Source organism: Mycobacterium sp. 852014-52450_SCH5900713, assembly GCF_001667075.1.
Classification (GTDB): domain Bacteria; phylum Actinomycetota; class Actinomycetes; order Mycobacteriales; family Mycobacteriaceae; genus Mycobacterium.
In genome coordinates, this window is the sequence record NZ_LZIL01000057.1 from 1 (window position 1) to 57,037 (window position 57,037).

Sequence of the window (57,037 nt, forward strand, 5' to 3'; positions counted from 1 at the left end):
GCCGCCCGCCCCCAAACCGGAACCCAAGCCCGAGCCGGCACCCGAACCACCCAAGGCCGAGGCGAAGCCCGAACCGCAGCCGGTTTCGCAGCCCGAGCCGGCGCCGAAAGCCCAACCGGCGCAGGCGCAACCGGCGGTCCAGCCCAGTGGCTCGAGTCCGAACGGCGCGCCGTACGTGACCCCGCTGGTGCGCAAACTGGCCACCGAGCACAACATCGACCTCGGCGAGATCACCGGCACCGGCGTCGGCGGCCGCATCCGCAAGCAAGACGTGCTCGCCGCGGCGGAAAAGAAACAACAGGCCCAGAAGGCGCCCGCGCCGGCGCAGGCACCCGCCACCGCGCCGGCCGCGGACGGCAAGGCGGCTCCGGCGGCTGCCCCCTCCCCTGCGCCGGCGCTGGCGCACCTGCGTGGCACCACGCAGAAGGCCAGCCGGATCCGACAGCTCACGGCGAACAAAACTCGGGAATCGCTGCAGGCCACGGCGCAGCTCACCCAGACCCACGAGGTCGACATGACCAGGATCGTTGGGTTGCGGGCCAGGGCGAAATCCGCGTTCGCCGAACGCGAAGGGGTGAACCTGACGTTCCTGCCGTTCATCGCCAGGGCGGTGATCGACGCGTTGAAGGTCCACCCGAACATCAACGCGAGCTACAACGAGCAGACCAAGGAGATCACCTACTACGACGCCGAGCATCTCGGCTTCGCCGTCGACACCGAACAGGGCCTGCTCTCCCCCGTCATCCACAACGCCGGCGACCTCTCGCTGGCCGGACTGGCCCGGGCCATCGCCGACATCGCGGCGCGCGCCCGCTCGGGTGACCTCAAACCCGACGAACTGTCCGGCGGGACCTTCACCATCACCAACATCGGCAGTCAGGGCGCGTTGTTCGACACCCCCATCCTGGTTCCGCCGCAGGCCGCCATGCTGGGCACCGGGGCCATCGTGAAGCGGCCCCGGGTGATCGTCGACGAATTCGGCAACGAGTCCATCGGCGTCCGCTCCATCTGCTATCTCCCGCTCACCTATGACCATCGGCTCATCGACGGCGCCGATGCCGGACGCTTCCTCACCACGATCAAGAACCGGCTCGAAGAGGGAGCGTTCGAGGCCGACTTGGGTCTTTAGGGGGCGGGCGAAGGGTGGTCAAGCTCGTCATCGCGATAGCGGGTTCGTCCGGACTGATCGGATCCGCTCTCACCGCGGCGCTGCGTGCGGCCGACCACCGGGTGTTGCGCATCGTGAGGCGGGCGCCGTCGAATTCCGATGAATTGCACTGGAATCCCGAGAGCGGCGAGATCGACGTCGACGCGATCAGCGACGTCGATGCCGTCGTCAACCTATGCGGTGTCAACGTCGGCCAGCGTCGCTGGTCGGGCGCCTTCAAGCAGGGCCTGCGGGACAGCCGCATCGCTCCCACCGAAGTCTTGGCGCATGCCGTCGCCGAGGCCGGGGTGGGAACGCTGGTCAACGCCAGCGCCGTGGGCTACTACGGGAACACCAAGGACCGCGTGGTCGACGAAAACGACCGGGCGGGAAAGGGTTTCCTGGCCCAGCTATGCGAAGACTGGGAGGCCGCCACGCTGCCGGCGCAATACGGTGGCGCAAGGGTGGTGCTCGCCCGCACCGGGCTGGTGTTCTCGCCCGCGGGCGGCGCGTTGGGGCGGTTGCGGCCGTTGTTCCGGACCGGCCTCGGGGCCCGGTTGGGCAGCGGCCGTCAATACATGTCCTGGATCACCCTGGAGGACGAGGTGCGGGCGCTGCTGTTCGCGATCTCCAACACCGCGCTGTCCGGCCCGGTCAACATGACCGGGCCCGCGCCGGTGACCAATGCCGAGTTCACCACCGCGTTCGGTCGGGCGGTCAACCGGCCGACGCCGCTGATGATGCCCGGTTTCGCGGTGCGCGCCGCGCTCGGTGAGTTCGCCGACGAGGGCGTGCTGATCGGCCAGCGTGCCATTCCGTCCGCGCTGGAGCGGGCCGGTTTCCAGTTCCACCACAACACGATTGGCGAGGCCCTCGGCTACGCCACCGCGCGGCGCGACCAGGACTAGCCACTACGCCGGCGAGTCTCACGCAGGCGTGGCCGACGCCGCCCAACGTCACGCCAGCGTGACACCGCGTCGCGGGGTGGTTGTCCGGCGAGTACCGTCGCGAACGTGATCGATTCCATCCGGTCCAGCCCGGCCGCGATCGACGTTCGCCAGCTCGGAACTGTCGACTACCGCACCGCCTGGCAGCTGCAGCGCGAGCTGGCCGACGCCAGGGTCGCCGGCGGCAGCGACACCCTATTGCTGCTGGAGCACCCACCCGTCTACACCGCGGGGCGGCGCACCGAGCCGCACGAACGGCCGGTCAACGGCACCCCCGTCGTCGACACCGACCGCGGCGGCAAGATCACCTGGCACGGCCCGGGGCAACTGGTCGGGTATCCGATCATCGGCCTAGCTGAACCGCTCGACGTGGTGAATTACGTGCGGCGCCTCGAGGAGGCGTTGATCAAGGTGTGCGGCGATCTGGGCTTGGAGACCGGTCGGGTGCATGGCCGCTCCGGGGTCTGGGTGCCCGGCGGCGCCGGCCGGCCCGACCGCAAGGTGGCAGCCATCGGCGTCCGGGTGTCGCGCGCGACCACCCTGCACGGGTTCGCGCTCAACTGCGACTGCGACCTCGGCGCGTTCGGCACGATCGTGCCCTGTGGCATCAGCGACGCCGGCGTGACGTCGTTGGCCGAAGAGCTGGGACGTCCGGTGGTCGTCGACGACGTCCGCGCGGCCGTCGCCGCCGCCGTCTGCGCCGCCCTCGACGGCGCCCTACCGGTCCAAGAACACCCGGGTACGCGCGTAGCATCAGGCATGTGACTGTCGCACCCGAAGGCCGCAAATTGTTGCGCCTCGAGGTCCGCAACGCGCAAACCCCGATCGAACGCAAGCCGCCGTGGATCAAGGTTCGGGCACGGATGGGGCCCGAATACACTCAGTTGAAGGGCCTGGTCCGCCGCGAGGGGCTGCACACGGTCTGCGAAGAGGCCGGCTGCCCCAACATCTTCGAGTGCTGGGAGGACCGGGAAGCCACCTTCCTGATCGGTGGTGACCAGTGCACCCGGCGCTGCGACTTCTGCCAGATCGATACCGGAAAGCCCGCCGCCCTGGACCGCGACGAGCCGAGGCGCGTCGCCGACAGCGTGCGCAGCATGGGACTGCGTTACGCCACCATCACCGGGGTGGCCCGCGACGACCTGCCCGACGGCGGGGCCTGGCTCTACGCCGAGACGGTGCGCGCCATCAAGGAACTCAACCCGTCGACCGGCGTCGAACTGTTGATCCCCGACTTCAACGGTGAGCCCGCCCGGCTGGCCGAGGTGTTCGAATCACGCCCAGAAGTGTTGGCGCACAACGTCGAAACCGTGCCCCGCATCTTCAAGCGGATCCGGCCCGCCTTCACCTACCAGCGCAGCCTCGACGTCATCACCGCGGCGCGCGGCGCCGGGCTGGTCACCAAGAGCAATCTCATCCTCGGGCTGGGCGAAACCGCCGACGAGGTGCGCACCGCCCTGGCCGACCTGCGGGGCGCCGGCTGCGACATCGTCACCATCACCCAGTACCTGCGGCCGTCGACGCGGCACCATCCGGTCGAACGCTGGGTGCATCCCGACGAGTTCGTCGAGTTCGCCCAGCACGCCGAGGGGCTGGGCTTCGCCGGGGTGCTGGCCGGCCCGCTGGTGCGGTCGTCCTACCGGGCGGGCCGGCTCTACGAGCAAGCCGCGCGCACCCGCAGCTGAACATGTAGCGCCGCGCCAGTCAGCGGCGGCGGTACGTATTCTTTGACTATGGCTAAACCCCGCACCGCCGCTGAGAACAAGGCCGCCCGCGCGCAGGCGCAAGCCGCGCGTAAGGCCGCCGCGAAGGAGCGGCGCGCCCAGCTGTGGCAGGCGTTCAACCTGCAGCGTCAGGAGGACAAGCGGCTGCTGCCCTACATGATCGGCGCCTTCGTGCTGATCGTGGCAATCTCCGTGGCGGTCGGCGTGTGGGCCGGCGGGCTGACGATGTTCACGCTGATCCCGTTCGGCGTGCTGCTGGGCGGGCTGGTCACCTTCATCATCTTCGGCCGCCGCGCCCAGAAGAGCGTCTACAGCAAGGCCGAGGGCCAAACCGGTGCGGCCGCATGGGCTTTGGACAATTTGCGCGGCAAGTGGCGGGTGACGCCGGGGGTGGCCGCGACCGGCCACCTCGACGCGGTGCACCGGGTCATCGGCCGGCCCGGCGTCATCTTGGTCGGGGAAGGGTCGTCGGCCCGGGTCCGGCCGCTGCTGGCCCAGGAGAAGAAGCGCACCGCGCGGCTCATCGGCGACGTGCCGATCTACGACATCATCGTCGGCAACGGGGACGACGAGGTTCCGCTGTCCAAGCTGGAGCGCCACCTCAACCGCCTGCCGGCCAACATCACCGCCAAGCAGATGGACACACTGGAGTCGCGGTTGGCCGCGCTGGGGACGCGGGCCGGCGCCGCCGTCCTGCCGAAGGGGCCGCTCCCCAACGCCGGCAAGATGCGCGGCGTGCAGCGCACCGTGCGCCGCAAGTAGCCCTTAAGTCAGCGGCGATCGCAAGCGCGGCGGGTCGCCGCTAATGGTCAGCGCCGCACGACCGCCGTTGCGGTCAGCCGATCCTGCAGCCCCCGGCCGTCCCAGTCGGTGAACAACGCCGGGACGACAGTTCCCACCAGCACGCCCCGTATCACCGCGCGGCCGATGCCGACCGCCGCCTGCCGGTCGACCGTCACCACCCGCAGGCCCAGCACCAACTGCCCGGGCGTGAAGCCGAACAGCCGCACCGAGACCACGCCGAGCACGAACCAGATGGCCAGCACCGCCGTCGCCAACGTGTGTTCGGAGAAAACACCGAAGCGCAGGGCCAGCGCGGCCAGGCCGTAGGAGATCAGCCAGTCGACCATCAACGCGCCCAGCCGACGGCCCATCGGGGCCAGGGACCCCGGTCCGGTTTCCGGCAGGCCCAGCTTCTCGCCGGGGTATGCGGATCGCGATTCCGACGTCATCGGCCGAAACCCGGGTTCGGCTGCCTGACCTGCACGGCCCGGGCCCGTAAGCGAACGCTGCGCTCGGGGGCCGGAGCAGATACGATCTTGCGATCCATGGCCCCACAATAGAACCCGCCGCCGATGCCGCTCTTTTGTGGATGACATGGGTCGCGTAACGTGCGCGCAACACGGGGTTGACTGGCGGGCAACATCTGCTCCATAGCGTCAGGCCGCGGATCTCACCAAGTAAAGGAGCATTTCTGTGACGGAAACGACGCCCGACGACGTCTTCAAACTCGTCAAGGACGAGAACGTCGAGTATGTCGACGTCCGGTTCTGTGACTTGCCAGGCATCATGCAGCACTTCACGATTCCGGTTTCGTTTTTCGATGAGAGCGTCTTCGAGGACGGCCTGGCCTTCGACGGTTCGTCGATTCGCGGATTCCAGTCCATCCATGAATCCGACATGCTGCTCCTGCCCGACCCCGCGACGGCGCAGATCGACCTGTTCACCGCGCACAAGACGCTGAACCTGAACTTCTTCGTGCACGACCCGTTCACCCTCGAGCCCTACTCGCGCGACCCGCGCAACATCGCCCGCAAGGCGGAGAACTACCTGATCAGCACCGGCGTCGCGGACACCGCGTACTTCGGCGCCGAGGCCGAGTTCTACATCTTCGACTCGGTGAGCTTCGACTCGCGCACCAACGGGTCCTTCTACGAGGTCGACGCGATCTCGGGGTGGTGGAACACCGGCGAGCCGACCGAGAACGACGGCACTCCCAACCGCGGTTACAAGGTCCGCCCCAAGGGTGGGTACTTCCCGGTCGCACCCGTCGACCACTACGTCGACCTGCGCGCCGACATGCTGTCGAATCTGATCAAGGCCGGCTTCAGCCTGGAGAAGGGCCACCACGAGGTGGGCACCGGTGGGCAGGCCGAGATCAACTACAAGTTCAACACGCTGCTGCACGCCGCCGACGACATGCAGTTGTACAAGTACATCGTCAAGAACACGGCATGGCAGAACGGCAAGACCGTCACGTTCATGCCCAAGCCGCTGTTCGGCGACAACGGCTCCGGCATGCACACCCACCAGTCGCTGTGGAAGGACGGCAGCCCGCTGATGTACGACGAGACCGGTTACGCCGGCCTGTCGGACACCGCGCGGCACTACATCGGCGGCCTGTTGCACCACGCCCCGTCGCTGCTGGCCTTCACCAACCCGACCGTCAACTCCTACAAGCGACTGGTCCCGGGTTACGAGGCGCCGATCAACCTGGTCTACAGCCAGCGCAACCGCTCGGCCTGTGTCCGCATCCCGATCACCGGCAGCAACCCGAAGGCCAAGCGGCTCGAGTTCCGTTGCCCCGACTCGTCGGGCAACCCGTACCTAGCGTTCTCGGCGATGCTGATGGCCGGGCTCGACGGCATCAAGAACAAGATCGAACCGCAGGCCCCGGTGGACAAGGACCTGTACGAATTGCCGCCGGAGGAGGCCGCCAACATCCCGCAGGCGCCCACCCAACTGTCCGCGGTGATCGACCGGCTGGAAGAGGACCACGAATACCTCACTGAGGGCGGCGTTTTCACGCCCGACCTGATCGAGACGTGGATCAGCTTCAAGCGCGAGAACGAGATCCTGCCGGTGCAGATCCGGCCGCACCCGTACGAGTTCGCGCTGTACTACGACGTCTAAGTCGACGTCCGTCCGCAGTAGCTCCCAGAAGGGTCCACCCGCTCCGCGATCAGTTCAGCGAGCGGGTGGACCCTTCGCTTTTGTGGCCCATACCGAGCATGTGGCGGAAAGTTCAGATTCGAAGTCTTGCGGCGGCAACGGATTCGGCGTTAGCTTCTGGACCATGACTATCAGCACCGCACAGGTAATGGTTGGGCACGGCCGAGGCCGCATCGGCGGAGGCGCCGGCGGCGGACGGTTCGGTGGCGGAGCCGGCGGCGGCTTCGTCGGTGGCGGTGCCGGCGGCGGCTTCGTCGGTGGCGGTGCCGGCGGCGGCCGCTAACCAATCACACGATCGGGCTGGGCGGCTCGTCGGCGTCGGCCGTGCCGCCCAGGTCGAGTTGCATCCACGCGACGTCGTGCCAGCGGCCGTGTTTCCATTCCACGCGCCGATATAGGCCGGCGTCCTGGAACCCGAACGATCGGTGAAATCCGTTGCTGGCCTCGTTCGGTTGGGTGATGCCGGCGAAGGCTCTCCGATAGCCGCGCTCCGTGAGCCGGCGGAGCAACCGCGTGTACAGCTGTCGGCCGCCGCCGGTGCGGTGATGGTCGAGGTCGACGTAGATGCCGGTCTCGACCGACCATTGGAAGCTGGGCAGGCGCAGTAGCGCGTGGCCGTAGGCGAATCCGATGGCCCGAGCGTCGCGTTCCAGGATGAGCCACTCGTAGGCGTCTCGAATGCGGGCCGCCATCTCGCCGGCGCTCGGGACTTCGATCTCCCAGCTGACCGTCGTTTCCTCGACATACGGGCGATAGATCGCAAGGCATGCCGCGGCATCCTCTGCGGACGCCGGACGCAGCCGGCCCACTTTTCCTGGCATGCCCGGCATCCTTCCAGGCTTGCAAGGGCTTTCGCCGGCAAGCTCGCGAAACATAAACTATGGCGAAGGTCTGCGGCGTGTCTTCGCCGTAGGGTATCTGTCGCGGCCGCGAACCCGAGAACTAGCCGTCGAGCGCCAGGTCCTTGCGAAAGCGCTGCATGCCGTCGATCTTGTCGGCCAACGACGCGTCCGGTCCCGCGTAGAACATCCACGGCATGGTGATGATGCCCGTGATGCCGGCGGCGGCGGCGCGTTGGTAGTCGGCGGTGGTGAAGGCGTCGGTCAGCGGTGTCAGGATGGTGAAATCGTCCATCGACAAACCGTTTTCGGCACGCAACTCCCGCAGCCGGCCCACCGCCTCGATGGCGCGTTCGGTCTTGATCAGATCGCCGATCCAGCCATCGTTGCGCGCGGCACGGCGCAGCGCGATGTCGCTGAGCCCGCCGACGTACACCGGTATCGGCGGCGGCGTCGGCTCCATTTCCAGCCGCGGGTTGCGATAGAACGCGCCCTCGAACTCCGTCCAGCCCGGCCGCCACAGCGCGCGCATCAGGTCGATGATCTCGTCGGTCCGTTTCCCGCGGGCTTCGAACCGCTCGCCCATCAATGCGAATTCCTCGCGGCACCAGCCGACGCCGATGCCGAGCTCGACCCGGCCCGACGCCAAAAGCGCCGCGGTGCCAATCGCTTTGGCGGCCGAATAGGGGTTGCGCATCGCGGGGATGTAGACGGTGTTGACGAACCGCAGGCGCGTGGTGACCTGGGCCAGCGCGCCGATGAGGACCCACGGGTCGGGCCAGTCGGTGAACGGCTGCCAACGCCGTTGCCCGTCCTTGGTGTACGGGTACGGGGTGTCCAGCGTTTCCAGGTTGACGACGTGATCGGGAATCCCGATGCCGTCGTAGCCGAGTTCGTCGGCCGCCTTGGCGAGTTCGATGATCTCCCGGGTGTTCAGGAAGGCACTGCTGACGTAGAACTTCATTCGGCTTCCCGGGCCCACGCCGGCTCGATGAAGACGCCCTCGGCCTCGACGGTGACCCCCGCGGCGTCCGAAATCGTGCCGCGGGCAAAGACTTTGCGGCCCTCCTTGCCGTCGACCCACGCCTCGCAGCGCAGCGGCCCGAGCGGGGTGCCGCGCAGGTACTTCACGGTGATCGTTCCGGTGAAGCGCGCCTTGGACAGCCCCTCGCTGGCCGCCTCGCCGAGCATGTGGTCGAGCACCAGGGCGCTGACGCCACCGTGCACCAGTTTCGGTGGCCCCTCGTAGGCCGAACCGAGGACGAACTCGCTCCAGCAGCGCCCGCCGCCGTCGTGGTGGACGACGATCGGCGGCGCGATCGGGTTGCACACGCCGATCGCGGCGTTGCCCAGCGGCAGCGGGCGGCCGTCGACGCGGTAAGTCACCCCGACCGGCCGGGTCCGTTGCCGCAACGACGCTGTGACGGCCTCGATCGCCGACCGCGCCTGGGCGACGACGTCGTCGTCCACCTCGGTCCGGATGGTGGCGTCGACTAGGTCGCGCACGGCGTCGGCCAACGGGGCGTAGAGCGCTGTCACTCGCTGCGCCTCCGCCGCGTCGAGCACCTCGAATATGGCGTCCAACGCGCCGGCCTCCTGACTCAACTGCCAAACACCTTCCGTACCACCGCTTTCGCCCGCCGCGTCACCCGCAGATAGTTGTCCAGGAACTCCCCGCCCTCGTCGGTCGGCCAGCCCGCGGCCACCGCGACAGCGTTGAGCTGGCGTCCCGGTCCCGGCAGCTGATCGGTCGGCTTGCCGCGCACCAGCACCAGCGCGTTGCGGGCCCGGGTGGCGGTCAGCCACGCCTGCCGCAGCAGATCGACCTCCTCGGCGGGCACCAGGTCGGCCGCGGCGATCGCGTCCAGGCACGCCAGCGTCGAGGTGTTGTGCAGGGCGGGAATCTGGTGCGCGTGCCGCAGCTGCATCAGCTGCACGGTCCATTCGATGTCGGCCAGTCCCCCGCGGCCCAGCTTGGTGTGCGTGTTGGGGTCGGCGCCGCGCGGCAACCGTTCGGACTCGACGCGGGCCTTGATGCGGCGGATCTCCCGCACCGCCTCGGCGGACACCCCGGCGGGCGGGTAGCGCGTCTCGTCGGCCATCAACAAGAACCGCTCACCCAGGTCCGCGTCGCCGGCGACCGCGTGCGCCCGCAGCAGGGCCTGAACCTCCCACGGCTGCGCCCACTGCTGGTAGTAGGCGGCGTAGGAACCCAGCGTGCGCACCAAGGGACCCTGGCGGCCCTCGGGCCGCAGGTTGATGTCGACCTCCAGCGGCGGATCGACGCTGGGCGTGCCCAGCAGCGTGCGAACCTGCTCGGCGACCGTCGTCGACCACCGGATCGCCACCGAGTCCTCGACGCCGGCCGCCGCCTCGCACACGAACATCACGTCGGCATCGGACCCGTAGCCCAGCTCCATGCCGCCCAGCCTGCCCATACCGATCACCGCGATAACCGCCGGCGCCTTGCCGTCCTTGGGGAGGTTGGCACGCATGATCGCGTCCAGCGCGGCCTGCAGCACGGCCACCCACACCGAGGTAAGCCCCCGGCACACCTCGGTGACCTCGAGGAAGCCGAGCAGATCGGCCGAGCCGATGCGGGCCAGTTCGCGGCGGCGCAGCGTGCGGGCGGCCGCGATCGCGCGCACCGCGTCGGGGTGTCGGCTGGCCGAGGCGACCAGCGCCCTGGCCACCGCGGCGGGATCCGTTTCGAGCAGCTTGGGGCCGGCCACGCCGTCGCTGTAGTCCTCGATCACCCGGGGCGCGCGCATCAACAGGTCCGGCACGTAGGCGGAGGTGCCGAGCACGTGCATGAGCCGCCTGGCGACCGCGGGCTTGTCACGCAGGGTGGCCAGGTACCAGTTCTCGGCGGCGAGCGCCTCGGACAGGCGGCGGTAGGCCAGCAGCCCGCCGTCGGGGTCGGGGGCGTACGACATCCAGTTCAGCAGTCGGGGCAGCAACACCGACTGGACGCGACCGCGCCGGCCGCTCTGGTTTACCAGCGCCGACATGTGCTTCAACGCCGTCTGCGGTCCCTCGTAGCCGAGCGCGGCGAGCTGCCGTTCGGCGGCCTCCGACGTCATGCCGTGCCCGATCTCCAGGCCGGTCGGGCCGATCGATTCCAGCAGCGGCTGGTAGAAGAGCTTGGCGTGCAGCTGCGAAACCCGCAGGTTCTGGTGCCGCAGCTCCTCGCGCAGCACGCCCGCGGCGTCGTGCCGTCCGTCGGGCCGGATATGCGCGGCGCGGGCCAGCCAGCGCACCGCCTCCTCGTCCTCGGCCTCGGGCAGCAGGTGGGTGCGTTTGAGCCGCTGCAGCTGCAGGCGGTGCTCGAGGAGCCGGAGGAATTCGTAGGAGGCGGTCAGGTTCGCTGCGTCCTCGCGGCCGATGTAGCCGCCCTGACCCAACGCGTCGAGCGCGGCCACCGTGGACGCGACGTGCAGCGACTCGTCGCTGCGGCCGTGCACCAGCTGCAGCAGCTGCACCGCGAACTCAACGTCCCGCAGGCCGCCGCTGCCGAGTTTGATCTCACGCCCACGCACGTCGGCGGGCACCAGCTGCTCGACCCGACGGCGCATGGCCTGCACCTCACCGACGAAGTCCTCGCGCTCGCAGGCGACCCACACCATCGGCATCAACGCGGTCAGGTAGCGCTCGGCGAGCTCCTGATCGCCCACGGCCGCGCGGGCTTTCAACAGCGCCTGGAATTCCCAGGTCTTCGCCCAGCGCTGGTAATAGGCGATGTGCGATTCGACGGTGCGGACCAGCTCGCCGCTGCGGCCCGCCGGCCGCAGCCCGGCATCGACCTGGAAGAAGGCCTCCGATGCGATCCGCATCATCTCGCCGGCCAGCCGGGTGGTGAGCGCGTCGGCGCGCTCACCGACGAAAATGACGTCGACGTCGCTGACGTAGTTCAGTTCGCGGGCACCGCATTTGCCCATCGCGATGACGGCCAGCCGTGGGGCCTGGCGGTCGCCGCACACGCCGGCCTCGGCGGCCCGAAGCGCGGCGGCCAGCGCGGCGTCCGCCAAGTCCGACAGCTGGGCACCCACCACGGTGAACGGCAGCACCGGCTCGTCTTCCACCGTCGCGGCCAGGTCGAGCGCGGCCAGCACCAGCAGCTGGTCGCGGTAAAGCGTCTGCAGGCGCGTCACAACCGAACCCGGCGCATCCGACGCCCGGTCGACACAGTCGGTGAACGCCGCCCGCAGCTCGTCGCGCGTGGACAGTTTGGCCTTGCCCCGCAACAGTTTCCATGACTCGGGATGCACGACCAGGTGGTCCCCGAGGGCCAGCGACGCGCCGAGCACCGCGAACAGCCGCCCGCGCAAGGGCCGTTCGGCGAGCAGCGCGGCGTTGAGCTCGTCCCAGTCGGTGTCGGGATTCTCCGCCAGCCGGATCAGGGCGCGCAGCGCGGCGTCGGGGTCGGGCGCGCGCGACAGTGCCCACAGCAGGTCGACGTGGGCCTGGTCGTCGTGGTCGTACCAACCCAGCTGCGCCAGGCGATCGCCCGCGGAAGGATCGACCAGGCCAAGCCGGCCCACGCTGGGCAGCCGGGGGCGCTGCGTCGCGGGTTTGGTCACGCCCACGACGGTATCGCAACCGCCCTGCGTTGCAGGGTTAAGGCGGACGCCCTGTTAACGGTGACGCGGGCTACAGCGACAGATAGGTGCTCAGCTCGTACTGCGTGACATGGCTGCGGTAGTTCGCCCACTCCGTGCGCTTGTTGCGCAGGAAGAAGTCAAAAACGTGCTCTCCCAAAGTTTCCGCGACCAGCTCGGAGGACTCCATGGCGCGCAGCGCGCTGTCCAGGCTGGTCGGCAGCTCGCGGTAGCCCATCGCGATCCGCTCCTCGGGCGTCAGGTCCCACACGTTGTCCTCGGCCTGCGGCCCCAGCACGTAGCCCTTCTCCACCCCGCGCAGTCCGGCGGCCAGCAGCACGGCGAACGTCAGGTACGGGTTGCAGGCCGAGTCGGGACTGCGCACCTCGATGCGGCGCGACGACGTCTTGTGCGGGGTGTACATCGGCACCCGCACCAGCGCCGACCGGTTGGCCGCCCCCCACGACGCCGCAGTGGGCGCCTCACCACCCTGCACCAGCCGCTTGTAGGAGTTGACCCATTGGTTGGTGACCGCGCTGATCTCGGAGGCGTGCTCGAGGATGCCGGCGATGAAGGACTTGCCCACGTCGGAGAGCTGCAGCGGGTCGTCGGGGCTGTGGAAGGCGTTGACGTCACCCTCGAACAGGCTCATGTGGGTGTGCATCGCCGAGCCGGGGTGCTGCCCGAACGGCTTGGGCATGAAGGACGCCCGGGCGCCGTTCTCGATCGCGACCTCCTTGATGACGTAGCGGAACGTCATCACGTTGTCGGCCATCGACAGCGCGTCGGCGAATCGCAGGTCGATCTCCTGCTGGCCGGGCGCGCCTTCGTGGTGGCTGAACTCCACCGAGATGCCCATGAATTCCAGCGACTCGATCGCGTGGCGGCGGAAGTTCGAGGCGGAGTCGTGCACCGCCTGGTCGAAGTAGCCGGCGTTGTCGACCGGGACGGGCACCGACCCGTCGTCCGGGCCCGGCTTGAGCAGGAAGAACTCGATCTCGGGGTGGACGTAGCAGGAGAATCCGAGGTCGTTGGCCTTCTGTAGCTGGCGGCGCAGCACGTGCCGCGGGTCGGCCCAGGACGGCGAGCCGTCCGGCATGGTGATGTCGCAGAACATCCGCGCCGAGTGGTGGTGGCCGCCGGAAGCCCACGGCAGCACCTGGAAGGTCGACGGGTCCGGATTGGCCACGGTGTCGGATTCGGAGACCCGCGAGAAGCCCTCGATCGAGGAGCCGTCGAAGCCGATCCCCTCCTCGAAGGCGCCTTCGAGTTCGGCCGGGGCGATGGCAACCGACTTGAGGAAACCGAGCACATCGGTGAACCACAGCCGAACAAAGCGGATATCCCGTTCCTCCAGGGTGCGGAGGACGAATTCCTTCTGGCGATCCATAACCGAAACAGTAGGCAACAGCTGTTAATTCTGTGTTACCGACGCGCGATCACAACAATTGCGAACATTGCAAACAGGCTGCTCAGTGCGGTCACGACTTGCAGCGGTAGGACGCGGGCGGCAACGTGCCCGCGACGAGATAACGCGTGACCGCTGCGTCCACACACTGATCGCCGTTGAACACCGCGGTGTGCTGCGTGCCGTCGTAGGTGATCAACGGGCCGCCCAACTGGCGCGCCAGGTTCACCCCGGCCTGATATGGGGTGGCCGGGTCGTGCGTGGTGGAGACCACGACGACCTTGCCCGACGCCGCGGGCGACGCGGCGTGCGGCGTCGATGTCGCCGGGACCGGCCACAGCGCGCACAGATCGCGAGGCGCGTTGCCGGTGAACGGCCCGTAGCTGAGGAAGGGGGCGGCCTGGCGGATGCGCTGATCGGCGGAAACCCAGCTCGCCGAATCCCGCGGGGTGGGCGCGTCGACGCACCGGATCGCGTTGAAGGCGTCCTGATCGTTGGTGTAGTGCCCGCTGCGGTCCCGGCCCTCGTAGTCGTCGGCGAGCAGCAACAGGTCGCCCGCGTCGGTGCCGCGCTGCAGCCCGAGCAGGCCGCTGGTCAGGTACTTCCAGTGCGCCGGGGTGTAAAGCGCGTTGATGGTGCCGGTGGTGGCGTCGGCGTAGCTCAGGCCGCGCGGGTCCGACGTGCGGCCTGGCTTGGCGACCAACGGGTCGACCAGCGCGTGGTAACGGTTGATGAATTGGGTGGGGTCGGTGCCCAACGGGCAGCCCGCCGAGCGGGCGCAGTCGGCGGCGTAGTCGTTGAAAGCGGTTTGGAATCCCGCCATCTGCTGAACGTTTTCGTCGACCGGTCCGACGGTCGGGTCGATCGCGCCGTCGAGCACCATCGTCCGGACGTGGGCACCGAACTTCTCCAGGTAGGCCGTGCCCAACTCGGTGCCGTAGCTGTAACCGAGGTAGCTGATCTGATCATCGCCGAGCGCCTGACGGACCATGTCCATGTCGCGCGCCACGGACGCGGTGCCGACGTTGGCCAGGAACCCGTTTCCCATCCGGGAAGCGCACTGCTGGGCCAACTGCTGATAGAGCTGTTCGATGTGGGCCACGCCGGCCTGGCTGTAGTCGACCAGCGGCTCGCGCCGGTAGGCGTCGAACTCGGCGTCCGAGCGGCAGCGCAGCGCCGGGGTCGAGTGGCCCACTCCCCGCGGGTCGAAGCCGACCAGGTCGAAGTGCTGCCTGATCGGCGTGCCCTCCAGATCCGGGGCCATTGCGGTCACCATGTCCACGGCGGACCCGCCGGGACCGCCCGGGTTGACCAGCAGCGCGCCGATCCGTTGGCCGGTCGCCGGCACCCGGATCACCGCCAGGTTCGCTTGGCCGGCTCCCGGGTTGTCGTAGTCGACCGGGACGGCGACGGTGGTGCATTGCGCGGTGGGGAGTTCGCTTGTATCCGTGGCGAATTGACCGCAACTCCCCCACGGCTGCGGCGTCGCGACCGCCGGCTTCGGGGCGGGGGTCTGCCCCGCACCGGGTTCCGGGGTGGCGCCGGCCACCGGCAGTCCCACCGCCGATTGCCCGACCAACAGCCCGAATGACAGCAGCGCCGAGCTCAATGATCTCAGGCGCGACATGGCAGTCATCGTGTCAGCCCCGGGTACCCGAAGTGGCGCGAAACGGTTACGCCTTGGTCTCGTCTGGCGGCCGTCCGAGCGTGCGGGCGCGTCAGACCTCCACGCGCACTAGCACTTCGCGCCGCTGGGCGGCGTGGCGCCGCCGACCAGATACGCCGTGACGTAGTTGTCGACGCAACCGTCGCCCTGGAACACCACCGTGTGCTGGGTTCCGTCGTAGGTCAGCAGCGAACTGCGCAGCTGGTTGGCCAGGTCGACGCCGGCCTTGTAAGGGGTCGCCGGATCATGGGTGGTCGACACCACCACGGTCGGCGCCAGGCCGGGCGCGGAGATGGTGTGCGGCTTGCTCGTCGGCGGCACCGGCCAGAACGCGCAGGTGCCCAGCGGGGCGTCACCGGTAAAAGTGCCGTAGCTCATGAACGGCGCGATCTCCCGCGAGCGACGGTCCTCGTCAATCACCTTGGCGCGGTCGGTGATTGGCGGCTGGTCGACGCAGTTGATCGCCACCCGCGCGTCGGTGGCGTTGGTGTAGTGACCGTGCGCGTCGCGACGCATGTACATGTCGGCAAGGGCGAGCAGGGTGTCGCCGCGGTGGTTGACCAGTTCGCCCAGTCCGTCGGTCAGGTGGTGCCACAACGTCGGCGAGTACAGCGCCATGATCGTGCCGACGATGGCGTCGCTATAGCTCAGTCCGCGCGGGTCGTTGGTGGGGACGGGCCTGCCGACCATCGGGTTGTTGGGGTCGACCAACGGGTCGACCAGGCTGTGGTAGACGTCGACGGCCTTGGCCGGGTCGGTCCCCAGCGGGCAGCTGGATTGCTTCGCGCAATCGGTGGCGAAGTCGTTGAACGCGTCCTGAAAACCCTTGGCCTGACGCAGGTCTGCTTCGATGGGGTCGGCGTTGGGGTCGACGGCGCCGTCGAGGATCATCGCCCGCACTTTGTCGGGGTAGGCCTCGGCGTAGGCGGAGCCGATCCGGGTGCCGTAGGAGTAGCCGAGGTAGGTCAGCTTGTCGTCGCCCAGCGCCGCGCGGATCGCGTCCAGGTCTCTGGCCACGTTGACCGTGCCGACGTTGGCCAGAAAGTTCTTGCCCATCTTGCCGACGCAGCGGCCGACGAAGTCCTTGGTTTCGTCCTCGATGTGGGCCACGCCGGCCGGGCTGTAGTCGACGTTCGGCTCCGTGCGCAGCCGGTCGTTGTCGGCGTCGGAATTGCACCAGATGGACGGCCGCGACGACCCCACTCCACGGGGGTCGAAGCCCACCAGATCGAACCGTTCGCGGACGCGTTTCGGCAGCGACTGAACGACACCCAGCGCGGCCTCCATACCTGACTCGCCGGGACCGCCGGGGTTGATCACCAGCGAGCCGATCTTGTCCCCGGTGGCGGGGAAGCGAATCATCGCCAGCGTCGCCACGTCACCGTCGAGGTGGTCGTAGTCGACGGGCACCGCCAGCTTGCCGCACAGCGCTCCGGCGGGAATCTTGACCTTCGGGTTCGCCGTCCGACAGGGTGTCCACTCCACCGCCTGTCCGAGCTTCGGCTCCGCCAGCAGGGCGCGGCCGCCGACGACGCGCACGCAGCCCGCGAGAAGGAGCGCCACGGCCGCGACCGTTGTCGAAACCAGCAGCGTGCGCGCAATCTTGTCGCGGCGAGACAGACCCATGCCAACATATGCTGCCAGAGGAAACCTGAGATCCTCATGAGCGGCACCACCGCCGGCTATCGGGTGGCCGCGAGCAACTCCTCCATCGCCACCGCGAACTCGTCGGCCATCTCCCACAAGTCCGGCAACAGATCGGGGCATGAGAGCAGCCCGACGTCCAACTTGCCCCGCAGCGACATCGCGGTGATGTTGAGTCCCGACCCGTGGAAGATCGGCCCCAGCGGATACATCGCCTTGACCTCGCAGCCCAGCATGTACAGCGGCACCTGCGGACCCGGCACATTGGACACCACCAGGTTGTGCACCGGCATGGTGTCGGTGAACCGCGTCCTGGCATAGAGCCGCATCGCGATACCGAAAACCGCCGGCGCGGCGAACTGTGTCCAATCCTGTAACAGCGACGCGCCGATGGCGGAACTGTGTTCCTTGGCAACCGAATTCGCATGGGCGATGACCTTCAGGCGCTCCACCGGATCCGCGATTTCGGTATGCAGGCTGGAGAACATCGCCGACACCTGGTTGCGGCCGGGCCGGTCGGATTTTCCGTGCACGGAAACCGGCACCGACGCCACCAACGGCGAGTCCGGCAAAGCGTTTCGGTCGGCCAGGTATTGGCGCAGCACAGCGGACACCAATGCCATCACCACGTCGTTGACTTTGACGCCGTCGAATCGATTCTTAACCGCTTTGATGTCGTCGAGATTCAATTCGGCGTAGGCGATGTTTCGGCGGTCGGTGATCCGGGCGTTGAATGCGGTGGCCGGCGCGGCGAACGGTCGCGCCATCGCTTGGCCCTCGCGCGCCCGCCGCAGCGTGGCGACCACCGAGGAGACGGTGTCGGGCACCACATTGGCCAGCTGCAGCGGCCGGGCGGCGAATCGGACGAGCCCGCCCGCGGCGATCTGCCACCCACTGGCCCCGCCCACCCCGCGGGCCGGGTCCGGGGGCGGGGCGTCGGGCTCGGTGCCGCAAAGCTGTGACATCAGGTTGGCGCCGGTCACGCCGTCGACTCCGGCGTGATGCACCTTGGTCATCACCGCCAGCCTCCCGTCACGATGGCAATCGGTGCCCGCCACGCCCTCGACAACCCACATCTCCCACAGCGGCCGGCGCCGGTCCAACGGCGACTCCGCGATATGCCCGCAGATCTCGGCGAGCTCGGCGCGGCCACCCGGCGCGGGTAGCGCGATCCGGTGCAGATGACGGTCGAGCTCGAAGTTCTCGTCGTCCACCCAGACCGGATGATCGAGATTCAGCAGGTTGTCGGCCAGCTTCTCGCGGAACTCCGGGATCGCTTTGATGCGCAGTGACAACGCGTCGCGCAGCCGGTCGAAGGTGTAGCCGCCGGGCATCGTCGAGGTGTCCAACTCCATGATCGAGCACACGTGCATGGGCTGCGACGAGGTCTCCAGGTAGAGGAAGCTGGCGTCGAGTCCGCTGAGCCGCTGCATCCGAGCATGGTATGTCTCACATCACAGTGGCGGTGCAACCGCGCAGAAGAAATGGCAGAATGGCACCGTCAGACGAACCCGGGGACCTTATCCGGCCACGAGGATCGAACCGACCACCTATAGGGACAATGATGTCTGAGCAAAACGTTTACGGTGCAGGCACGTCCGAGCACGCGCAGCCGCTCACCAAAATTCGCACGCACCACCTGCAGAAGATGAAGGCCGAAGGGCACAAGTGGGCCATGCTCACGGCCTATGACTATTCGACCGCCCGCATTTTCGACGAGGCGGGCATTCCGGTCCTGCTGGTCGGCGACTCGGCCGCCAACGTCGTGTACGGCTACGACACCACGGTGCCCGTCTCGATCGACGAGATGATCCCGCTGGTGCGCGGGGTCGTGCGGGGCGCCCGCCACGCACTGGTCGTCGCGGACCTGCCGTTCGGCAGCTACGAGGCGGGACCGGCCGCGGCCCTGACGTCGGCCACCCGATTCATGAAGGAGGGCGGCGCACACGCCGTCAAGCTTGAGGGTGGCGAGCGGGTCGCCGAGCAGATCGCCTGCCTGACCGCGGCCGGCATCCCCGTGATGGCGCACATCGGGTTCACGCCGCAGAGCGTGAACAGCTTGGGCGGCTTCCGTGTCCAGGGCCGCGGCGACGCCGCGGAACAGACCGTCGCCGACGCGATCGCCGTCGCCGAAGCCGGGGCCTTCTCCGTCGTCATGGAGATGGTGCCGGCCGACCTGGCCACCCAGATCACCGGCAAGCTGACCATCCCGACCATCGGCATCGGAGCCGGCCCGAACTGCGACGGCCAGGTCCTGGTGTGGCAGGACATGGCCGGCGTCAGCAGCGGCAAGGCCGCCCGCTTCGTCAAGCGGTTCGCCGACATCGGCGGGGAATTGCGCCGGGCCGCAACGCAATATGCGCAAGAAGTGGCCGAGGGAGCCTTCCCGGCCGACGAGCACTGCTTCTGACGGACGCCACCAGGGGTTTCCGCCCACCGCAACCCCCCGATCCTGTCAATTACCGAAAATCCTTGTGTGGCAGGCGGGTACGATTGCTCTTGGACAAATTCTCTACTCCGAGAGCAAGGGTGAACACATCGACCGGGGAATTTGCGGTGACTTCGTGCACCGTCGAACGGTGCTTAAGCTTCCGCTGCTACTGGCAGGAGGGGCTGCACTGACCCGAGCACCTCGCGCGGCCGCGGAACCCGCGCCTGGCACCTCGCCGCAGGCAAGCCGCTGGTCGCCCGAGCGCGCCAACCGGTGGTATCAGACGCAGCAATGGCCGGTTGGGGTGAACTACATCACCTCGAACGCCATCAACCAGCTGGAGATGTTTCAGGCCGATACGTTCGATCCCCGGCGGATCGACACCGAACTGGGCTGGGCCCGCGCCAGCGGGCTCAACGCCGTGCGCGTCTTCCTGCACGATCTGCTGTGGGAGCAGGGCCCTCGGGAGTTCCAAGTCCGCCTCGCCCAGTTCGTCGACATCGCGGCGCGCCACGACATCAAGCCGCTGTTCGTCTTGTTCGACTCCTGTTGGGATCCTCACCCCCAATCCGGTCCGCAGCGCGCGCCGACGCCCGGCGTGCACAATTCGGGCTGGGTGCAGAGCCCGGGCGCGCAACGCCTCGGGGAGCATACCTACATCCCGACGCTGCGCGACTACGTCACCGGGGTGCTGGCTCAGTTCCGCACCGACGAGCGCGTTTTGGGCTGGGATCTGTGGAACGAACCCGACAATCCGTCGAAGTACTACCGCTCGGTCGAGCGGCCCGACAAGCTGGATCTGGTCGCCGACCTGCTGCCGCAGGTGTTCGGCTGGGCCCGTTCGGTCGATCCATGCCAACCGCTGACGAGCGCCGTCTGGGACGGCGAGTGGGCGGACCCCGGCCGCCGCAGCGCGATCAGCGGCATTCAGCTGGACAACTCCGACGTGATCACCTTCCATTCCTATGACCCGCCCGCGAAGTTCGAGAGCCGGATCGCCGAGCTCACACCCATGGGGCGACCGATCCTGTGCACCGAATACATGGCCCGGCCCTTGGGCAGCACGGTCCAGGGTGTGCTGCCCATCGCGAAGCGCTACAACGTCGGCGCATTCAACTGGGGCCTGGTCGCCGGGAAAACGCAGACCTTCTTCCCCTGGGACTCATGGGAACACCCCAACCCAGCTATGCCGGCTGAATGGTTTCACGACCTGCTCGCGCCCGACGGGCGGCCGTTCCGCGATCCCGAGATTCAGACGATCCGCGAGGTGGGCGGCCTGGCGATGCATCTCCGCGAAGATCCCCCGCCGCCACCGCCGTAGCGCCGAGGCGGGCAACAACCCGCGGGCCATCGCCGCCATCCGCCTCACCGCGGTATGGCAGGCTATGAGAGCCCAGCACCACCGTCCACGACGTTCAAGGCCGCGGCGACGCGCCGCAACGGAGCCGAACATGCCTGCAAAAGCGCCGCAAGCTTCGCGCCATCGAGAGGTGGAGCGCAAGTTCGACGTTGGCGAATCCACCGTGTCACCTTCGTTCGAAGGCATCGCCGCCGTGGCGCACGTCGACAAGCCACCGACCCAGACATTGGACGCGACGTACTTCGACACCCCGGCACAAGACCTCGCCCGCAACAAGATCACCTTGCGCCGCCGTACGGGCGGCTCGGATGCCGGGTGGCATCTCAAGCTGCCGACCGGTCCCGAGGCCCGCACCGAGGTCCGGGTGCCGCTGGACGCGTCGGACACCGACACCGTGCCGGAGGAGTTGGTGGACGTCGTGCTGGCGATCGTTCGCGACAGCCCCCTCGTACCGGTCGCGCGGATCACCACGCAACGCGAAAGCCAGGTGTTGTACTCCGCCGACGGCGCGCCGCTGGCGGAGTTCAGCAATGACCACGTCACCGCGTGGTCGGCCCGTACGTCCGAGGACGCCGACCTGGAGCCCACGCAGCAGGAGTGGCGCGAATGGGAGCTCGAACTTGCCGAGAAGAACGGGGCCCCGGACACCGAGCTGTTGAACCGCTTGGGTAATCGGCTGCTCGACGCCGGCGCCGCACCCGCCGGTCATGCCTCCAAGTTGGCACGCGTACTCGGCACCACGCCACAGCCTGACAGCGCGCAGCCCGCCGAGCACCCTTTGCAGCGCGCGGTGGCCGAGCAGATTCGCGAACTGTTGGTGTGGGATCGCGCCGTGCGGGCCGATGCCTTCGATTCCATTCACCAGATGCGTGTCACCACCCGCAAGCTGCGCAGCCTGCTGCGCGACTACCAGGAATCGTTCGGATTGCCCGACGACGGCTGGGTTCTCGACGAGCTGCGCGAGCTGGCCGGCATCCTCGGCATCGCGCGCGACGCCGAGGTCCTCGCGGAACGTTACGAGCGTCAATTGGACAGGCTGACACCGGATTTGGTGCGCGGGCCGGTGCACGAGCGGCTGGTCGGGGGCGCCCAGCGCCGTTACCAGACCGGGCTGCGCCGGTCCTTGATGGCCATGCGTTCGCAGCGCTATTTCCGCCTGCTCGACGCCCTCGACGCGATAGCGGTCCAACCGCCGGGCAGCGCCTCGGACGAGGAACACGCGCCGGTCACCATCGACGCCGCCTACAAGAAGGTCCGCAAGGCCGCCAAGGCCGCCGCCCAGGTTTACCGGGACCACCCGGACGACCAGCATCAGCGCGACGAGGCAGTGCACCGGATCCGCAAGCGGGCCAAGCGACTTCGCTACACCGCGGCGGCCACCGGCGAGGACAAGGTTTCCGAGCAGTCGAAGGCCGTCCAGTCGCTGCTCGGTGACCACCAGGACAGCGTGGTCAGCCGCGAACACCTGCGACACGAATCCGAAGCCGCGCACACCGCCGGCGAGGACACCTTCACCTACGGCCTGCTGTACCAGCAGGAGGCCGACTTGGCCGAGCGGTGCGAACAGCAGCTCGACGACGCCCTGCGCAAACTCGCCAAGGCGGTGCGCAAGGCCCGGCACTGAGCGGGGCGGACGAGTTGGCCTGTAAGCCGGATTCTGTTCTGCGCACCTCCGGCAGCCGGAGACGCACAGCGGCGACCATCCATCTGGGCACACCGTCGCCGGGTGCCTCGAGCGGCCTACCCGCAGGCTCGGGCGAGCAACCCTTGGACGCCTGCGCGGCCGCACCTTTCGGTGCGGCCTTCTTGGCCTTGCTTCGGGTGGGGTTTGCCTAGCCACCCCGGTCACCCGGGATGCTGGTGCGCTCTTACCGCACCGTTTCACCCTTACCACCGCGAGGGTGGCGGTCTGTTTTCTGTGGCACTGTCCCGCGAGTCACCTCGGATTGCCGTTAGCAATCACCCTGCTCTGTGAAGTCCGGACTTTCCTCGAACCGCCTTGCGACGGTCCGCGGCCGCCCGGCCAACTCGTCCGCGACGATTCACGGTACTACCTTCGTGATGCCGGGGCCAGCAACTATCGGCTCGGCTCTATCGTGGACCTCGCAGGCAGGAACACGGAAGGACGCGAATGTCCCGGTGGACGAAGCGCGTCGACTCCGGCGACTGGGACGCCATCGCCAGCGCGGTCGACGAGTACGGCGGGGCGCTGCTGCCGCGGCTGGTCACCACCAGCGAGGCGGCCCGGCTCCGCAAGCTCTACGGCGACGACGACCTGTTCCGCTCGACCATCGACATGGCGCCCAAGCGGTACGGCGCCGGGCAGTACCGCTACTTCCACGCGCCCTATCCCGACCCGATCGAGGAGCTCAAACAGGCGCTGTACCCCCGCCTGTTGCCGATCGCCCGCGACTGGTGGGCAAGGCTGGGCCGCGATGCGCCCTGGCCGGACAGCCTCGACGATTGGCTGGCCACCTGCCACGCGGCGGGCCAGACCCGATCCACCGCGCTGATGCTCAGGTACGGCCCGGGCGACTGGAACGCCTTGCACCGAGACCTCTACGGCGACTTGGTTTTTCCGCTACAGGTGGTGATCAACCTGAGCGAACCCGACACCAATTACACCGGCGGCGAGTTCCTGCTCGTCGAACAGCGGCCGCGCGCACAGTCCCGCGGCACCGCAACGCAATTGCCGCAGGGCCATGGATTCGTGTTCACCACGCGGGAGCGGCCGGTGCCCTCCAGCCGCGGCTGGTCCGCGGCACCGGTGCGGCACGGGGTGTCGGTGGTGCGCTCCGGTGAGCGTTACGCGATGGGGCTGATCTTTCACGACGCGGCCTGAAAGCTCGCCGCACACCGATTGTGCGACCGCTTAGCATTGACCATTGCCCAGCGGGGATGTTGGTGCCAGTCTGACCAGATGACAGAAACCGAAGGGTTCGTCGACCAGACCATGACTGGTCTCGCGGAGCCGCAGCCGATGTATAAGGCGCTGCGCGAAACGAGTCCGGTGTTCCGGTCGCCGCAGGCGGTGGTTCTCAGTCGCCTGGCCGACATCGAGATGGCGCTCAAACACACCGAGCTGTTCTCATCGAACATGGACGCCGTCGACCTGGGCAACGTGCGGCCGCTGATCCCCCTGCAGATCGACCCGCCCGAACACGCGAAGTACCGCCGGGTCCTCGACCCGCTGTTCACTCCGCGGGAGATGGCCAGGCGCGAGCCGCGCGTCGCCGAATTGGTGAACGAGATGATCGACCGCTTCGCCGATCGGGGCCATTGCGACTTTCACGCCGAGTTCGCGGTGCCCCTGCCGTGCACCGTCTTCCTACAGGTGCTCGGGCTGCCGCTGGAGGACCTCGACAAGTTCCTGGAGTGGAAGGACGGCGTGATCCGCCCGGAGGGGGATTCCGGCTTCGACCGCCGCCACGACAGCTCCGCAGCAGTGGCACAACAGATCTACGACTACTTCGACCGTGCGATCGACGAGCACATCGCCAACCCCCGCGACGACGTGCTGTCGGCGATGATCGCCGCCGACATCGCCGGGCAGCCGCTGTCGCGCGAAGAACTCCTGGACATCTGCTTCCTGTTCCTGATCGCCGGGCTGGACACGGTGACCGACTCGCTCGACTGTTTCTTCGTGTACCTCGCGCGCCACCCCGACCACCGCCGTCAGCTGGTCGAGCAGCCCGACGTGTTGCCCGGGGCCGTCGAGGAGTTGCTGCGCTGGGAGACACCGGTGCCCGGCGTCGCTCGGGTCGCCATTCAAGACGTCGAGGTGGGCGGGTGTCCGATCAGCAAGGGCGAACGGGTCAGCCCGCTATTGGGCGCTGCCAACACCGACCCCGCCGAGTTCGCCGACCCGGAGCTGGTGGACTTCACCCGCAACCCGAATCGGCACCGCGCCTTCGGCGGCGGCCCGCACCGCTGCCTCGGCTCGCACCTCGCCCGCATGGAGTTGCGGGTGGCGTTACGCGAATTCCACCGGCGCATACCGGATTACGAGATCAAGCCCGGCACCCAGCTGACCTACACCGCCGCGCTGCGTTCGGTGGAGTCGCTGCCGCTGGTGTTCTCGGCACCATGACCCGGATAGTCGTCGACGCCGACCTTTGCACCGGGCACGGGCGCTGCTACACCCTGGCGCCCGACGTCTTCGACGCCGACGAGGTCGGCCACTCCGTCGTGCTCGTCGATGAGGTGTCCGGCGAGCTCGAGGCGCAGGCCGTCACCGCGGAGCAGAATTGCCCCGAAGGCGCCATCTCCCTAACCCGTTGAAGCAGAACGTGACTCCGGTGGCTGCCGCACCGTCGAACGAGCGGATGATCGCCGGGGTCGCCGCCGCGGCCGTCGCGCTCGGGGTGGCCCAGCTGGTGGGCATACCGTTCGGTGCGCGGGCCGACTCGCGGGCCGCGATCGGCGCGGCCGTCGTCGACCTGACACCGGGCCCGGTCAAAGAGTGGGCGATTCAGATCCTGGGCTCGCTGGACAAACTCTTCCTAACCGTGGCCGTACTGGTGGTGATCGCCGCAATCGCCGCCATTGCCGGGACGTTCGAGACCCTCCGCCGCCCAATCGGTAGCGCCGTTATCGCCGCGGCGGGCGCGCTCGGATGCGTCGCGGTGTTGACGCGGCCGGGCGCGACGGCGCTCGACACGATCCCGACCATCGCGGGCGCGGCCTGCGGCGTCGCCGCCCTGCGCCTGCTCACCCGTCGTTTTCGGCCGGTCCCCGAAGACACCGGCGACCACGACGAGCCCGATGCCGGCAGGCGCAGGTTGGTGGTGCTCGGCGTGCTCGGATTCGGAGTCGTGAGCGGCGTGGCGGGCGCGATCATCACGCGGTTGGTGCATTCGGTGGCCGCCGACCGCACCAGCTTCACGCTGCCCACACCGCGCACCCCGGCGCCCCCGATACCCGCCGATGTGCAGTCGAAAGGCATTGCGCTGCCCAGCTTCGTCACCCCCAGCGCCGACTTCTACCGGGTGGACACCGCGCTCACCGTTCCCCAACTCAGCCACTCCGACTGGCGGCTGCGCATTCACGGCATGGTGAACCGGGAAGCCACCTACACCTTCGCCGACCTCGCCGGTTTTGACGTCGTCGAAAAGGTGGCGACGCTTACCTGCGTGTCCAATCCCGTTGGCGGCAAGCTCGTTTCGACCGGGCTTTGGACGGGCTATCGAGTGGCCGATCTGTTGGCCGCGGCCGGTGTGCGTCCGGAGGCCGACATGGTGCTGTCGACGTCGATCGACGGCTTCACTGCCGGCACTCCGGTGGATGCGCTCACCGATGGCCGCGACGCGCTGCTGGCGGTCGCCCTCAACGGTGAGCCCCTGCCGATCGAGCACGGCTATCCGGCCCGGCTGGTGGTGCCCGGGCTCTACGGGTATGTGTCGGCCACCAAATGGCTGGTCGACATGGAGCTGACCCGCTTCGACAAGGCGGAGGCGTACTGGACGCGGCAGGGCTGGGCACCGCGCGCACCCGTCAAGACCGAGTCGCGGATCGACGTGCCGAAAAGCGGTCAGCGGGTGCCGGCGGGCCCCGTGGTTTTCGGTGGTGTCGCTTGGGCGCAGAATCGCGGCGTGCGGTCCGTGGAAGTCCGCATCGACGACGGCGCGTGGCAGGCCGCCGAACAGGGCGCCAGCTACTCCAACGAGACCTGGCGGCTGTGGAGCTTTCCCTGGCAGGCGAAGAGCCCTGGGCAGCACAGCATCACGGTGCGCGCCACCGACAACACCGGGGCCACCCAGACTGCGGATCGGGTCGCTACGGTCCCCGACGGCGCCACCGGCTGGCACACGGTGGACTTCACCGTGACGGGGACGTGAGGCCCTATTTCGACGAGAGTTTCCGCCAGCTGACTACCGCGATCACGATGCCGATCACCGCCGTGATCGGACCGATGACCGACCAGGTGGTGGTGTTGCTCATCGGGCTACCGCCGAGCACCCCGAATCCCTGAAGTGCCCAGATCAGACCGAACAAGGCGACGATCAAACCGAAGGCTAAGGTCGCGACGAATGTCCTTCTCATAGGCGGATGGTACGACCAGGCTCACCGGCAGGCGAGCGCGTGCCAGGCCATGTCGACGATGGCGGCGCGGTAGTCGTCGTCGACGGGAACGTCGGAGTACAGGGCCCGAATGTTGAGCGGCGCCAGCAGGATCTGAACCGCGGCCAGGGTGTTGACGCCGTCGCGCAATTCGCCCCGCTCCCTGGCCCGGTCCACGACCGCGCGCATCGCACTGAAATGTGCCCGCCAGAACCGCACGCGGGTGACTTCATCGTGCCCCCGACGGCCGTCCATCACCAGCGCGCGCAATAGTGTGCAGCCGACTTCGGTGTTGATCCGATTGGTCACATTGCGGGCCAGGGCCTCCAGGTCTCCCCGCAATGAGCCGGTGTCGGTTCCCGAGCTCACCGTCTCGACGTCGGAAAGAACCGCGTCGACGATGAGTTGGCGCCGATCCGCCCAATACCGGTACACCATCGCGGGATCGAAGTGATGCCGCTCGGCCAACGCCTCGATGCTGAACCGCTCGACGCCCCATCGGGTCAACTCGTCGAGCACGGCCGGCATCACCAGCGCCCGAATGTCCGCAGGAATCGGATCTCCTGATGGTTGGGACGGCCGCATGAGTTCTCCTTGGCGCCTACAGGTAGCCCGTCTGGTTCACCAAACGCACGGAAGACGCCCCGTCAGAATAGAACTCCGCAATGCTCAGCGATGCCAGATCGAGATGCAGCCGGTACAGGATGCCCGGCCCGGCCTCCAGCGCGAGCCGCAGCAGCATCTTGATCGGCGTCACGTGGGACACCACCAGCACCGTTGTGCCCTGGTGCGCTGCGATGATGCGTCCGCGGGCCTTCAGCACCCGGTCGAGCACGTCGTCGAAGCTTTCACCGCCCGGCGGGGTGGTGCCGGTATCCCGCAGCCAGCGCCCGTGCAGCTCCGGGTCACGCTCGGCGGCCTCGGCGAACGTCAACCCCTCCCAGGCGCCGAAGTCGGTCTCGATCAGGTCGTCGTCGACGGTCACGTCCAGGCCGAGCGCCTTGGCGGCCCTGGCCGCCGTGTCGTAGGCCCGCTGCAGCGGTGAGGCGAACACGGCCGAGATTCCGCCGCGCTGCGCCAGATAACGGGCCGCGGCGTCGGCCTGCCGGCGCCCCACTTCGGTCAGGGCCGGGTTGCCGCGCCCCGAGTAACGGCGCTGCGCCGACAATTCGGTCTGGCCGTGTCGGAGCAACAGCAGCCTGGTCGGCGTACCGCGCGCACCGGTCCATCCGGGCGCCTGCGGGGATTGCGGCGCAGCGGTTTTCGCGGGCTCGGCCTCGGCCTGCCCGGGATCTTCCCCGGGGCCGCCGGCGGCGGCCGCATCCATCGCCTCGTTGGCCAGCCGATCTGCGTACGAGTTGCGGTCCCGCGGAATCCAGGTGTAGCTGACCCGATCGAACCGCGCCGCCAGCTCTCGGGCCTGGCCGTGCAGCTCGATCAGGTCGGGATGCTTGACCTTCCAGCGCCCCGACATCTGCTCCACCAGCAGCTTGGAATCCAGGAAGACGGCGGCCTCGGTCGCGCCGACCCGCAAGGCGTCGTCCAAACCGGCCAGCAGGCCACGGTATTCGGCCACGTTGTTCGTGGCCCTGCCGATGGCCTGCTTGTTCTCCGCGAGCACCGTGGAGCGGTCCTGGGTCCACACCACGGCGCCGTATCCGGCCGGGCCGGGATTGCCGCGCGACCCGCCGTCGGCCTCGATCACCACCTTCACTGGTCGAACCCGTTGACCCGCAACAGGATCGCGCCACACTCCGGGCACCGCACCACCTCGTCTTCGGCGGCGGCGGAGATCCGCGACATCTCGCCGCGGTCGATCTCGAGGCGGCAGGCGCCGCACCGGCGCCCGAGCAGCGGCCCGGCGCCCGGGCCTCCCCCGGCGCGCTGGCGTTCGTACAACGCGGACAGGGCGGGGTCCAGCGTCGCGCTCAGCGTTTCGCGCCGCGACGAATGCGTCTGTCGGGTCTCGCTGATTTCGGCGAGCGCGGCGTCGAGAGCCCGCTGGGCTTCGGCCAATTCGGCCTCCAGCGCTTCGACCTTGCCCTGCCCGTCATCCAGCTGGGACTGCAGCTCCTCGCGGCGCTCCATCACATCGAGCAGCGAATCTTCCAGACTGGCCTGGCGGCGCGTCAGGGTCTCCAGCTCGTGCTGTAGATCCGACAGTTGCTTCGCGTCGGTGGCACCGGACTGCAGCAACGACCGATCGCGGTCCTCGCGCTGCCGGACCGCCTCGATTTCGGACTCGAACCGCGACACCTGAACGTCGATGTCCTCCAACGCGATCCGAATGGCGCCCACGCGGTCACCGGCGGCGCTGAGTTCCTCCTGCAGCCGCTCGCAGGCCTGCTGCTCCGCCAGATGGCTGGCCCGGTGCGTGATGCGGGACAGCTCGGCGTCCAGCTTCGACAGCTCGAGCAGCGAACGCTGCTGAGCGACTTCGGCCTTCATCAGTGGTCACCCTCCATTTGCCCCATATTCCATGGGTCGGTGCGAATGGTGCATACCCGCACCGGCAGCGCGGCACCAAAACGGGACCGCAACAGGTCGGCGGCCTGGTGGCACCACGGAAATTCACTCGCCCAGTGCGCCACGTCGATCAGTGCCACGCCGGAGGCCCGGCGATGCTCGTCGGCCGGATGGTGCCGCAGGTCGGCCGTCACGTAGGCCTGCACACCCGCGCCGGCCGCGGCATCGAGCAGCGAGTCCCCGGCGCCGCCGCAAACGGCGACCCGGGATACCGGCAGGTCGGGATCGCCGGCCGCGCGCACGCCCCACGCCGTGCGCGGCAGGGCGGCTTCGACGCGGGCCACGAAGTCGCGCAGCGGTTCGGCCCGGGGCAGGGCGCCGATGCGGCCCAACCCGGCGTCACCGGGCGGGGGCAGCAACGCGAAGACGTCGAACGCGGGCTCCTCGTAGGGGTGGGCGGCGCGCATGGCCGCCAGCACGGCGGCCCGGATCCCAGCGGGCGCGACGACCTCGAACCGGTCCTCGGCCACCTTCTCGACGGCTCCGACGCTGCCCACCGCCGGCGACGCCCCTTCGTGCGGCAGGAACTGCCCGATGCCGCTGACGCTCCAGCTGCAGTGCGAATAGTCGCCGATGTGCCCGGCGCCCGCCTCGAACACCGCCGCCCGCACCGCCTCCGCGTTGTCACGCGGCACATAGATGACCCACTTGTCCAGGTCGGGAGCGGCCGTTCGCGGCTCCAGGGCAGCTTCGACGGTGAGGCCGAGGGCCTGGGCCAGCGCATCGGACACGCCCGGTGAGGCCGAGTCGGCGTTGGTGTGCGCGGTGAACAGCGAACGCCCCGTTCGGATCAGGCGGTGTACCAGCGCGCCCTTGGGCGTGCTGGCCGCCACGGTGTCGACCCCGCGCAGCAGCAAGGGGTGATGGGCCAGCAGCAGGTCGCCCGCCGGAACTTCGTCGACGACCGCGGCCGTCGCGTCCACCGCGACGGTCACCGACTCGATCGCATCGTCGGGGTCGCCGCACACCAGGCCCACCGAGTCCCACGATTCGGCGAGCCGCGGCGGGTAGGCCTCGTCCAGCACGTCGATGACGTCGGCCAGCCGCACGCTCACCGGCGCACCTCCGCGATGGCCGCAACCAGCAGCGGCCACTCCCGGCGCACCGTGGCCCGCAGGTAACGCTCGTCCAAGCCGACGAACGTATCACAGCGACGGATGGCAATCCCCCTGTCCTGCAACTTCTTTCGAATATCAACGGCGTCCGCCCCGCGGAACAGCACGAACGGCGCGCGGCCGTCGACCACCTCGGCGCCCACCGACGTCAGGCCGGCCACCATCTCGGCGCGCAACTCCGCCAGGCGGATGGCACCGGCCGCCGCCTCCGCGACGGCCTGCCGGCCGCAACACGCCGCGATGGCCGCCAGTTGCAGTGTCCCCACCGGCCAATGGGCACGCTGAGAGGTCAACCGGGCCAGCATTTCCGGGGAGCCCAGGGCGTAGCCCACCCGCAATCCCGCCAGCGCCCACGTCTTGGTCAGGCTGCGCAGCACCAGCACGTCGGGCAGCGAGTCAGCGGCCAGCGACTCCGGTTCGCCCGGGATCGAATCGGCGAACGCCTCGTCGACCACCAGGATCCGGCCCGGCCTGCGCAACGCGAGCAGCTGCTCGCGGGTGTGCAGCACCGAGGTGGGGTTGGTGGGGTTGCCCACCACGACCAGGTCGGCGTCGTCGGGAACGGTCACAGCGTCCAGGCCGAAGGGCGGATCGAGCACCACGTGGTGCACGGCCACCCCGGCCGCGCTGAGCGCGTCCGCCGGCTCGGTGAACGAGGGTGCGACGATCGCCGCCCGCGCCGGACGCAGGTTGCTCAGCAACGCGAACCCCTCCGCGGCCCCGGCCAGCGGCAGCACCTCGTCGCGGTGTCGCCCGTGCCGCTCCGCGACCGCGTCCTGCGCCGAGCGCACGTCTTGGGCGCTCGGGTAGCGCCCAAGATCGGGCAGCCGCGCGGCCAGCCGCCGCAGCAGCCACTCGGGCGGTTGCGCGTGACGGACGTTGACGGCGAAATCCAGCATCCCGGGTGCGACGGCCTGATCACCGTGATAGCGGGTCGCAGGCGGGCTCATGTTCAGACTCGCCATCCGAGAAACACTAGTGGGCCGTTTGGGCGGGTGGGAGCGACACCGTCACACCCGGACGCGACCATCGAGGACAATGGTGAGGTGACAGGCACAACGTCCACCGATCGTCCGTCGCCGGGCCGCACCACCGAGCTGGTGATCTTCGACCTCGACGGCACCCTCACCGACTCCGCGGAGGGCATCGTGGCCAGCTTCCTGCATGCGCTCGAGCACGTCGGCGTCGCGGTGCCCGACGGCGACCTGGTGGCACAGATCGTGGGCCCGCCGATGGACGACACCTTCCGGTCCATGCTGGGCGAGGACGCCGAGCGGGCGATCACCGCCTTCCGCGCCGAATACGGCAGCCGGGGCTGGGCGATGAACACGCCGTTCGACGGCATCGAGCCGCTGCTGGCCGATCTGAGCGCCGCCGGCGTCCGGCTCGCCGTGGCCACCTCGAAGCTGGAACCGACCGCCCGGCGCATCCTCGCCCATTTCGGGCTCGACCGGCATTTCGAGGTGATCGCCGGGGCCAGCCCCGACGGCTCCCGCAAGACCAAGGTCGACGTGCTGGCGCACGCGTTGGAGCAGCTGCAGCCGCTGCCCGAGCGGGTGCTCATGGTCGGCGACCGCAGCCACGACGTGCACGGCGCGGCCGCGCACGGCATCGACACGGTGGTGGTGGGCTGGGGCTACGGGCGGGACGATTTCGCCGACGGGTTCAGCGTCACCGGCGTGACGCACGCCGCGACCATCGACGAGCTGCGGGCGGCGCTCGGTGTCTGAACCACTGCACGTCACCTTCGTCTGCACGGGGAACATCTGCCGGTCGGTGATGGCCGAGAAGATGTTCGCCGACCAGCTGCGCCGCCGCGGCCTGGCCGACGCCGTTCGGGTGACCAGCGCGGGCACCGGCAACTGGCACGTCGGCCAGTGCGCCGACGACCGGGCGACCGATGTGCTGCGCGCCCACGGCTACTCCACCGACCACCGCGCCGCTCAGGTCGACGCCGACCATCTGGCGGCCGACCTGGTGGTGGCGCTGGGCCGCAACCACCTTCGGATGTTGCGCGAGCTGGGTGTCGACGACGAGCGCGTGCGGATGTTGCGGTCCTTCGACCCGCGTTCGAGCGCCCACGCCCTCGACGTCGAGGACCCCTACTACGGCGACGCACAGGACTTCGAGGATGTCTTCGCCGTCATCGAGGCCGCGCTGCCCGGCCTGCACGCCTGGGTGGACGACCGACTCGGCGGAAACGGATCGTCCTGATGCCGAGGGTGATGCGCCGGCTGACGTTCCTGCTGCGACCCGGCTGGATCGCGCTGGCACTGGTGGTCATCGCCTTCACTTACCTGTGCTTCACGGTGCTGGCGCCCTGGCAGCTCGGCAAGCACAACCGGACGTCGCGGGAGAACCGGCAGATCGAGTATTCCCTCAACACCGGGCCCGTTCCTGTTAAAACACTGCTGCCGCAACAGGATTCGTCGGCACCGAACGCGCAATGGCGCCGCGTGACGGCCACCGGGCACTACCTGCCCGACGTCCAGGTGCTCGCCCGGTTGCGGGTGATCGAGGGCAAGCCGGCGTTCGAGGTGCTGGCACCGTTCGTCGTCGACGCCGGACCCACCGTGCTCGTGGATCGGGGCTACGTGCGGCCCGAACAGGGATCCCACGTGCCGCCGATCCCCCGCCCGCCCCAGGACACGGTCACCATCACCGCGCGGCTGCGCGACTCCGAGGCCATCGCGCCGGGCAAAGACCCCTTCGCCCAAGACGGTGTGCAGCAGGTGTACTCGATCAGCACCGAACAGGTCGCGGCGCTGACCAAGGTCCCGCTGGCGGGCTCGTATCTTCAGTTGACCGAGGACCAGCCCGGCGGACTCGGCGTGATCGGCGTGCCGCACCTGGACGCCGGCCCCTTCCTGTCCTACGGCATCCAGTGGATTTCCTTCGGCATCGTCGCGCCACTCGGGTTGGGCTACTTCGCATATTCCGAGATCCGCGCGCGCCGCCGGGAAAAGGAACAGCAATCCGCGGCCGACGCGGCGCCGGCTTCGGAAGCCCCGACGACCGTGGAGGCGAAACTCGCCGACCGCTACGGCCGCCGCAGGTAACAGAGCAGCACCGCCAGCAGTGCGGCACCCGCTTGCGCCGTCCGCGAGAGCGCCACCGCACGGCGCAGGTCGGCCACCGTCGGCTCGTGGCCGTCGCCCAGGGTCGGCCGGATTTGCAACTCGTGGCGGTACTGGGTGGGCCCGCCGAGTCGCACCCCCAGCGCCCCGGCGAAGGACGCCTCGACGACACCGGCGTTGGGGCTGGGGTGACGGGCGGCATCACGGCGCCAGGCCCGCACCGCGCCCGACGGCGACCCGCCGACGAAAGGCGCGAACATCACCACCAGCGCCGCCGTCGCCCGCGCGCCGGCGTAGTTGGCTACATCATCCAATCTCGCTGCGGCCCACCCGAATCGGGCGTAGCGCGCCGATCGGTAACCGATCATCGAGTCCAGCGTGTTGACGGCGCGGTACGCCAGCACCGCGGGCACCCCGCCCATTGCCGCGCACAGCAGCGGCGCCACCTGGGCGTCGGATGTGTTCTCCGCGACCGATTCCAGCGACGCCCGCGTCAGGCCGGCACCGTCCAGCCGGGCCGGGTCGCGCCCGCACAGCGACGGCAGCAGCCGGCGCGCGGCCTCGATGTCCGCCCGCTCCAGCAGTTCCGACATCGCCATGCCGGTGCGCGCCAACGATGTTCCGCCCACCGATACCCAGGTGGCCGCTGCGGTGGCGGCGATCGACCACGGCGGGCCAGCGCGGTCGGCGGTCCGTTGCAGCGCGGCGCCGAGCACGCTGACGGCCCCGACCAGCACGCCGACGTGCACCAGCCCCGCGACCCTGCTGTCGCGGTAGGTCATCTTCTCCAACCCGGCGGCGGCCCGCCCGACGGCCGCGACCGGATGCCCCCGCGCCGGGTCGCCGAGCGCGACGTCGGCCAGGTAGCCGGCCAGCACGCCGGCCAGCCGGGTCCGCGTCGCCAACACCCTGGCAGCGTCTCACACGAGGCGCCGGCCAGACGATCAGCGCGGCCTACGCCATCGCGAAGATTGCCGCGACGATCACCGCGGCGATCAGCACGACGATCACCCATCACATCAGTAGGGATGATTCGAGGGCGCCCGTCGACATGGCCGCCCGTTGGCGCGGCGACCCGGAAGCCGGGACGCCGAATTGGGTACTCATCTGCCCAGATGTGCCCGTTTTCGGCCGGTTCTAACGTCTCGGCCGCGGTACGTGGTTCACTCGACGGCATGGCGTCGTCCGCGATGAAGCGGCCCGCGACCCGGGTCGCCGACCTGTTGAACCCGGCGGCACTGCTGCTCCCGGCCGCGAACGTAATCATGCAGTTGTCCCTGCCCGGCGTCGGGTACGGCGTGCTGGAAAGCCCGGTGGACAGCGGCAACGTCTACAAGCATCCGTTCAAGCGGGCGCGCACCACCGGCACCTACCTCGCGGTCGCCACCATCGGCACCGAGTCCGACCGCGCGTTGATCCGCGGCGCCGTGGACATCGCACACCGGCAGGTCCGATCCATGTCGTCAAGCCCGGTGTCCTACAACGCTTTCGACCCTAAGCTGCAGTTGTGGGTGGCGTCGTGCCTGTACCGCTATTTCGTCGATCAGCACGAGTTTCTGCACGGCCCGCTCGACGACGACGCCGCCGACGCGGTTTACGTCGACGCCAAGCGCCTGGGCACCACGCTGCAGGTGCCCGAGCGCATGTGGCCGCCGGACCGGGCGGCGTTCGACGCGTATTGGAAAAGCTCGCTCGACGAGCTGCGCATCGACCCTCCGGTACGAGAGCATCTGCGCGGCGTGGCGGCGCTGGCGTTCCTGCCGTGGCCGTTGCGCGTCTTGGCCGGCCCGTTCAACCTGTTTGCGACGACGGGGTTTCTGGCTCCGGAGTTTCGCGCGCTGATGCGGCTGGACTGGTCGCGGGGCCGGCAGCGCCGGTTCGAGTGGCTGCTGTCCACGCTGCGGCTGGCAGACCTCTTCCTGCCGCACGGGGTCTGGCTCCTCGGATACCAGATCTACCTGTGGGACATGCGATTTCGTGTGCGGCGGGGTTGGCGGATCGTCTAAGCCCGCACCGTCGCGAAGAACGCGCGGACGTCGTCGACGAACAGCTCCGGTTGTTCGAACGCGGCGAAGTGCCCGCCGCGCTCCATCGTCGTCCAGTGCGTGATGTTGTAGACCGGCTCGCACCAGCTTCTAGGCGCCTTCAGCAGCTCGCCCGGGAAAGCCGCTACGCCCGTGGGCATTTCGACGCGATCCAGCTGCCCCCACACCCGGAAGCTCTCCCAGTACAGACGGGCCGATGACGCGCCGGTATTGGTCACCCAATAGACCATCACGTTGTCCAGCAGCTCGTCACGGGTGAACACATTCTCCGGATGGCCGCCGCAATCGGCCCACGCCCAGAACTTCTCGACGATCCACGCCAACTGCCCCACCGGCGAATCGGCCAACCCGTAACCCAGCGTCTGCGGCCGGGTGGACTGCTGGTTGGAATAGCCGGTGCCCCACTTGCGGTGCTCGGCCAGTGCGGCCATTGCCCGCTGCTCCTCTTCGGTCGGGTTCTTCAGCGACTCCGGCGTGGGCCGACCGATCGGCATGTTGAGGTGGATGCCCGCGCAGTGGCCGCCGTTTCGGCCGATCTGCGTGGTCACGGCGGCGCCCCAGTCGCCGCCCTGCGCGCCGTAGCGGTCATAGCCCAGGCGCAGCATCAACGTCTCCCAGGCCTCGGCGATCTTCTCCACGCCCCAGCCCGTGCGCGTCGGCTTGCCGGAGAACCCATATCCGGGCAGCGACGGGCAGACCACGTGGAAGGCGTCCTCGGCGCGCCCGGACGCCGGGTTGGTCAGCGGCTCGATCACCTTGTGGAACTCCACGATCGAGCCGGGCCAGCCGTGGGTGATCAGCAGCGGGAACGCGTCGTCGTGCGGGGAGCGCTGGTGGATGAAATGGATGTCGAGCCCGTCGATTTCGGTGATGAACTGGTCGAAGCGGTTCAGCGCCGCCTCGCGTGACCGCCAGTCGTATTCGTCGGCCCAATACCCGGCCAGGTCGCGGGTGTAGGCCAGCGGTATGCCCTGGCTCCAGTCGTCCACGCATTCGGCTTCCGGCCAGCGGGTGCGGGCCAGCCGCGATTGCAGGTCTTCCAGGAGGTCGTCGGGGACGTCGATGCGAAACGGTTCCACGGGTTCGCTATTCACGCCCCTGAGGCTGCCACACCGGCGCGGGCCACAGAAGTCCATCGACAGCCGAGCCATGTGCCATCATTCGGGCGTGTCCCTTCGTGCCCGCGCCGCGGCCGCCTGGCACATTCTCGGGCCGGGGTTCGTCACCGGATCGTCTGACGATGACCCCTCGGGCATTCAGACCTACAGCCAAACGGGTGCCCAGTTCGGCTATGCCCAGCTGTGGGTCGCCGCATGGACCTACCCGTTCATGGGTGCGATCCAAGAGATTTGCGGACGGATCGGCATGGTCACCGGCCGCGGACTGGCGGCGGTGCTGCGCGAGCACTATTCGCGCCGCGTGCTCTACGTGGCCGTGTCGCTACTGCTGGTCGCCAACACCGTCAATGTCGGGGCTGACCTCGGCGCGATGGCGGCAACCGGTCAGTTGCTCGTTCACGCCCCGTTGTTGGCCTGGTTGGCGGTGATCGTCGGGATTTCGCTGGCACTACAGATCTCAGTGCCCTACCCGGCCTACGCGCGGTTCCTCAAGTATGTGTGCCTGAGCCTGTTGGCCTACGTCGTAGCAGCGTTCGTCGTCCACCATCCGTGGTGGCCCACGGTGGCGCTCAGCGCGTTCACCCCGCACGTCGAATGGTCACGCGACTACGCGCTGAACATCGTGGCGGTGCTGGGGACCACGATCACGCCCTACTGCTTTTTCTGGGAGGCTGACCAGGAGGCCGAGGAGGATTTCGCCCGCGGGCGGATGAAGTTCTACGGCAAGGGCGTGCCGGTCGTGCTCGAAAGCGACATCCGCGGCATGCGCGCCGACACCGCCGTGGGAATGGGCTTCTCGAACATCGTGCAGTTCTTCATCATCCTGACCTGCGCGTCCGTACTTCACACGGCGGGCGTGACGTCGGTGGACACCCCCGACCAGGCGGCACTGGCCCTGCGGCCGCTGGCCGGCGATCTGACCTATCTGCTCTTCGCGGCCGGGATCATCGGCGTCGGCTTCCTGGCCGTGCCCACGCTGAGCGGCTCGGCCTCCTACGCGCTATCGGAAGCGCTGGGCTGGAAAGCGGGCCTGGGTTACACATTCCGCGAGGCGCGCGCCTTTTACTTGGTGATCGCCCTGGCGACGCTCGTGGGCGTGGGATTGAACTTCATCGGGATTCCGCCGTTCCGGATGCTCTACTACGCGGCCGCGGTCAACGGCGTGCTCGCCCCGCCCCTGATGGCGATGATCACCCTGGTCGGCAACAACCGGGCGATCATGGGCCGGCACACCAACAACTGGTTCGCCAACGTCATGGGGTGGGCGATCGTCGCGATCATGGGCGTGTGCGCCCTGGCCCTGCTCGCTTCGCTGATCGTCGGGCCGTGAGCGGGTGGAAGCCGACGGGTTCGATGGTGGGCGCGGACGGTATCGAACCGCCGACCGCTGGTGTGTAAAGGGACCGGAACGTGTGCAACCGCGTCCGGCGGTGTCGGATATGTCCAGCTCAACGGCGGCCCGATTGTTCACCTTGTCCACTGTGTTCACCCGGTTTCGCCGTGTCTTGGCAACTTGGCGGCAACACGGCGTACGGCGTTCGACACTGCGACGGACAGACCAAAACGACACGCCGGAAAGTGTCGGACCCCCGCGCGAGAATGAAGTCATGGCCTCTGCTAACGCCGCCCAGACCACTCCGATGATTCCGTCGGACGGCCCGCACGCGAAGTTCCTCCGCTACGCCCGCGCCGTCGCCAAGGAGCATCCACAGCTGTTCCCGATCCGACCCGCGACGCGGCCTCTGGTCGTGGGCCTGGACCTGCACACGCTCGGCCCGCAGCCCGGCGACTACGAGGACCTGGTGCACGTCCTGCGCCGGGATGTGGTCACGCCGATGCTGCTCGTGTTCGCCGACGACGACGCCGGGCTGGCCGATGCGTGGATGCAGGCATGCGAAGTCGAGGAGCGTTACGTCATCGACTACACCGACCGGGCCAGCGCCGGTCGATTCATGGATGCGATGCAGTTCGGTGTGTCGAAAATGCGAGGCGAGGAGCGCCGGGGCTGGCGCAATTGCCGGACTTTCGACATCTTCTCGGAGATTGACGCGCACACCGCGCCGACGACTGATCTGGCCGTGGATGACCGCGTTCGCGCGGCCGTGCTTGCCGCCACCGGGTTCGGGGTCGGCACCGACGTCATCGTGTCGCTCGGACCGACAGTGGGCCGCGCAGACGTGGGCGACAACGACATCGTCACCACGGTCACGCCCGACGATTTGCACCCAGTGTTCGGCCACTACCTGCGGATGACCGGCAACCGGATCGTTGCCGAGTATCGGTCAGCTAGTCCGACTATGAGCGTTGTCCAGAAGATGGAACCGCCGTCGGTGACGGAGACGTATGACATCGGCCTGGCCAGCTTGCTCGGTTGGCTGGACATGTTCCGTATCGTCGCCGTCCAGCTCGGAGACTTCCAGGCGGTCGCCGAGATCGACACCATCCGGACACGAATCCGCCGGGCAGCCCGCGCGCTCGATGAGGTTTTCGCCGCGCTGAGCCGAACCAACGGGCGCGACGCCGCCCCCTCGGCGGACACCATCGAGTTCGTCAGCGAAGCGTTTGACCGCGAGTTGCTTTACCTGATGGCGGTGTTCGACGGGTACGGGCGCGCCTTTGTGCGTTGGCTCGACCCGACCTCCGGCAAGGACGTGCGCAAGTCGCTGCACTCGTCCAAGACACTCGATGACTACGTGGACCCTAACTATCCCGGTGCGCCACAGCTGACCCGGTTGCGTGAGTTGCAGCGGTTCGCGTTCGCCTGCTCTCAGCTGCGCAATCGTATCCACGATGCCGTCCTACCCACCGGGTCATTCACCAACCGGACCTACGGCAACAGCCAGGCCATCGCGATTGACCTCGGCCAGACGGACGTCGAGTTGACCCAGGAGCTAGTAGACCGCCTCGGGGTCTGGCGGACCACACCGCCTAACGCGATCTTCGGCCAGCCGACGACCGTGGCCGAAGTAGCCACCACCGCCGTGGAGCTGTTCAGGGCCAGCCTCGAATACGTCGATCTGTTCACGTTTCTGATCATGTGCACTAAGCCCGCGAATGCTCCCGACGCCGCCGAGTTGCTGGGCAAAGTGACCGACACCGGATACAGGCCGCCGGAGCCGCACCCCACCGAGGCGCTTTACCGTCAGCTGTTCCGCTGGGACTGAGCAACCGGGTCAGGCGGCGGGCAAGCCGACCATCTTGGCCGTCCAGAGGTCGGCGCGCTGCCAGGTGTGCCCGCAGCTCGCGCAGCGGTACTTGCACAGCGCCCACCGCCCACGTCCAGCGGTCACCGCGTAGGGCGCGGTCATCGCGGCCAGGCGCACCGACCTGTCGGCCTTATCACCGGCCGGGCAGCACTGCGGGCAGTAGTCCACCGCCCAGCGGTCGGCTGTCGTCATCGTCGTCGTCATGTCGTCTCCTCGGTGTTCGGTGTGTTCAGTGATGGCCGGTCGCCGCCGCCGAGGCACGGCAACAACCGGGTGAAGTCAGGCCGGAACCGGCGGCCTGGCGTCGATAGGCGGCACCGGCCGCAGCCCAGCGCGGATGTGGGCCAGTTGGGCGCTGCCCGGCCCGCCGCCGTCGCTGATGCCGAGCGCCTTGCACACGTCGTCGTGGCGGGCCTCGCCCTGGCGGTGGAGCACCTGGGCGACGCTGACCACGGCGGGCCACGTCATCTCCAGCAGCGGTGGCACGGTCAGCCGGGCCTCGTTGCTGGTGTCGCCGCTCACGTCGGCCGCCGCCGCCGCGCACAGCGCCTTGTTGTCCAGGTGGCCACTGCCCTCCAAGATGGCGAACAGTAGCCGCTGAGAGGGACGCTTACCGTCCAGCCAGCGGGCCTCGGCCCAAGGGCCTGCATAGACCACCGAGGGCCACGAACCGGCCGCCACCTCGGCGTGGACGGTCTTGCCGTGGATGCCGGACACCCGGCCGTCGGTCAGCACCGCCGCGTGGATACGGCCGCCCAGGACGGTGGCGGCCACCGCGTGCCCGGCCTCATGGATGGCGGTGCGCAGGCCGATCTGTTCGCGCGCGGTCAGGTCGGCGAACGCCAGCGGGCGGCGTCGGGCCTTGGTGGTGGTCATCTAGGTGTCCTCCCTGGTCAGGTGGTGGTGGTGATCATCCGAGCGGCGCGGAACATATCGCGGTGCCGCCGCTCTCTCCTGTCGGTCAGCGCCGGAGGACGGCGCGGCACATAGCGCGGAGCCGCCGCCCTCCCGACGCTGACCGTTTGCAGTGACAGAAGTCTGGATTGCCGCGTCAAGTGCCTTGCGCGCCAACCGTTCTCGGTCCCGGCGGTCGCGGGCGGCAGCCTTGGCCGCGCCGTCGTCCAGGTATCGGTGCAGGCAGGCGATGCAGCGCCAGCCGTGAACCGAACCCTTGTAGGTCAAGCACGGCCCGCCGCACTCCCAGCAGACGCCGCCGGACGTGTCGGCGTCCTGGTCGGTGTCGTCCTGGGTGATGGCGTCGGCCTCGGTCATCGTGGTCACGGCGTCGCCTCGGGCGTGATCGCCACCGCGTCCACCGCCGCCTCGTACCCGATGACCAGCGACCGCTCGGCGATGGCCAGGAACAGGTTGTGGCGCTCGTCAATCGCCTCCCTAACCTGCACCGAATTGCGCCAGCCGAACGTCGGCGACGTGGCCACCAGGGTGTCCTCCAGGCCATCGACGTACCCGCCGCCGAACACCCAGCGGTGCCCGGCCGGGCTGGTCCAGCTAGTCCCGGTCCGGCTGACCAACCGGGCCTCGGTCAGCGGCGCGAGCCACTGAGTACCGGCATGGATGAACCCCACGGTGTTGGTCAAGCCGAACGCGGCCTCAAGCTGGCCCACCGCCAGCACCAGGTCGGCCGCGCTGGCGATACCGCCGGGCAGAGCCGCCGCGTCGGCCAGCAGCCGCGCGGAGAACTCCCGCTCGGCGGCGGTCTGCTCCTCCAGCCGGAGAGTCTGGGCAGCGCGGGAGCGGACCTCGGCGCGGCTCGGCTGGGTCAGGTCGCACTCGTCATAGCTCCAGATGGTCATGGGCGCGAACGGGTCCAGGATGCCCGGCCGGTCGCCTGACTTGCGCGGGCCATCGAGCGCGGGCGGTGTGCACCAGTCGGCATCCCACACGCCGCTGGCCTGTCCATCGCTGTAGTTCGCACCGCGTATCTCCACGCCGCTGTCCAGCCAGCGGGTCGGGCCGTCGCCCTCCTCGGCCCACAGCGTCGCGGCATACAGCCCGTTCGGCGCGGGGTTCATCAGCGGCGCGGTGAAGGGCACCGGCAGCATCTCGGTGTACGTGGTCACCTCGGGCATTGTGCTGGTCATGTCGGGTGGTCCTCTCGGGTCAGTCGGTGGTGCTCAGTCGGTGGCGATGCCCAGCGCGGCTAGCTCGGCGCGCGGGTCGGGTTCGGTGGTCTGGGCGATCTGGGCAGGGCGCTCGTCGTCGCGGTCCAGGCGGCGCTCAAGGGCCAGCGCGGCGCGGTCCAGCGTGTTGCGCAGCAGCGCGTCCAGGCGCTCCGACCGCGACGGCTGACCCCGCAGTGCGGCAGCGCCGGGCGGCCAGGCATGGCTGAGCATGTCGGACAGCGACATGTCCACGCCCTCGGCCATCGCCACCAGGTCGGCCGACCAGGAACCGGCGGCCAGCGCCTCGGCGGTCACCTCGGGCAGCGGCGGCCGGGTGGCCAGGTCGCACAACGTGGTGATGGCATACCGCCGCTTGCCCGGCTCGGCGGCCAGGTGCGCGGTCTTGGCCAGCGCCTCGCGCTCGGTGACCCAGCCGACGACAACACCGACTAGTTCGTGGACGGCCTCGGCCAGGTCCGGCACCGATCCCGCCGTGGCGGAATGGCGGAACCGGGCAGGCCGGTCAGCGGCGGCGATGCGCTGCGCCAGCGGCGCGCACACAGCCGCAATCTCGGCGGCCAGGCTCCAGTCGCTGCCGTAGTGACCGGCTGCCAGGCCGGTACGCCGCCGCTGGCGCAGATCAACCTGGCGACCGGGAATCCGCAGGCTGTTGGTCGGCTGACCCGGCCGCGACGCACGGTAGGCGGGTGTCCCGAACCGCTTGACGGCGCGGCGGACACTCACCGGGCCACCGCCGGGTGAGCGTGCTTGAGCATGTCAGCCAGCGCCGGAACGTGGGCGGGATTCAAGTGCTCGCGGTCAGCGTCAAGCACCCGCCGCACTCGCCAGTAGGCCAGGGCAGCGAGACATTCGGCGACCCGATGGTCGGCGTCAGCCGCACCCCGAGAGCGCAGCGCGGCCAGCTTTCCCGACCATTGCGCCGGGGTCAGCGCGCCCGGATCAGTCGCGTACTTGCATGGAATGGTGGCGGTCACGCCAACCATGAGAGCACACGGCCGTGCAGCGCGGCTGCTTCGCTACTTCGGCCGGGCGTGTCACGAAAACTGTTGCGGGATATAAAGATAACCTTGCTAACCCGAATTGTGCAGCGTCAGCGTCAGGCGCGGTCGGCCCTCTGTTGCTCCTCGTCGGCAGCGGCGTCGTGGCGATCCGTGTCGGCGGCGGAGCGGTCGGCGGCAGCAGCCTGGCGATGTCGCTCAGCAGCGGCATGATGCTCGGCGGGGTCACCGACACCGGCCTCCGCCGCGTCGTCGTGGACCTCGGCGGCTCGGTCGTGCACTCGGGCCGATTCGTCGTGCCGGTCAGCGGCGCGGCGGTGCGCGGCGGCGGCGCGCTCATGGGCTTCGTCGGCGCGTTGCGCTGCTCGCCGGGCTTGGTCCTTGGTCACCCGGTCTCCGCGTTCCAATGCCGCGTTCCGGTCAAACAGCTCCTCGGCCCGAGCCGCCGCGCGCTCCTTGGCCTCGTCCGACATTGGCTCAATGTACGGCTTGGGCGGTTCACACAGCCTATGCCGGTCGTGTGGCTCAGTAGTACGGCGTCCCGTCGGCGTCGCGGCCCAGCAGCGCGTTGAAGTTGCCACCACTTGGCCGGTCCGACAGCGAGCGGGTCAGCCAGGCGGGCGGCTCACTGGTCAGTGCCCGCCGCTGCGCCGCTATTGGGTCGGCGATGTAGACACCGCCGCCACGGCTCAGAACGTCGTGCGCGACCACCGTTGCGGCCACACAGTCGGCCTGGTGGTCACCGCCCTGCCAGCCCGTCGCGGCGGTCTCCCAGCCGGGCAGCACGCCGACCAGCCGCACGGTGCCGGTCTCAAGGCCCTGCACCAGCTTGCTGGATCGGGCCAGCGCGTTGCCCTTGTTGCCCTGGCCCTTGGGCGGCCAGGCGGTCACCATGATGTGCGCCGCCGGGTGCCGGGCCAGCGCGTTGCGGACCACCGACAGGTAACCCTCCCTCGCGGTGAACGCTTCCACCGCGATCTCGCTGGCATCCACGTCCAGGGCGAGCTGGACCGCCGCCGAGGCCCATGCCTCCGGCGTCATCGGGGCGCTGATGTCGCGGTGGATGACCACGGTTCCCTCGGCGGTCAGGCTGGCGGCCACGATGCCCGCCGCGTCGCCGCGCCCGCTGTCGCTGGGGTCCACGCCGACGACGGTCCGCAACAGGTTCGACGGCATGGCCGACAGCCGCCAGGCGTCCAGCCAGTCCGCCCTGATCACGTTGCCCTCGGGACTGGCTGGCAGGCCCATAAATTCCGCCCACCAGGCGCGCTCGCCCAGGCTGCGGCGGCGTTCATCGAAGTCAGCAGCGGTCCGGCCCACCGCCGACAACAGGGCCTCGCCGGGCGCGCGGCCGAGGCTGTCGGGCACGCCGACGGCGGCCACCGCCGGGATGGCCACCAGCCGCCAGCGGTCGCCCTCCTCGCGCAGCAGCGTGCCTATCAGGTCAGACGGGTGCCAACGAGTGCCGATGACCACCACCGACGCGCCCGGCTCTACGCGGGACATCAGGGTGGCGCGGAACTCCTCAACAACGCGACGGCGCAGCGTCGGGCTGTCGGCATCGGCCATGTTCTTGACCGCATCGTCCACAATCAACAGCCCGTCAGTGCCGTGCCCGGTGATACCGCTCAGGATGCCCGAGGCCAGCAGCCCGCCGCGCCGCCCGTCGATGGTCCACTGACCGGCGCTGGACTTGTCCGATGACAGGGCCAGGCCGAGCTGGTCGCCGTGGTCGCTGATCAACCTGCGCACCTCGCGGCTGTGGGTCTCGGCCAGCTCGTCGGCGTATGACGCCAGGATGATCCTGGTGTCGGGGTTGCGGGTCAGGGCCAGCAGCGAGCCGAGGACGGCGCTGGTGGTGGACTTACTCTCGCGCGGCGGCACGGTGATGATGAGCCGGTCATCACGCTGCCGGATGGCCCGGTCAACCTCCTGTCCGATCAGCGCGACGCTGGGCGTCACCCGGTAGTTGGGCAGCACCCGGTGCCCGAGGTGGTGCGGCGTCGTCGGCACCCGGCGGGCGCGGCGCTGGGCCAGGTGCTCGGCCTCGGCCAGGGCGCGGGCGGCGGTCTCGGTGTCGGCGAACATGAAAGCTCCTGACCTGGTGTTTTGTGTCGTCGTCGGTGGCCCGCTTGCCGTGTTCACCAGCGGTCGCTGGGTCTACGGTTAACGCTGCTCTTGGCTTTGAGCTGCCCATATAGGTAGCTTGGCAAATGCCGGCAGAGGCCGAGCCATACCCCGAGTTGCCGACACGGCACCAGCGCGTGGGGTGAAAGCGGTGGCACAGCGGCCTATTCCGAGGGCCACAACACGGTGCCCGGCGCGTGTCCAGCGCGTCGGGCGGCAGCCTCGCGGGCGCGGTGGCGCTGGCGCTGCGGGGCGCTGCCCGACTCGGCCAGGCTGCGGCGCAGTAGAACCTGTTCGCCGAGGTATCCGCGAGTGCGCATCAGCTCCTCAAAGCTCATCTTCACGGTGTACTGGCTGCCGAACATGTGGACCCGTCGCGGTGGCTCGGGCGCGGCCTCGGCGTCGGCAGCGACCGGCTGGGCGTCGGCGGCCGTGGTCTCGGTGGCCATCGCGGTGGCCTCGGGCGCAGCCTTGGCCCTGGCGCGGGCACCGGGGCGGCGCGGTCGGCGGGTCACTCTCAGCGTCATTGGTTGTCGTCCTCTCGCGGTCGCGGGTGCTCGCGGTGATGCTGCGCGATCAGAGCCTTGATCTGATCGGCCAGCTCGTCGGGCACCTCGATGGTTTCGTCGTCGTCGTCCACTGCGTCCATTGCGTCCACTGTGTCCGCTTGTCGCGCAACGGGTTTCGCTTCGGCCTCGGCCTCGGCGTCAGCGCCGCCGTATTGGGCGCTCAGCTCACCGCTGCCGGTCTCCCCCGGCGCGAGCGGGTAATCCCCCGGCCGCGATGGATTCTCGCGGCTGCGGGCGACGCTGAGCCACTGGGCAAGCTCGGCAGCCGGGAGACCACCGTGGCCGAGCACCTGGCGGCACAGATCAACGTGGACCGGCCAGAGCGGATCGGCTGGGCCATCGCACTGGCCGAACACCTCGCGGACGCGGGCGGCGGCGCGGTCGGCCATCGTGTCGGCGGTCAGGCGGCCCTCTGACACCTCGGTCATCAGCACGGCCACCGCGTCCACGGCATCGGGGTCCGGCACGCCCACGGCAGCAGCGGCGGCGGGCCTAGTCGGTGTGCTCATCGTTCGATCACCTCGGCGTCAATGACATCGGCCGCCGCCACCAGGGCGGCGGGCTGGACAGGGCGCTGGACAGCAGGTTGTCCACCGCGAGCTAATTCGTGCATCTGGCGCTGCCACTCGGCCACCGCCGCCGACGGCGTGGCGTCCACGCTGACATCCACCTGTCGGCGGTCGGGCGCGTATGTCCCGGTCAGCTTGGCCAACTGGTCGCCGTTGCGGGCCAGCTCCTTATTGAGCATCACGATCTTGTCCACGTCGCCCGCCAGCGTCGCCGCCGCCAGCTCGCCGCCGAGGACACGCTGGCGTGACTTGACGTGCTCGATCTGCTCCCAGCGGGTCATCTCGGCGGGCTGGCAGTTCTCGCGCTCCATGTGCGCTTTGACGGCGGCCTGAGCCGCGCCGATGCTGCGGTAACCGAGCTGGCGGGCAACCTCCCGCCAGGACCAATGATCGGACCGCAGCCCGGCCGCCGCCGCCGCGCGCTGTCGGCTGTCGCGGCGGGTCATCCCCTTGGTTGGACCTGGCATACCTAATTCGTACCGAACTACCGTGCAGCGCCGAGCTGGCGCGCAGCCGCGCGGGCGGCGCGGCTGGTCAAGGTCAGCGCCACCGGGAGAGAGGACAGACCGCCACCGCTTCCCCATCGCGTCAGGGTCATGGCCGGGGCTGGCGCTCGCGCAGGCCGACACCGCCTCCCTTCCGGTCGTGGCCGGGGTGCATGTCGCTGGCCGCCACCGCCTCCTGGGCTGGCCACCAGCGGCACCGGGCACCACACCGCCCGGCTGACTGCTGGTGTCGTCTGTTTGTTCCGCTACTCCGTCCAGCGTCCCGGCCCTTGTCCAGCGGCACCCTAAAGGGATGCCGTGTTTCTGGACATTTGGGAACGGTGATTTGGACAGATTTGGACATCTGGACAATCCCAGGTCAGTAAGGCTTTTGATGTTGATGGGACAGTGCTGGACAGGTTGGACGCCGGAAAATCCGTCCAGCCGTGTCCAGACCGACGGCACCCTTACTGACCTGGGATTTTCCAAATTGCGGGGCGGTGTCCAGCCGATGCCCTGGACAAGTCTGGAAAATCGCAGGTCAGTAAGGCGATTTGGTCGCTGCCCGACGGCGTGGGCGGTGGTTTTCACTGTTTTGTCCCGCCGCCCCGTTTGCCCTTGGACGCGCCGCTGGACGCGCCCTTGGACGCGGGCGCGGACTTGAGCTTGTCCACCAGCTTGGGGTCGTCCGGCCGCGAGGCGGCGAGCCACCGGGACCACGCCTCGGCGTAGGGCACGACGTGGCCGCCGACCAGCTTGTGGGCGTCGGTCTTGGGCATGTCGTCGGTAATGCGGCCCTCGGCGCGGCGGGCGCACAGGTTCTCGATGATGGTGTTGACCGCAGCGGTGTAGGTCGGCGACCCCACGGCCGAAACGGCGTCCTTGTCGTCCGGCACGCCCTCGACCACCTCGCGCACGGCGAGCCGCTGGGTGCCGGGCACCTTGACGAGCTGCTTGCCCTTGTCGGTCAGGACAGTGATCGCGGTGTAAATGCCGCTCCGCGAACCCAGCCCGCGCTCCAGCGCGAAACCCACAATCTCGGTCCTGGTCAGCCCGTCGCCGCCGCCCAGCTCGGCGACGAGCGCGAGCACGTCGGCCTGGGTCTCGCTGAGGTTCTGCGCGTCGTCGGTGTCGTCGGCGGCCAGCGGATCGACGCCGACGAGCACCAGCGTGGACCGAAGGGCGGCGGGCACGCCGGGCATCAGCTCCTCGCTGACCGTGTGCCCGGCGAGCTTGAACGGGTGCGGGCAGCCGTCCGGCCAGTCCTTGTGCTTGACGCAGGTCAGCTCGATCTTGCGGGACTTCGCTTTCTTGCCACCGGGGCGGCCCAGCAGCAGCGACGACCACACGCCGCCGTCCCAGACCGTCGTCCCGCGCGCCCGATCGCTACCGGCGGCGGTGTGATGCACGGCCAGCACAGCCGCGCCGGTCTGCTGGTTGATGTCGTCGGCGCGGCGAATGACCTTGCCGTGGTCGGTCGCGGAGTTCTCCTCCACGCCCACGGTGCAGCGCGCGCGGGTGTCGAACACGACCAGGGCCACGTTGTGTTTCTTGACCAGCTTGCGGACCTGCTCCATGTGGCCGTCCTCGCCCATCTGCACCGCCCTCGGCGCGATGATGAACCACTCCTCAAGCTCGGCGGGGTCCACGCCGTTGACCTCGCACCAGGCGAACAGCCGGGCGCGGATACCGGCGGCACCCTCGGCGGCGATGTAGAGCACCGCCGCGCGCTCTGGCACGACGTGGCCGCACCACCGCTTGCCCGAGGCGATCGCCGCCGCCATGCTCACCGCCGCCATCGTCTTGCCGGAGCCGGGCGGCCCGTTCAGGTCGGCCAACTGACCCCTGGGAATGAACCCCTCGATCAGCGGGCGCACCGGCTCCAGCTTGGCCAGCTCGGACACCTTAAGCACCTCGGCGTCCAGGTCCAGCTCGGGCACGTCGCCCGCCCTGGCGCGGCTGCGTAGCTCGTCGTCGTACCGGATTTTGGCCACGGCCAGCTCGGCCAGGGCGGCGTTGACCTCGGCCTCGGTCGCCTTGGTCATCTTGGCGATCGTCACCACCGGCACGTCGAACGGCTTATCGACCAGCTCGGCGGCGGTCATCACGTATTCGTGCTCGCGCAAGTTGTTCGGCCTGGGCGACGACCAGGCACGGCGGTTGGCGTTCTCGATGTGCGCCCTGCACGCCTCGGCGACGTCGGCACCGGCAACCGCCTCAATCTCCTCCAGGGCGTAGGCGGTGGCCGCCGGAATCTTCTTGGCGGACAGGGCGGTGTCGATCCGTTCCTTGCGATCGAACCGCTCCCACCGCGCTTTGCTGAGCCGCGCGCCGATGACGTGCGGGTCATCGGTGAGGGTGTCGGCGGCAAACTCGGCGACCTGGGCGCGGGTCAGCGACACCTTGGGGCTGGCGCCGGACATGACCGCGATCGGCAGCACCCTGAAGTCGGCGAACGTCATGCTGGTCGCACCGTCGGGCAGGTACATCGAAACGTCGTACTGGCGGCAGAACTTGCGCACCGCTTTCCATGTCTCGATGCCGCAGACGTCGGCGATGGGCGTCTCGGGATCGACGTTGAGGGCGTCGGCCCAATGCACGCCGTCGAACCATTGCGCGCGGGCGTCGGGACCGTCGCCGTCGTAGAACTTGCCCGGCCTGCCGCCCTGGCCCTTGCCGTAGTCCTTGGCGTCGCCGTCGGCGTCGCCCGGCCCGCTGCCGTTGGTCGCCGATGTGTCCCTGGCGGCTGTCGTACTATCGGTCATGTCGCTCCGTCCCTCGGAGTAGTCGGTGTGAAGATGCCCGCCTCGTCGTCAGGCGGGCATCGCCGTTTCGGTCCTCGCGTGGTTGTGGGGTAGCGACCGGATCAGGTTGTGGCTGTGGGTCAGACACTTTCGAGCTGCGCGCGGACCTCGGTCAGGGCCGAGATAACGGCGTCGATCTTTGAGCGGATGGCCTCGGCGTCGTCGGCCAGGCTGGCGGGGTCGAACGTGTCGGCCTCGGCGGTCTTGTGCAGCTTGATCACCGCCACCCGGCTCGCTTCCAACCGCCGCCGGAACGTCGCCGTGAGCGGCTGCGCGGCGTGGCGGTCCTTGCGCTTGGCGTAGGTTTTCCCGTCCAGGCCGGTGACCGGCGGTGCGGGCTCGGCCTCGCTGTCGTCGTCGGAATCCTCGGCGTCGTCAGGTGTCTCACGGTGCGACACCTGACCGAGGTCGCGGTGCACGGTGTCCTTGGATACGCCCGTCGCGGTCGCGATGGCGCGCAACGACATTCCCTCACCGGCCATCAGCGCCACCACCTCGCGGCGGGCGTCGCTGGTCAGTTCCAGCTGACCGCCCACGGCGTCGGCCAGGTAGGCGGTCCAGCTGACGAACCCGAGGGCCAGGTGCACCTGGCCGTGCTTGGCCTGGTCCACCAGTTCGGCCAGCTTGGCGAAGTTCTCGCGGGTGGTCCCCGCCATCAGGCGCAGTTTCATGTCCAGCCGCTTGGCATCGGCAGCGGCCAGCGGCGCGGGCAGCACCTCGGCGTCGGAGTCCGGCATGTCCGGCGCAGCATCGGCCGCGACGGCAAAGGGTGACGCCATGTCAGGCGTCCTCGCCCAGCAGTCGCAGCAGACTCGCGCTCTTGATGCGAATACGTTTGTCGCCCAACATGATTGACTCCAGCTGCCCAGCGCGGGCCAGCTCATAGGCGTATGTCCGCGACACTCCGAGCAGCATCCCGGCTTGCTCGGCGGAAACGGTCGGGTGGTGGCGCAAATAGTCCACCGTGACGGGTCCGCGCTTGACGACAGGGCACGCGGCCTTGCCGGGCGGGTCGGTTCGGGTTATCAGGTCAGCCATGACGTCAACTATGTACGGGAATATTGATAATTGCCACAGCATTCGCGCTATCATTTATCCGTGCCTACCGATAAACCCGACAAGGGCGGACCTGCTACCCCCGCTGACCGGCCCATCAAGGGTGACGTGATCCCCGAGGCCATCCGGCGCGTGACCGGCCACCCCGGCACTACCGACGGCCTGATCGAGATTCCGCTGGTCGGACACGCCCACCGCTACCGAGTGCGGATCGACAACAGCAGGCCAACGCCGCGCCTGGTCGAACTACAGCTAGTCAGCGACGACGACGCCGCCGAGATTGACCCCAACACGATCCGGCAGATACCGATAAGGCGGCTGGCCAAGGCGGCGGCGCGGTTCATCATCTTGAGCGAGCACGGCGTGGCGCTGGCCGGTGACGTCTACGACCAGACCAGCCTGCAACGGCCCGACGCCGAGCCACCCGGTCGGCGCAAGCGCGGCCGAGGACACGCGCTCGATGACGTCCACTACCGCCAGGTGGCCCGGCTGCTGCTGTGGGCGCGCGAGATCGGCGAATCACCGCGCGAGTACGTCGCCGACCGGCTCGGCGGTTCGCTGCCCGCCGTCGATAGGTGGATCGCCGAGGCCAAGCGGCGGGGTTTCCTGCGCCGCGACTGGGCCACCGCCGCCGACCCACAGCCCGCCGCCGACACCAGCGACACCGACTAACCCACAACCACAACCGAGGAGACCACCGACATGACCACCACCGAGACCGACCCACAGCCCGCCGACGCCGACCAGCCCGAGGACACCGCCGCCAAGCGCACCCGCCGCGCCGAGCCGATCAACACCCACACCGCCAAGAACGGCACCGTCACGTATTGGTTCCAGCTTGACCTCGGCACCAAGCCCGACGGCAGCCGAGACCGGCGCAAGTTCACCTACCGCACCAAGACCGAGGCGCGAAAAGAGTTGCGCCGCATCAGTTCTGAGGTGGCGGCGGGCACTTACAACCGGCCCACTGACATCACGGTGTCCCAGGCGTGCGAGGCGTGGCTTGCCGGTCGGCGCGGTATCCGGCGCGTGACGGTCTACGGCTATGACATGGACCTGCGGCCCGTTGTCCGCCACCTCGGCGGGCGCAAACTGCAACAACTCACCAAGGCCGAGGTTGATGGCCTGGTGGCATGGATGCTCACCGAGGCGCGCACCGATCACCGCCACTACCGGGCCGACAGCCTGGCGGGCCGGGTGGTCGCGCTGGTGGCCGAGCACCCCGACGGGATCACCGCCGCCGAGCTGTGCGCGGCGCTGCCCGGCGACGTTCACACCGCGCTGTCGGCGCTGCTGCGGGCTGGCCGGGTCGCCCGGCTACAACGCGGTGTGTACGCACCCACGCAGCCCGAGACTGCCGCCGCCGCCGCCGAGAAACGCGGCCTGGCACCGCAGACCGTCCGGTCCACCCTGACCACGCTCGGCATGGTCGTCCAGTCCTACGTGGACCAGGGCGTGCTGGCGCGCAATGTCGTTGCGCTGGTGGACCGTCCGAAGGACCGCGACGCCGACGACGCCGACGGCCAGGACGACGACAGCGACGCCGAGCGCGCGTGGTCGCTGGCCGAGGCCGAGACGTTCCGCGCGGCGGTGGCCGATGATCGGCTGTTCGGGCTGTGGCTGTGCTCGCTCTACGGGATGCGCCGCAGTGAGGTGGTCGGGTTGCGGTGGAGCGCAATCAATCTCGACACCGGCATGTTGTCGGTCCGGCGCGGCCGGGTCGTCGTCGGCGGCCAGGCGGTAGAGGGCGACCCGAAGTCGAAGCGCAGTCGCCGCAATCTGCCGCTACCGGCCGACGTGGTGGCGGCGCTGCGGGCGCTCAAGACAGCGCAGAAGCGCGAGGCGATGGCCCTCGGTGTCAGGTGGTCCGACGACCGCCTGGTGGCTGTGCGCGAGGACGGCACACCCGTTCGGCCGGAATGGTATTCGGACACGTTCCAGCGGTTGCGCGAGCGGGCCGGGTTACGCCACATCACCCTGCACGAACTCCGGCACACCAGCGTCAGCCTGATGTTTGACCGTGGCGTCGCGCCCCATGTCGTCGCCGCGTGGCACGGCCATTCGCCCGAGGTTGCGTTGCGCATCTACACCCACGTCAAGGCCGCCGAGCTGCAAGCGGCCGGGTCGGCGCTGTTCGGCTGACCGGCAGCACAAACGGACCCCCGGCCTTGGTTGGTCGGGGGTCCGTTGTTGTCGGCGCTGTTGGCAACACGGACCCGTTGGTGACTTCGTGGCAACTTGGCCCTGATCACCGGCCCGTCCGGCCGGTGCGATCATCGCCAATTATGGCGCTGAACGGCGTAAACGTTGGTGGGCGCGGACGGTATCGAACCGCCGACCGCTGGTGTGTAAAACCAGAGCTCTACCACTGAGCTACGCGCCCGTGCCCGAGGCAGGCTACACGCACCACGCCCGAGTACCCAAAACTCTCAGCCCTGCAAAGCAGCCAGCGCGTCGGTCCAGAGCCGCTGGTTGCGGGATTCGCCGGGTTGTTTCATCTCCGCGAACCGGATCACGCCGGAGCGGTCGATGACGAAGGTGCCGCGGTTGGGGTAGCCGGCCTCGTCGTTGAATACGCCGTAGGCCTGGCTGACCTCGCCGTGCGGCCAGAAATCCGACAGCACCGGGAACGTGAATCCGCTCTCCAGCGACCAGATCCGGTGCGTGGGCGGCGGTCCCACCGAGATGGCCAGTGCCGCGCTGTCGTCGTTCTCGAAGTCCGGCAGGTGATCGCGCAGCTGATCCAGCTCGCCCTGGCAGATGCCGGTGAAGGCCAGCGGGAAGAACACCAACAGCACGTTCTTGGCGCCGCGGTAGGCGCTCAGGCTGACACGCTGTTGGTTCTGGTCGCGCAGTGTGAAGTCCGGGGCGGTGGCGCCGACGGGCAGCATCAACGCTTCCCGGCTCGGGACTTCGGCTGCACCAGTCGGCTGGCGCTCCAGTCGCCCAGGTTGACCGAGGAGGTCGGCATCAGGCCGGCGGTGGGGGCGGCCTCGGCGATCTCGGCGGGCAGCACGTGGCCGGGCTTGCCGGTCTTGGGGGTCAGCACCCAGATCACGCCGTCCTCGGCCAGCGGGCCGATCGCGTCCATCAGGGTGTCCACCAGGTCGCCGTCCCCGTCGCGCCACCACAGCAGGACGACGTCGACCACCTCGTCGGTGTCCTCGTCGAGCAACTCGGCGCCGCACGCTTCCTCGACGTCAGCGCGGATTTCGTCGTCGGCGTCCTCGTCCCAGCCCCATTCCTGGACAACTTGGTCTCGTTGGATGCCCAGTTTGCGAGCGTAGCTCGAGGCGTTATCCGCCGCGACCACCGTGGAGCCTCCTTAATCCGTCCAGCGCCGTGCGATGGGGATTATCGTCGCACAGCCGCAACCGCGTCGACACTCGCGCCTCACGAGGCACCTCAGAAGGACGCCAGGCAAAGTTTGAGTGCCTTCGTCTTGGCGTCGTTGAGCCGGTCCACCCGCCGGTTGAATTCCCCCGTCGCCGCGTGGGTGCCGATCGCGTTGGCCACCCCGCGGGCCGCGTCGATATACGAGTTGAACGCGTCCTTCAGCTGCTGGGACAGCGCATCGTTGAAGCTGTTGCTCACCGTGTCGGCGCTGTTGTTCAGCGCGTCGATGGCCGGGCCCTCCGTGGGACCGGTGCCGCGGCCCGCGTTGAACGCGCCGACGAAGACGTTCACCTTGTCGATCGCGTCCTTGCTCGTGGTGGCCAGCGTGTCGCACGAGGTGCGCACCGCCCGGGTGGTCAGCGACTGCTGCCGCTGCGACTCGCGGACCCGCGACGTCGCCGACGACGCGGACACCGACGCGGACACCGACTGCCGATAGGCCGGGGCCACCTGGGTGTCGGGTGCGGCCGTGCCGTTGGTGACGGTGGTACACCCCACGATCCCCATCAGCGTCGCCGCAATACACCCGAGCGCCAGAGCGCCTCGCCTGGGAAAGCCCCCCGCAAGGACGGCACGCCATCCGATGAGCACGGCTCCTGACGTTACCGGTTGGCTTTGCCGATCGTCCCGCTACGCGCGAGTTCGTGTCCCCCGGGTGAACCCGCGCCACCTATCCGACGTCGGCTGGCCCCGGCCGACGCCGGTGCGGCACGATAGAGGGAGACGGTGCACAGCACCCCGAGGGCACAAGCCCCGCCAACTACAGGAGCAGTGCGTTGACAACCGAGTTCGCGCGCCACGATCTGGCCAAAACCCCTAGCAGCGCAAGCGAACCCGACCGCGTTCGGGTGATCAGGGAAGGCGTCGCGTCGTACCTGCCCGACATCGACCCCGAAGAGACCTCGGAGTGGCTGGAGTCGTTCGACGAACTGCTGGAGCGCTCCGGGCCGGCGCGGGCGCGGTACCTGATGCTGCGGCTGCTGGAACGGGCCGGCGAGCAGCGCGTCGCCATCCCGTCGCTCACGTCAACCGATTACGTCAACACGATCCCGACGGAACTCGAACCGTGGTTCCCCGGCGACGAGGACGTCGAACGGCGCTTCCGGGCGTGGATCAGGTGGAACGCCGCCATCATGGTGCACCGCGCCCAGCGCCCCGGAGTCGGCGTCGGCGGCCACATTTCGACCTACGCGTCGTCGGCCGCGCTGTACGAGGTCGGCTTCAACCACTTCTTCCGCGGCAAATCGCATCCCGGCGGCGGCGACCAGATTTTCATCCAGGGCCACGCGTCCCCGGGGATTTATGCGCGCGCCTTCCTCGAAGGCCGGCTCACCGAGGATCGGCTCGACGGCTTCCGCCAGGAACACAGCCATGCCGGCGGCGGGCTGCCGTCCTACCCGCACCCGCGGCTGATGCCCGACTTCTGGGAGTTCCCCACCGTCTCCATGGGCCTGGGCCCGCTCAACGCCATCTACCAGGCGCGGTTCAACCACTACCTGCATGACCGGGGCATCAAGGACACCTCGGACCAGCATGTGTGGTGCTTCTTGGGCGACGGCGAGATGGACGAGCCGGAGAGCCGCGGGCTGGCGCACGTCGGGGCGCTCGAGGGCCTGGACAACCTGACGTTCGTCATCAACTGCAACCTGCAGCGCCTCGACGGCCCGGTGCGCGGCAACGGCAAGATCATCCAGGAGCTGGAGTCGTTCTTCCGCGGGGCGGGCTGGAACGTCATCAAGGTGGTCTGGGGCCGCGAGTGGGACGCCCTGCTGCACGCCGACCGCGACGGCGCGCTGGTGAACCTGATGAACACCACCCCGGACGGCGACTATCAGACGTACAAGGCCAACGACGGCGCCTACGTGCGCGACCACTTCTTCGGCCGCGACCCGCGCACCAAAGCGCTCGTCGAGAACATGACCGACTCCGAGATCTGGAATCTCAAGCGCGGCGGCCACGACTACCGCAAGGTGTACGCCGCCTACCGCGCCGCCGTCGACCACAAGGGCCAGCCGACGGTGATCCTGGCCAAGACCATCAAGGGCTACTCGCTGGGCGCGCACTTCCAGGGCCGCAACGCCACGCACCAGATGAAAAAGCTTGCGCTGGCAGACCTTAAGTGGTTCCGGGACTCCATGCGAATCCCGATCAGCGACGCGCAGCTGGACGAGGACCCCTACCTGCCGCCCTACTACCACCCCGGACCCGACGCCCCCGAGATCCGCTACATGCTCGACCGTCGCCGCACCCTCGGCGGCTTTCTGCCCGAGCGCCGCACCAAGGCCAAGGCGCTCAAGCTGCCCGGCCGCGAGATCTACTCCGCGCTGAAGAAGGGCTCGGGCACCCAGGAGGTCGCCACCACCATGGCGACCGTGCGCACGTTCAAGGAAGTGTTGCGGGACAAGGAGGTTGGCCCGCGAATCGTGCCGATCATTCCCGACGAGGCGCGCACGTTCGGCATGGACTCGTGGTTCCCGTCGCTGAAGATCTACAACCGCCTCGGCCAGCTGTACACCGCGGTCGACGCCGAACTGATGCTGGCCTACAAGGAAAGCGAAGTCGGGCAGATCCTGCACGAGGGCATCAACGAGGCGGGCTCGGTGGGCTCGTTCATCGCGGCGGGCACGTCGTATGCGACGCACAACGAGCCGATGATCCCGATCTACATCTTCTATTCGATGTTCGGGTTCCAGCGCACCGGCGACGGGTTGTGGGCCGCCGCCGACCAGATGACCCGCGGCTTCCTGCTCGGGGCCACCGCGGGGCGCACCACGCTGACCGGCGAAGGCCTGCAGCACGCCGACGGCCACTCGCTGCTGCTGGCCAGCACCAACCCGGCGGTGGTCGCCTACGACCCGGCATTCGCCTACGAGATCGCCTACATCGTGGAAAGCGGGCTGGCGCGGATGTTCGGCGACAACCCCGAGGACGTGTACTTCTACATCACCATCTACAACGAGCCGTACGTGCAGCCGCCGGAGCCGGAGAACTTCGATCCCGAGGGCGTGCTGCGGGGCATCTACCGC

57 protein-coding genes, 1 tRNA gene and 1 other RNA gene (1 of these 59 cut by a window edge) are annotated in these 57,037 nt (G+C 68.9%); 23 read left to right on the forward strand and 36 right to left on the reverse strand.

Annotated elements, in window-relative coordinates; all coding sequences use genetic code 11:
- The 5 genes from sucB to A5773_RS17730 all read left to right on the forward strand — a co-directional run.
- On the forward strand, positions 1-1,129 hold a 1,129-nt coding region (gene sucB, locus A5773_RS17710; RefSeq protein WP_067791835.1), incomplete at its 5' end, for a 2-oxoglutarate dehydrogenase, E2 component, dihydrolipoamide succinyltransferase.
- Between the two features lie 14 nt (positions 1,130-1,143).
- The gene (locus A5773_RS17715) at positions 1,144-2,055 is read left to right on the forward strand and encodes a TIGR01777 family oxidoreductase (RefSeq protein WP_066951758.1); all 912 of its coding nucleotides are present in this window, start codon (positions 1,144-1,146) and stop codon (positions 2,053-2,055) included.
- Between the two features lie 105 nt (positions 2,056-2,160).
- Positions 2,161-2,859 (forward strand): lipoyl(octanoyl) transferase LipB, encoded by a 699-nt coding sequence (lipB, locus tag A5773_RS17720; RefSeq protein WP_066951755.1) that lies wholly within the window; start codon positions 2,161-2,163, stop codon positions 2,857-2,859.
- The gene (gene lipA, locus A5773_RS17725; RefSeq protein WP_066951753.1) at positions 2,856-3,779 is read left to right on the forward strand and encodes a lipoyl synthase; all 924 of its coding nucleotides are present in this window, start codon (positions 2,856-2,858) and stop codon (positions 3,777-3,779) included. The genes lipB and lipA overlap by 4 nt, the downstream gene beginning before the upstream one ends.
- Positions 3,780-3,827: 48 nt before the next feature.
- The gene (locus A5773_RS17730; protein ID WP_066951750.1) at positions 3,828-4,580 is read left to right on the forward strand and encodes a DUF4191 domain-containing protein; all 753 of its coding nucleotides are present in this window, start codon (positions 3,828-3,830) and stop codon (positions 4,578-4,580) included.
- Positions 4,581-4,627: 47 nt separating this feature from the next.
- Here the strand turns inward: A5773_RS17730 and A5773_RS17735 are convergent, their stop codons facing one another.
- Complete coding sequence (locus A5773_RS17735) at positions 4,628-5,050, reverse strand: RDD family protein (protein ID WP_066951748.1); 423 nt, start codon at positions 5,048-5,050, stop codon at positions 4,628-4,630.
- Between the two features lie 244 nt (positions 5,051-5,294).
- On the opposite strand from A5773_RS17735, the gene glnA reads away from it, so the two are divergent.
- Together glnA and A5773_RS26115 are read left to right on the forward strand one after the other, a co-directional pair.
- Entirely contained in the window at positions 5,295-6,731 is a 1,437-nt protein-coding gene (glnA, locus tag A5773_RS17740) for a type I glutamate--ammonia ligase (protein ID WP_066951746.1), read from the forward strand.
- Between the two features lie 163 nt (positions 6,732-6,894).
- On the forward strand, positions 6,895-7,053 hold the full coding sequence (locus tag A5773_RS26115) for a hypothetical protein (RefSeq protein WP_156659406.1): 159 nt from the start codon (positions 6,895-6,897) through the stop codon (positions 7,051-7,053).
- A 4-nt stretch (positions 7,054-7,057) separates the two neighbouring features.
- Here A5773_RS26115 and A5773_RS17745 read toward each other — a convergent pair whose 3' ends face one another.
- From A5773_RS17745 to A5773_RS17780, 8 genes are all read right to left on the reverse strand, one after another.
- Positions 7,058-7,591 carry a GNAT family N-acetyltransferase gene (locus A5773_RS17745; RefSeq protein WP_066951818.1) on the reverse strand — a complete coding sequence of 178 codons (534 nt, stop codon included), beginning with the start codon at positions 7,589-7,591 and terminating at the stop codon, positions 7,058-7,060.
- A gap of 121 nt (positions 7,592-7,712) precedes the next feature.
- Positions 7,713-8,573, reverse strand: a complete 861-nt coding sequence (locus A5773_RS17750; RefSeq protein ID WP_066951744.1) for a TIGR03619 family F420-dependent LLM class oxidoreductase — start codon at positions 8,571-8,573, stop codon at positions 7,713-7,715.
- A complete protein-coding gene (locus tag A5773_RS17755; RefSeq protein WP_066951742.1) occupies positions 8,570-9,214 on the reverse strand; it encodes a PaaI family thioesterase in 645 nt (214 codons plus the stop codon). Before A5773_RS17755 ends, A5773_RS17750 begins: the two co-directional genes overlap by 4 nt.
- Positions 9,211-12,195: a bifunctional [glutamine synthetase] adenylyltransferase/[glutamine synthetase]-adenylyl-L-tyrosine phosphorylase gene (locus A5773_RS17760; protein ID WP_067791838.1), complete on the reverse strand. Its 2,985-nt coding sequence runs from the start codon at positions 12,193-12,195 to the stop codon at positions 9,211-9,213. The genes A5773_RS17755 and A5773_RS17760 overlap by 4 nt, the downstream gene beginning before the upstream one ends.
- Before the next feature lie 64 nt (positions 12,196-12,259).
- Positions 12,260-13,597 carry a glutamine synthetase family protein gene (locus tag A5773_RS17765; RefSeq protein ID WP_066951717.1) on the reverse strand — a complete coding sequence of 446 codons (1,338 nt, stop codon included), beginning with the start codon at positions 13,595-13,597 and terminating at the stop codon, positions 12,260-12,262.
- Positions 13,598-13,688: 91 nt separating this feature from the next.
- Complete coding sequence (locus A5773_RS17770; protein WP_156659404.1) at positions 13,689-15,251, reverse strand: alpha/beta hydrolase; 1,563 nt, start codon at positions 15,249-15,251, stop codon at positions 13,689-13,691.
- Positions 15,252-15,350: 99 nt separating this feature from the next.
- Complete coding sequence (locus tag A5773_RS17775; protein ID WP_066951698.1) at positions 15,351-16,907, reverse strand: alpha/beta hydrolase; 1,557 nt, start codon at positions 16,905-16,907, stop codon at positions 15,351-15,353.
- A 56-nt stretch (positions 16,908-16,963) separates the two neighbouring features.
- Entirely contained in the window at positions 16,964-18,358 is a 1,395-nt protein-coding gene (locus A5773_RS17780) for a wax ester/triacylglycerol synthase family O-acyltransferase (RefSeq protein ID WP_067791842.1), read from the reverse strand.
- A gap of 131 nt (positions 18,359-18,489) precedes the next feature.
- Here A5773_RS17780 and panB point away from each other — a divergent pair, with 131 nt between their 5' ends.
- The 3 genes from panB (at position 18,490) to A5773_RS17795 (ending at position 22,340) form a co-directional block, all read left to right on the forward strand.
- Positions 18,490-19,335, forward strand: coding sequence for a 3-methyl-2-oxobutanoate hydroxymethyltransferase (gene panB / locus A5773_RS17785; protein WP_066951816.1), 846 nt, complete (start codon positions 18,490-18,492; stop codon positions 19,333-19,335).
- A gap of 154 nt (positions 19,336-19,489) precedes the next feature.
- Positions 19,490-20,677 (forward strand): 1,4-beta-xylanase, encoded by a 1,188-nt coding sequence (locus A5773_RS17790; protein ID WP_082948293.1) that lies wholly within the window; start codon positions 19,490-19,492, stop codon positions 20,675-20,677.
- Positions 20,678-20,807: 130 nt separating this feature from the next.
- Positions 20,808-22,340, forward strand: coding sequence for a CYTH and CHAD domain-containing protein (locus tag A5773_RS17795; RefSeq protein ID WP_067264952.1), 1,533 nt, complete (start codon positions 20,808-20,810; stop codon positions 22,338-22,340).
- Between the two features lie 6 nt (positions 22,341-22,346).
- On the opposite strand, the gene rnpB is transcribed toward A5773_RS17795, so the two are convergent.
- Positions 22,347-22,747, reverse strand: an RNA gene (rnpB, locus tag A5773_RS17800) — RNase P RNA component class A.
- Positions 22,748-22,847: 100 nt separating this feature from the next.
- Here rnpB and A5773_RS17805 point away from each other — a divergent pair.
- From A5773_RS17805 to A5773_RS17820, 4 genes are all read left to right on the forward strand, one after another.
- Complete coding sequence (locus tag A5773_RS17805; protein ID WP_067791845.1) at positions 22,848-23,558, forward strand: 2OG-Fe(II) oxygenase; 711 nt, start codon at positions 22,848-22,850, stop codon at positions 23,556-23,558.
- 78 nt (positions 23,559-23,636) lie between these two features.
- On the forward strand, positions 23,637-24,806 hold the full coding sequence (locus A5773_RS17810; RefSeq protein WP_066951692.1) for a cytochrome P450: 1,170 nt from the start codon (positions 23,637-23,639) through the stop codon (positions 24,804-24,806).
- Positions 24,803-24,997, forward strand: a complete 195-nt coding sequence (locus A5773_RS17815; protein WP_067791848.1) for a ferredoxin — start codon at positions 24,803-24,805, stop codon at positions 24,995-24,997. The genes A5773_RS17810 and A5773_RS17815 overlap by 4 nt, the downstream gene beginning before the upstream one ends.
- Before the next feature lie 44 nt (positions 24,998-25,041).
- Entirely contained in the window at positions 25,042-26,553 is a 1,512-nt protein-coding gene (locus tag A5773_RS17820; protein WP_067791926.1) for a molybdopterin-dependent oxidoreductase, read from the forward strand.
- Between the two features lie 4 nt (positions 26,554-26,557).
- Here the strand turns inward: A5773_RS17820 and A5773_RS17825 are convergent, their stop codons facing one another.
- Genes A5773_RS17825 through cobC form a run of 6 tightly spaced genes read right to left on the reverse strand, consistent with a single transcriptional unit; the run spans position 26,558 to position 31,382 of the window.
- Positions 26,558-26,758, reverse strand: coding sequence for a hypothetical protein (locus A5773_RS17825; RefSeq protein WP_067200991.1), 201 nt, complete (start codon positions 26,756-26,758; stop codon positions 26,558-26,560).
- Positions 26,759-26,779: 21 nt separating this feature from the next.
- Positions 26,780-27,361 carry a TetR-like C-terminal domain-containing protein gene (locus A5773_RS17830; RefSeq protein WP_067791851.1) on the reverse strand — a complete coding sequence of 194 codons (582 nt, stop codon included), beginning with the start codon at positions 27,359-27,361 and terminating at the stop codon, positions 26,780-26,782.
- A gap of 16 nt (positions 27,362-27,377) precedes the next feature.
- The gene (locus tag A5773_RS17835; RefSeq protein WP_066951679.1) at positions 27,378-28,490 is read right to left on the reverse strand and encodes a bifunctional RNase H/acid phosphatase; all 1,113 of its coding nucleotides are present in this window, start codon (positions 28,488-28,490) and stop codon (positions 27,378-27,380) included.
- Entirely contained in the window at positions 28,487-29,224 is a 738-nt protein-coding gene (locus tag A5773_RS17840) for a zinc ribbon domain-containing protein (protein ID WP_066951676.1), read from the reverse strand. Before A5773_RS17840 ends, A5773_RS17835 begins: the two co-directional genes overlap by 4 nt.
- Positions 29,224-30,357 (reverse strand): Nif3-like dinuclear metal center hexameric protein, encoded by a 1,134-nt coding sequence (locus A5773_RS17845; RefSeq protein WP_067264936.1) that lies wholly within the window; start codon positions 30,355-30,357, stop codon positions 29,224-29,226. The genes A5773_RS17840 and A5773_RS17845 overlap by 1 nt, the downstream gene beginning before the upstream one ends.
- Positions 30,354-31,382, reverse strand: coding sequence for an Rv2231c family pyridoxal phosphate-dependent protein CobC (cobC, locus tag A5773_RS17850; RefSeq protein WP_067791854.1), 1,029 nt, complete (start codon positions 31,380-31,382; stop codon positions 30,354-30,356). Before cobC ends, A5773_RS17845 begins: the two co-directional genes overlap by 4 nt.
- Before the next feature lie 81 nt (positions 31,383-31,463).
- Between cobC and A5773_RS17855 the strand changes: the two genes are divergently transcribed.
- From A5773_RS17855 to A5773_RS17865, 3 genes are read left to right on the forward strand one after another with little or no spacing between them, the layout of a single operon-like run.
- Positions 31,464-32,147, forward strand: coding sequence for an HAD-IA family hydrolase (locus tag A5773_RS17855; protein WP_197507892.1), 684 nt, complete (start codon positions 31,464-31,466; stop codon positions 32,145-32,147).
- Complete coding sequence (locus A5773_RS17860; RefSeq protein ID WP_067264927.1) at positions 32,140-32,631, forward strand: low molecular weight protein-tyrosine-phosphatase; 492 nt, start codon at positions 32,140-32,142, stop codon at positions 32,629-32,631. Before A5773_RS17855 ends, A5773_RS17860 begins: the two co-directional genes overlap by 8 nt.
- Positions 32,632-32,642: 11 nt before the next feature.
- Positions 32,643-33,476 carry an SURF1 family protein gene (locus A5773_RS17865; RefSeq protein WP_067264963.1) on the forward strand — a complete coding sequence of 278 codons (834 nt, stop codon included), beginning with the start codon at positions 32,643-32,645 and terminating at the stop codon, positions 33,474-33,476.
- Here A5773_RS17865 and A5773_RS17870 read toward each other — a convergent pair.
- A complete protein-coding gene (locus tag A5773_RS17870; RefSeq protein WP_067791857.1) occupies positions 33,458-34,402 on the reverse strand; it encodes a cobalamin biosynthesis protein in 945 nt (314 codons plus the stop codon). The genes A5773_RS17865 and A5773_RS17870 overlap by 19 nt on opposite strands.
- A gap of 282 nt (positions 34,403-34,684) precedes the next feature.
- On the opposite strand from A5773_RS17870, the gene A5773_RS17875 reads away from it, so the two are divergent.
- The gene (locus tag A5773_RS17875) at positions 34,685-35,500 is read left to right on the forward strand and encodes an oxygenase MpaB family protein (protein WP_067791933.1); all 816 of its coding nucleotides are present in this window, start codon (positions 34,685-34,687) and stop codon (positions 35,498-35,500) included.
- Here the strand turns inward: A5773_RS17875 and A5773_RS17880 are convergent.
- A complete protein-coding gene (locus tag A5773_RS17880) occupies positions 35,497-36,618 on the reverse strand; it encodes an epoxide hydrolase family protein (protein ID WP_067791860.1) in 1,122 nt (373 codons plus the stop codon). The genes A5773_RS17875 and A5773_RS17880 overlap by 4 nt on opposite strands.
- An 88-nt stretch (positions 36,619-36,706) precedes the next feature.
- On the opposite strand from A5773_RS17880, the gene A5773_RS17885 reads away from it, so the two are divergent.
- Positions 36,707-37,987 carry an NRAMP family divalent metal transporter gene (locus tag A5773_RS17885; protein WP_197505759.1) on the forward strand — a complete coding sequence of 427 codons (1,281 nt, stop codon included), beginning with the start codon at positions 36,707-36,709 and terminating at the stop codon, positions 37,985-37,987.
- A gap of 277 nt (positions 37,988-38,264) precedes the next feature.
- Positions 38,265-39,821, forward strand: a complete 1,557-nt coding sequence (locus A5773_RS17890) for a hypothetical protein (protein ID WP_156744875.1) — start codon at positions 38,265-38,267, stop codon at positions 39,819-39,821.
- Between the two features lie 9 nt (positions 39,822-39,830).
- Here A5773_RS17890 and A5773_RS17895 read toward each other — a convergent pair whose 3' ends face one another.
- From A5773_RS17895 to A5773_RS17960, 14 genes are all read right to left on the reverse strand, one after another.
- Positions 39,831-40,067 carry a hypothetical protein gene (locus A5773_RS17895; protein WP_067791864.1) on the reverse strand — a complete coding sequence of 79 codons (237 nt, stop codon included), beginning with the start codon at positions 40,065-40,067 and terminating at the stop codon, positions 39,831-39,833.
- A 75-nt stretch (positions 40,068-40,142) separates the two neighbouring features.
- Positions 40,143-40,739 carry a hypothetical protein gene (locus A5773_RS17900; protein ID WP_067791867.1) on the reverse strand — a complete coding sequence of 199 codons (597 nt, stop codon included), beginning with the start codon at positions 40,737-40,739 and terminating at the stop codon, positions 40,143-40,145.
- Positions 40,740-41,135, reverse strand: a complete 396-nt coding sequence (locus A5773_RS26325; RefSeq protein WP_232001882.1) for a hypothetical protein — start codon at positions 41,133-41,135, stop codon at positions 40,740-40,742.
- 5 nt (positions 41,136-41,140) lie between these two features.
- Positions 41,141-41,965, reverse strand: coding sequence for a hypothetical protein (locus A5773_RS17910; protein ID WP_067791873.1), 825 nt, complete (start codon positions 41,963-41,965; stop codon positions 41,141-41,143).
- A 33-nt stretch (positions 41,966-41,998) separates the two neighbouring features.
- Positions 41,999-42,730, reverse strand: coding sequence for a hypothetical protein (locus A5773_RS17915; protein WP_067791876.1), 732 nt, complete (start codon positions 42,728-42,730; stop codon positions 41,999-42,001).
- Positions 42,727-42,981 (reverse strand): hypothetical protein, encoded by a 255-nt coding sequence (locus A5773_RS17920; RefSeq protein WP_082948296.1) that lies wholly within the window; start codon positions 42,979-42,981, stop codon positions 42,727-42,729. The genes A5773_RS17915 and A5773_RS17920 overlap by 4 nt, the downstream gene beginning before the upstream one ends.
- 122 nt (positions 42,982-43,103) lie before the next feature.
- Complete coding sequence (locus A5773_RS17925) at positions 43,104-43,478, reverse strand: hypothetical protein (RefSeq protein ID WP_067791882.1); 375 nt, start codon at positions 43,476-43,478, stop codon at positions 43,104-43,106.
- Positions 43,479-43,530: 52 nt separating this feature from the next.
- Complete coding sequence (locus A5773_RS17930; protein ID WP_067791885.1) at positions 43,531-45,093, reverse strand: terminase large subunit domain-containing protein; 1,563 nt, start codon at positions 45,091-45,093, stop codon at positions 43,531-43,533.
- 203 nt (positions 45,094-45,296) lie between these two features.
- Positions 45,297-45,659, reverse strand: a complete 363-nt coding sequence (locus A5773_RS17935; RefSeq protein ID WP_156744877.1) for a hypothetical protein — start codon at positions 45,657-45,659, stop codon at positions 45,297-45,299.
- Positions 45,656-46,210: a hypothetical protein gene (locus A5773_RS17940; protein ID WP_156744879.1), complete on the reverse strand. Its 555-nt coding sequence runs from the start codon at positions 46,208-46,210 to the stop codon at positions 45,656-45,658. Before A5773_RS17940 ends, A5773_RS17935 begins: the two co-directional genes overlap by 4 nt.
- Positions 46,207-46,737, reverse strand: a complete 531-nt coding sequence (locus tag A5773_RS17945; RefSeq protein WP_156744881.1) for a hypothetical protein — start codon at positions 46,735-46,737, stop codon at positions 46,207-46,209. The genes A5773_RS17940 and A5773_RS17945 overlap by 4 nt, the downstream gene beginning before the upstream one ends.
- Positions 46,738-47,342: 605 nt before the next feature.
- Positions 47,343-49,520: an AAA family ATPase gene (locus tag A5773_RS17950; RefSeq protein WP_067791916.1), complete on the reverse strand. Its 2,178-nt coding sequence runs from the start codon at positions 49,518-49,520 to the stop codon at positions 47,343-47,345.
- Positions 49,521-49,639: 119 nt separating this feature from the next.
- Complete coding sequence (locus A5773_RS17955; protein ID WP_067791919.1) at positions 49,640-50,338, reverse strand: hypothetical protein; 699 nt, start codon at positions 50,336-50,338, stop codon at positions 49,640-49,642.
- A gap of 1 nt (position 50,339) precedes the next feature.
- On the reverse strand, positions 50,340-50,597 hold the full coding sequence (locus A5773_RS17960) for a helix-turn-helix domain-containing protein (protein WP_082948294.1): 258 nt from the start codon (positions 50,595-50,597) through the stop codon (positions 50,340-50,342).
- A gap of 60 nt (positions 50,598-50,657) precedes the next feature.
- Between A5773_RS17960 and A5773_RS17965 the strand changes: the two genes are divergently transcribed.
- On the forward strand, positions 50,658-51,287 hold the full coding sequence (locus A5773_RS17965) for a hypothetical protein (protein WP_156744882.1): 630 nt from the start codon (positions 50,658-50,660) through the stop codon (positions 51,285-51,287).
- 30 nt (positions 51,288-51,317) lie between these two features.
- Complete coding sequence (locus tag A5773_RS26570; protein ID WP_232001880.1) at positions 51,318-52,757, forward strand: site-specific integrase; 1,440 nt, start codon at positions 51,318-51,320, stop codon at positions 52,755-52,757.
- Positions 52,758-52,923: 166 nt separating this feature from the next.
- On the opposite strand, the gene A5773_RS17975 is transcribed toward A5773_RS26570, so the two are convergent.
- The 4 genes from A5773_RS17975 to A5773_RS17990 form a co-directional block, all read right to left on the reverse strand.
- Positions 52,924-52,998: transfer RNA gene (locus A5773_RS17975), tRNA-Val, on the reverse strand.
- 46 nt (positions 52,999-53,044) lie between these two features.
- Positions 53,045-53,506: a peroxiredoxin gene (locus A5773_RS17980; RefSeq protein ID WP_066951596.1), complete on the reverse strand. Its 462-nt coding sequence runs from the start codon at positions 53,504-53,506 to the stop codon at positions 53,045-53,047.
- Entirely contained in the window at positions 53,506-53,928 is a 423-nt protein-coding gene (locus tag A5773_RS17985) for a DUF3052 domain-containing protein (RefSeq protein ID WP_066951594.1), read from the reverse strand. The genes A5773_RS17980 and A5773_RS17985 overlap by 1 nt, the downstream gene beginning before the upstream one ends.
- Positions 53,929-54,020: 92 nt before the next feature.
- Positions 54,021-54,602, reverse strand: a complete 582-nt coding sequence (locus tag A5773_RS17990; protein WP_082948295.1) for a hypothetical protein — start codon at positions 54,600-54,602, stop codon at positions 54,021-54,023.
- A 185-nt stretch (positions 54,603-54,787) separates the two neighbouring features.
- Between A5773_RS17990 and aceE the strand changes: the two genes are divergently transcribed.
- The coding region annotated (gene aceE, locus A5773_RS17995; RefSeq protein ID WP_067791924.1) for a pyruvate dehydrogenase (acetyl-transferring), homodimeric type crosses the window boundary (this coding region is incomplete at its 3' end): on the forward strand, positions 54,788-57,037 show 2,250 of its 2,626 nt. 376 nt of the annotated region lie beyond the right edge of the window.

Coding starts and splice junctions, on each gene's coding strand:
- A5773_RS17805 (WP_067791845.1), top strand. CDS start 22,848: ATGTCCCGGTGGACGAAGCGCGTCGACTCCGGCGACTGGGACGCCATC.
- A5773_RS17795 (WP_067264952.1), top strand. CDS start 20,808: ATGCCTGCAAAAGCGCCGCAAGCTTCGCGCCATCGAGAGGTGGAGCGC.
- A5773_RS17775 (WP_066951698.1), bottom strand. CDS start 16,907: ATGGGTCTGTCTCGCCGCGACAAGATTGCGCGCACGCTGCTGGTTTCG.
- panB (WP_066951816.1), top strand. CDS start 18,490: ATGTCTGAGCAAAACGTTTACGGTGCAGGCACGTCCGAGCACGCGCAG.
- A5773_RS17770 (WP_156659404.1), bottom strand. CDS start 15,251: ATGACTGCCATGTCGCGCCTGAGATCATTGAGCTCGGCGCTGCTGTCA.
- A5773_RS17930 (WP_067791885.1), bottom strand. CDS start 45,093: ATGTTCGCCGACACCGAGACCGCCGCCCGCGCCCTGGCCGAGGCCGAG.
- A5773_RS17735 (WP_066951748.1), bottom strand. CDS start 5,050: ATGACGTCGGAATCGCGATCCGCATACCCCGGCGAGAAGCTGGGCCTG.
- A5773_RS17950 (WP_067791916.1), bottom strand. CDS start 49,520: ATGACCGATAGTACGACAGCCGCCAGGGACACATCGGCGACCAACGGC.
- A5773_RS17890 (WP_156744875.1), top strand. CDS start 38,265: ATGGCCTCTGCTAACGCCGCCCAGACCACTCCGATGATTCCGTCGGAC.
- A5773_RS17750 (WP_066951744.1), bottom strand. CDS start 8,573: ATGAAGTTCTACGTCAGCAGTGCCTTCCTGAACACCCGGGAGATCATC.
- A5773_RS17945 (WP_156744881.1), bottom strand. CDS start 46,737: ATGCCAGGTCCAACCAAGGGGATGACCCGCCGCGACAGCCGACAGCGC.
- A5773_RS17980 (WP_066951596.1), bottom strand. CDS start 53,506: ATGCTGCCCGTCGGCGCCACCGCCCCGGACTTCACACTGCGCGACCAG.
- A5773_RS17780 (WP_067791842.1), bottom strand. CDS start 18,358: ATGCAGCGGCTCAGCGGACTCGACGCCAGCTTCCTCTACCTGGAGACC.
- A5773_RS17830 (WP_067791851.1), bottom strand. CDS start 27,361: ATGCGGCCGTCCCAACCATCAGGAGATCCGATTCCTGCGGACATTCGG.
- A5773_RS17940 (WP_156744879.1), bottom strand. CDS start 46,210: ATGAGCACACCGACTAGGCCCGCCGCCGCTGCTGCCGTGGGCGTGCCG.
- A5773_RS26325 (WP_232001882.1), bottom strand. CDS start 41,135: ATGACCGAGGCCGACGCCATCACCCAGGACGACACCGACCAGGACGCC.
- A5773_RS17935 (WP_156744877.1), bottom strand. CDS start 45,659: ATGACGCTGAGAGTGACCCGCCGACCGCGCCGCCCCGGTGCCCGCGCC.
- A5773_RS17895 (WP_067791864.1), bottom strand. CDS start 40,067: ATGACGACGACGATGACGACAGCCGACCGCTGGGCGGTGGACTACTGC.
- A5773_RS17765 (WP_066951717.1), bottom strand. CDS start 13,597: ATGGATCGCCAGAAGGAATTCGTCCTCCGCACCCTGGAGGAACGGGAT.
- A5773_RS17730 (WP_066951750.1), top strand. CDS start 3,828: ATGGCTAAACCCCGCACCGCCGCTGAGAACAAGGCCGCCCGCGCGCAG.
- A5773_RS26570 (WP_232001880.1), top strand. CDS start 51,318: ATGACCACCACCGAGACCGACCCACAGCCCGCCGACGCCGACCAGCCC.
- A5773_RS17900 (WP_067791867.1), bottom strand. CDS start 40,739: ATGACCACCACCAAGGCCCGACGCCGCCCGCTGGCGTTCGCCGACCTG.
- A5773_RS17910 (WP_067791873.1), bottom strand. CDS start 41,965: ATGACCAGCACAATGCCCGAGGTGACCACGTACACCGAGATGCTGCCG.
- A5773_RS17865 (WP_067264963.1), top strand. CDS start 32,643: ATGCGCCGGCTGACGTTCCTGCTGCGACCCGGCTGGATCGCGCTGGCA.
- A5773_RS17815 (WP_067791848.1), top strand. CDS start 24,803: ATGACCCGGATAGTCGTCGACGCCGACCTTTGCACCGGGCACGGGCGC.
- A5773_RS17825 (WP_067200991.1), bottom strand. CDS start 26,758: ATGAGAAGGACATTCGTCGCGACCTTAGCCTTCGGTTTGATCGTCGCC.
- cobC (WP_067791854.1), bottom strand. CDS start 31,382: ATGGCGAGTCTGAACATGAGCCCGCCTGCGACCCGCTATCACGGTGAT.
- A5773_RS17955 (WP_067791919.1), bottom strand. CDS start 50,338: ATGGCGTCACCCTTTGCCGTCGCGGCCGATGCTGCGCCGGACATGCCG.
- A5773_RS17745 (WP_066951818.1), bottom strand. CDS start 7,591: ATGCCAGGAAAAGTGGGCCGGCTGCGTCCGGCGTCCGCAGAGGATGCC.
- A5773_RS17925 (WP_067791882.1), bottom strand. CDS start 43,478: ATGTCGGACGAGGCCAAGGAGCGCGCGGCGGCTCGGGCCGAGGAGCTG.
- A5773_RS17960 (WP_082948294.1), bottom strand. CDS start 50,597: ATGGCTGACCTGATAACCCGAACCGACCCGCCCGGCAAGGCCGCGTGC.
- A5773_RS17840 (WP_066951676.1), bottom strand. CDS start 29,224: ATGAAGGCCGAAGTCGCTCAGCAGCGTTCGCTGCTCGAGCTGTCGAAG.
- A5773_RS17820 (WP_067791926.1), top strand. CDS start 25,042: ATGATCGCCGGGGTCGCCGCCGCGGCCGTCGCGCTCGGGGTGGCCCAG.
- A5773_RS17810 (WP_066951692.1), top strand. CDS start 23,637: ATGACAGAAACCGAAGGGTTCGTCGACCAGACCATGACTGGTCTCGCG.
- A5773_RS17875 (WP_067791933.1), top strand. CDS start 34,685: ATGAAGCGGCCCGCGACCCGGGTCGCCGACCTGTTGAACCCGGCGGCA.
- A5773_RS26115 (WP_156659406.1), top strand. CDS start 6,895: ATGACTATCAGCACCGCACAGGTAATGGTTGGGCACGGCCGAGGCCGC.